The organism is Pseudomonas sp. DW-iso17, assembly GCF_058725345.1.
This window is the reverse complement of the sequence record NZ_JBZXEA010000005.1, coordinates 57,672-112,286: the sequence shown is the minus strand read 5'-3', so window position 1 is coordinate 112,286 and position 54,615 is coordinate 57,672. Positions and strand designations below refer to the sequence as shown.

At 57.4% G+C, this 54,615-nt stretch carries 60 protein-coding genes and 2 pseudogenes (2 of these 62 running past the window's edge); 18 read left to right on the top strand and 44 right to left on the bottom strand.

Features of this window, described 5'->3' with window-relative positions; translation table 11 throughout:
• Positions 1-609, top strand: the end of a protein-coding gene (locus tag AC4PS6_RS04935; protein ID WP_262019986.1) for an anti-phage protein. 681 nt of this gene lie to the left of the window's left edge; the window shows 609 of its 1,290 coding nt (coding positions 682-1,290); the start codon falls outside the window, past its left edge; the stop codon is at positions 607-609.
• A 148-nt stretch (positions 610-757) separates the two neighbouring features.
• Here the strand turns inward: AC4PS6_RS04935 and AC4PS6_RS04930 are convergent, their stop codons facing one another.
• From AC4PS6_RS04930 to AC4PS6_RS04800, 27 genes and pseudogenes are all read right to left on the bottom strand, one after another.
• Positions 758-2,032, bottom strand: a complete 1,275-nt coding sequence (locus AC4PS6_RS04930; RefSeq protein WP_492180738.1) for a phage late control D family protein — start codon at positions 2,030-2,032, stop codon at positions 758-760.
• Positions 2,029-2,469 (bottom strand): phage tail protein, encoded by a 441-nt coding sequence (locus tag AC4PS6_RS04925; RefSeq protein WP_492180737.1) that lies wholly within the window; start codon positions 2,467-2,469, stop codon positions 2,029-2,031. Before AC4PS6_RS04925 ends, AC4PS6_RS04930 begins: the two co-directional genes overlap by 4 nt.
• 5 nt (positions 2,470-2,474) lie before the next feature.
• The gene (locus AC4PS6_RS04920) at positions 2,475-5,906 is read right to left on the bottom strand and encodes a phage tail tape measure protein (protein WP_492180736.1); all 3,432 of its coding nucleotides are present in this window, start codon (positions 5,904-5,906) and stop codon (positions 2,475-2,477) included.
• A complete protein-coding gene (locus tag AC4PS6_RS04915; RefSeq protein WP_082430453.1) occupies positions 5,896-6,015 on the bottom strand; it encodes a GpE family phage tail protein in 120 nt (39 codons plus the stop codon). Before AC4PS6_RS04915 ends, AC4PS6_RS04920 begins: the two co-directional genes overlap by 11 nt.
• 8 nt (positions 6,016-6,023) lie before the next feature.
• Positions 6,024-6,359, bottom strand: a complete 336-nt coding sequence (locus AC4PS6_RS04910; RefSeq protein ID WP_282389598.1) for a phage tail assembly protein — start codon at positions 6,357-6,359, stop codon at positions 6,024-6,026.
• 48 nt (positions 6,360-6,407) lie between these two features.
• Positions 6,408-6,923: a phage major tail tube protein gene (locus AC4PS6_RS04905; protein ID WP_492180735.1), complete on the bottom strand. Its 516-nt coding sequence runs from the start codon at positions 6,921-6,923 to the stop codon at positions 6,408-6,410.
• A 57-nt stretch (positions 6,924-6,980) separates the two neighbouring features.
• Positions 6,981-8,150 (bottom strand): phage tail sheath protein, encoded by a 1,170-nt coding sequence (locus tag AC4PS6_RS04900; protein WP_492180734.1) that lies wholly within the window; start codon positions 8,148-8,150, stop codon positions 6,981-6,983.
• A 130-nt stretch (positions 8,151-8,280) separates the two neighbouring features.
• Complete coding sequence (locus tag AC4PS6_RS04895; RefSeq protein WP_492180733.1) at positions 8,281-8,763, bottom strand: phage tail assembly chaperone; 483 nt, start codon at positions 8,761-8,763, stop codon at positions 8,281-8,283.
• The gene (locus AC4PS6_RS04890; RefSeq protein ID WP_492180732.1) at positions 8,727-10,316 is read right to left on the bottom strand and encodes a phage tail protein; all 1,590 of its coding nucleotides are present in this window, start codon (positions 10,314-10,316) and stop codon (positions 8,727-8,729) included. The genes AC4PS6_RS04895 and AC4PS6_RS04890 overlap by 37 nt, the downstream gene beginning before the upstream one ends.
• Positions 10,313-11,014: a phage tail protein I gene (locus AC4PS6_RS04885; RefSeq protein WP_492180731.1), complete on the bottom strand. Its 702-nt coding sequence runs from the start codon at positions 11,012-11,014 to the stop codon at positions 10,313-10,315. The genes AC4PS6_RS04890 and AC4PS6_RS04885 overlap by 4 nt, the downstream gene beginning before the upstream one ends.
• Positions 11,014-11,925 (bottom strand): baseplate assembly protein, encoded by a 912-nt coding sequence (locus tag AC4PS6_RS04880; RefSeq protein ID WP_492180730.1) that lies wholly within the window; start codon positions 11,923-11,925, stop codon positions 11,014-11,016. The genes AC4PS6_RS04885 and AC4PS6_RS04880 overlap by 1 nt, the downstream gene beginning before the upstream one ends.
• Entirely contained in the window at positions 11,922-12,266 is a 345-nt protein-coding gene (locus AC4PS6_RS04875) for a GPW/gp25 family protein (RefSeq protein WP_014717558.1), read from the bottom strand. Before AC4PS6_RS04875 ends, AC4PS6_RS04880 begins: the two co-directional genes overlap by 4 nt.
• Positions 12,263-12,841 carry a phage baseplate assembly protein V gene (locus tag AC4PS6_RS04870; RefSeq protein WP_492180729.1) on the bottom strand — a complete coding sequence of 193 codons (579 nt, stop codon included), beginning with the start codon at positions 12,839-12,841 and terminating at the stop codon, positions 12,263-12,265. Before AC4PS6_RS04870 ends, AC4PS6_RS04875 begins: the two co-directional genes overlap by 4 nt.
• Before the next feature lie 61 nt (positions 12,842-12,902).
• Positions 12,903-13,361: a phage virion morphogenesis protein gene (locus AC4PS6_RS04865; protein ID WP_198848367.1), complete on the bottom strand. Its 459-nt coding sequence runs from the start codon at positions 13,359-13,361 to the stop codon at positions 12,903-12,905.
• Complete coding sequence (locus tag AC4PS6_RS04860) at positions 13,351-13,833, bottom strand: phage tail protein (protein WP_492180728.1); 483 nt, start codon at positions 13,831-13,833, stop codon at positions 13,351-13,353. Before AC4PS6_RS04860 ends, AC4PS6_RS04865 begins: the two co-directional genes overlap by 11 nt.
• Positions 13,830-14,015: pseudogene (gene lysC / locus AC4PS6_RS04855) on the bottom strand (Rz1-like lysis system protein LysC); the annotation flags it as partial. The pseudogene lysC and the gene AC4PS6_RS04860, both read right to left, overlap by 4 nt.
• Complete coding sequence (lysB, locus tag AC4PS6_RS04850; RefSeq protein WP_492180727.1) at positions 13,930-14,373, bottom strand: Rz-like lysis system protein LysB; 444 nt, start codon at positions 14,371-14,373, stop codon at positions 13,930-13,932. The gene lysB and the pseudogene lysC, both read right to left, overlap by 86 nt.
• Positions 14,370-14,573 (bottom strand): hypothetical protein, encoded by a 204-nt coding sequence (locus AC4PS6_RS04845; protein ID WP_492180726.1) that lies wholly within the window; start codon positions 14,571-14,573, stop codon positions 14,370-14,372. The genes lysB and AC4PS6_RS04845 overlap by 4 nt, the downstream gene beginning before the upstream one ends.
• Positions 14,570-15,415: an N-acetylmuramidase domain-containing protein gene (locus AC4PS6_RS04840; RefSeq protein WP_492180725.1), complete on the bottom strand. Its 846-nt coding sequence runs from the start codon at positions 15,413-15,415 to the stop codon at positions 14,570-14,572. The genes AC4PS6_RS04845 and AC4PS6_RS04840 overlap by 4 nt, the downstream gene beginning before the upstream one ends.
• Positions 15,412-15,690, bottom strand: coding sequence for a phage holin family protein (locus tag AC4PS6_RS04835; RefSeq protein WP_492180724.1), 279 nt, complete (start codon positions 15,688-15,690; stop codon positions 15,412-15,414). Before AC4PS6_RS04835 ends, AC4PS6_RS04840 begins: the two co-directional genes overlap by 4 nt.
• A gap of 1 nt (position 15,691) precedes the next feature.
• Positions 15,692-16,045: a putative holin gene (locus tag AC4PS6_RS04830; RefSeq protein WP_103451533.1), complete on the bottom strand. Its 354-nt coding sequence runs from the start codon at positions 16,043-16,045 to the stop codon at positions 15,692-15,694.
• A 27-nt stretch (positions 16,046-16,072) separates the two neighbouring features.
• On the bottom strand, positions 16,073-16,285 hold the full coding sequence (locus AC4PS6_RS04825; protein ID WP_103451534.1) for a tail protein X: 213 nt from the start codon (positions 16,283-16,285) through the stop codon (positions 16,073-16,075).
• Positions 16,285-16,746, bottom strand: coding sequence for a head completion/stabilization protein (locus AC4PS6_RS04820; RefSeq protein WP_492180723.1), 462 nt, complete (start codon positions 16,744-16,746; stop codon positions 16,285-16,287). The genes AC4PS6_RS04825 and AC4PS6_RS04820 overlap by 1 nt, the downstream gene beginning before the upstream one ends.
• Positions 16,743-17,039, bottom strand: a complete 297-nt coding sequence (locus tag AC4PS6_RS04815) for a hypothetical protein (protein ID WP_492180722.1) — start codon at positions 17,037-17,039, stop codon at positions 16,743-16,745. The genes AC4PS6_RS04820 and AC4PS6_RS04815 overlap by 4 nt, the downstream gene beginning before the upstream one ends.
• 98 nt (positions 17,040-17,137) lie before the next feature.
• A complete protein-coding gene (gpM, locus tag AC4PS6_RS04810; protein ID WP_492180721.1) occupies positions 17,138-17,839 on the bottom strand; it encodes a phage terminase small subunit in 702 nt (233 codons plus the stop codon).
• A 10-nt stretch (positions 17,840-17,849) separates the two neighbouring features.
• Complete coding sequence (locus tag AC4PS6_RS04805) at positions 17,850-18,902, bottom strand: phage major capsid protein, P2 family (protein WP_200599982.1); 1,053 nt, start codon at positions 18,900-18,902, stop codon at positions 17,850-17,852.
• Positions 18,903-18,946: 44 nt separating this feature from the next.
• Complete coding sequence (locus tag AC4PS6_RS04800; RefSeq protein ID WP_492180720.1) at positions 18,947-19,792, bottom strand: GPO family capsid scaffolding protein; 846 nt, start codon at positions 19,790-19,792, stop codon at positions 18,947-18,949.
• A gap of 153 nt (positions 19,793-19,945) precedes the next feature.
• On the opposite strand from AC4PS6_RS04800, the gene AC4PS6_RS04795 reads away from it, so the two are divergent.
• The 3 genes from AC4PS6_RS04795 (at position 19,946) to AC4PS6_RS04785 (ending at position 23,679) form a co-directional block, all read left to right on the top strand.
• The gene (locus AC4PS6_RS04795) at positions 19,946-21,706 is read left to right on the top strand and encodes a terminase ATPase subunit family protein (RefSeq protein ID WP_492180719.1); all 1,761 of its coding nucleotides are present in this window, start codon (positions 19,946-19,948) and stop codon (positions 21,704-21,706) included.
• Positions 21,706-22,728 (top strand): phage portal protein, encoded by a 1,023-nt coding sequence (locus AC4PS6_RS04790; RefSeq protein WP_200599985.1) that lies wholly within the window; start codon positions 21,706-21,708, stop codon positions 22,726-22,728. Before AC4PS6_RS04795 ends, AC4PS6_RS04790 begins: the two co-directional genes overlap by 1 nt.
• Before the next feature lie 156 nt (positions 22,729-22,884).
• Positions 22,885-23,679: a DNA adenine methylase gene (locus tag AC4PS6_RS04785; protein WP_492180718.1), complete on the top strand. Its 795-nt coding sequence runs from the start codon at positions 22,885-22,887 to the stop codon at positions 23,677-23,679.
• On the opposite strand, the gene AC4PS6_RS04780 is transcribed toward AC4PS6_RS04785, so the two are convergent.
• Positions 23,676-24,356, bottom strand: a complete 681-nt coding sequence (locus tag AC4PS6_RS04780) for an SOS response-associated peptidase family protein (RefSeq protein ID WP_492180717.1) — start codon at positions 24,354-24,356, stop codon at positions 23,676-23,678. The two genes, AC4PS6_RS04785 and AC4PS6_RS04780, sit on opposite strands and share 4 nt — an antisense overlap.
• A gap of 83 nt (positions 24,357-24,439) precedes the next feature.
• On the opposite strand from AC4PS6_RS04780, the gene AC4PS6_RS04775 reads away from it, so the two are divergent.
• On the top strand, positions 24,440-24,649 hold the full coding sequence (locus AC4PS6_RS04775) for a hypothetical protein (RefSeq protein ID WP_014717577.1): 210 nt from the start codon (positions 24,440-24,442) through the stop codon (positions 24,647-24,649).
• Here the strand turns inward: AC4PS6_RS04775 and AC4PS6_RS04770 are convergent.
• The 5 genes from AC4PS6_RS04770 to AC4PS6_RS04750 form a co-directional block, all read right to left on the bottom strand.
• Positions 24,641-24,994: a hypothetical protein gene (locus AC4PS6_RS04770; RefSeq protein WP_014717578.1), complete on the bottom strand. Its 354-nt coding sequence runs from the start codon at positions 24,992-24,994 to the stop codon at positions 24,641-24,643. The genes AC4PS6_RS04775 and AC4PS6_RS04770 overlap by 9 nt on opposite strands.
• 1,185 nt (positions 24,995-26,179) lie before the next feature.
• Complete coding sequence (locus tag AC4PS6_RS04765) at positions 26,180-26,674, bottom strand: hypothetical protein (RefSeq protein ID WP_492180716.1); 495 nt, start codon at positions 26,672-26,674, stop codon at positions 26,180-26,182.
• Positions 26,671-27,882, bottom strand: a complete 1,212-nt coding sequence (locus AC4PS6_RS04760; protein ID WP_492180715.1) for an AAA family ATPase — start codon at positions 27,880-27,882, stop codon at positions 26,671-26,673. The genes AC4PS6_RS04765 and AC4PS6_RS04760 overlap by 4 nt, the downstream gene beginning before the upstream one ends.
• A gap of 228 nt (positions 27,883-28,110) precedes the next feature.
• Positions 28,111-28,326: a hypothetical protein gene (locus tag AC4PS6_RS04755; protein ID WP_492180714.1), complete on the bottom strand. Its 216-nt coding sequence runs from the start codon at positions 28,324-28,326 to the stop codon at positions 28,111-28,113.
• A 516-nt stretch (positions 28,327-28,842) separates the two neighbouring features.
• On the bottom strand, positions 28,843-29,085 hold the full coding sequence (locus AC4PS6_RS04750; RefSeq protein WP_336827319.1) for a CopG family ribbon-helix-helix protein: 243 nt from the start codon (positions 29,083-29,085) through the stop codon (positions 28,843-28,845).
• Between the two features lie 226 nt (positions 29,086-29,311).
• Here AC4PS6_RS04750 and AC4PS6_RS04745 point away from each other — a divergent pair, with 226 nt between their 5' ends.
• The 5 genes from AC4PS6_RS04745 (at position 29,312) to AC4PS6_RS04725 (ending at position 34,228) form a co-directional block, all read left to right on the top strand.
• Entirely contained in the window at positions 29,312-30,529 is a 1,218-nt protein-coding gene (locus tag AC4PS6_RS04745) for an HsdM family class I SAM-dependent methyltransferase (protein ID WP_336839357.1), read from the top strand.
• A gap of 11 nt (positions 30,530-30,540) precedes the next feature.
• Positions 30,541-32,223 (top strand): ORC-CDC6 family AAA ATPase, encoded by a 1,683-nt coding sequence (locus tag AC4PS6_RS04740; protein WP_336827321.1) that lies wholly within the window; start codon positions 30,541-30,543, stop codon positions 32,221-32,223.
• Positions 32,220-33,068, top strand: a complete 849-nt coding sequence (locus tag AC4PS6_RS04735) for a hypothetical protein (protein WP_336827322.1) — start codon at positions 32,220-32,222, stop codon at positions 33,066-33,068. The genes AC4PS6_RS04740 and AC4PS6_RS04735 overlap by 4 nt, the downstream gene beginning before the upstream one ends.
• A 428-nt stretch (positions 33,069-33,496) precedes the next feature.
• Positions 33,497-33,862, top strand: a complete 366-nt coding sequence (locus tag AC4PS6_RS04730) for a DUF6124 family protein (protein ID WP_336827323.1) — start codon at positions 33,497-33,499, stop codon at positions 33,860-33,862.
• A 147-nt stretch (positions 33,863-34,009) separates the two neighbouring features.
• Entirely contained in the window at positions 34,010-34,228 is a 219-nt protein-coding gene (locus AC4PS6_RS04725) for a hypothetical protein (protein ID WP_103451547.1), read from the top strand.
• 669 nt (positions 34,229-34,897) lie between these two features.
• Here AC4PS6_RS04725 and AC4PS6_RS04720 read toward each other — a convergent pair.
• Entirely contained in the window at positions 34,898-36,085 is a 1,188-nt protein-coding gene (locus tag AC4PS6_RS04720; RefSeq protein ID WP_014717589.1) for an MFS transporter, read from the bottom strand.
• A 481-nt stretch (positions 36,086-36,566) separates the two neighbouring features.
• Here AC4PS6_RS04720 and mqo point away from each other — a divergent pair, with 481 nt between their 5' ends.
• Positions 36,567-38,213 carry a malate dehydrogenase (quinone) gene (gene mqo, locus AC4PS6_RS04715; protein WP_014717590.1) on the top strand — a complete coding sequence of 549 codons (1,647 nt, stop codon included), beginning with the start codon at positions 36,567-36,569 and terminating at the stop codon, positions 38,211-38,213.
• 64 nt (positions 38,214-38,277) lie between these two features.
• Here mqo and AC4PS6_RS04710 read toward each other — a convergent pair whose 3' ends face one another.
• A complete protein-coding gene (locus tag AC4PS6_RS04710) occupies positions 38,278-38,949 on the bottom strand; it encodes an NADPH-dependent F420 reductase (RefSeq protein ID WP_019820669.1) in 672 nt (223 codons plus the stop codon).
• Between the two features lie 99 nt (positions 38,950-39,048).
• Here AC4PS6_RS04710 and AC4PS6_RS04705 point away from each other — a divergent pair, with 99 nt between their 5' ends.
• Both AC4PS6_RS04705 and AC4PS6_RS04700 read left to right on the top strand, forming a co-directional pair.
• Entirely contained in the window at positions 39,049-39,945 is an 897-nt protein-coding gene (locus AC4PS6_RS04705) for a LysR family transcriptional regulator (protein WP_282398847.1), read from the top strand.
• Between the two features lie 170 nt (positions 39,946-40,115).
• Positions 40,116-40,445, top strand: coding sequence for a YXWGXW repeat-containing protein (locus AC4PS6_RS04700; protein ID WP_014717593.1), 330 nt, complete (start codon positions 40,116-40,118; stop codon positions 40,443-40,445).
• Between the two features lie 57 nt (positions 40,446-40,502).
• Here AC4PS6_RS04700 and AC4PS6_RS04695 read toward each other — a convergent pair whose 3' ends face one another.
• The 4 genes from AC4PS6_RS04695 to AC4PS6_RS04680 all read right to left on the bottom strand — a co-directional run bounded on the left by AC4PS6_RS04695 (position 40,503) and on the right by AC4PS6_RS04680 (position 43,671).
• Complete coding sequence (locus tag AC4PS6_RS04695) at positions 40,503-40,898, bottom strand: type II toxin-antitoxin system VapC family toxin (protein ID WP_014717594.1); 396 nt, start codon at positions 40,896-40,898, stop codon at positions 40,503-40,505.
• The gene (locus tag AC4PS6_RS04690) at positions 40,895-41,152 is read right to left on the bottom strand and encodes an AbrB/MazE/SpoVT family DNA-binding domain-containing protein (protein ID WP_014717595.1); all 258 of its coding nucleotides are present in this window, start codon (positions 41,150-41,152) and stop codon (positions 40,895-40,897) included. The genes AC4PS6_RS04695 and AC4PS6_RS04690 overlap by 4 nt, the downstream gene beginning before the upstream one ends.
• 172 nt (positions 41,153-41,324) lie before the next feature.
• Positions 41,325-42,698, bottom strand: a complete 1,374-nt coding sequence (gene ppnN, locus AC4PS6_RS04685) for a nucleotide 5'-monophosphate nucleosidase PpnN (protein WP_014717596.1) — start codon at positions 42,696-42,698, stop codon at positions 41,325-41,327.
• A 148-nt stretch (positions 42,699-42,846) separates the two neighbouring features.
• Positions 42,847-43,671, bottom strand: coding sequence for an aspartyl/asparaginyl beta-hydroxylase domain-containing protein (locus AC4PS6_RS04680; protein ID WP_019820661.1), 825 nt, complete (start codon positions 43,669-43,671; stop codon positions 42,847-42,849).
• Positions 43,672-43,947: 276 nt separating this feature from the next.
• On the opposite strand from AC4PS6_RS04680, the gene fabV reads away from it, so the two are divergent.
• Positions 43,948-45,141, top strand: coding sequence for an enoyl-ACP reductase FabV (gene fabV / locus AC4PS6_RS04675; protein WP_003189732.1), 1,194 nt, complete (start codon positions 43,948-43,950; stop codon positions 45,139-45,141).
• Between the two features lie 291 nt (positions 45,142-45,432).
• Positions 45,433-46,056 (top strand): annotated as a pseudogene (locus AC4PS6_RS04670) (HAD family hydrolase).
• Here AC4PS6_RS04670 and AC4PS6_RS04665 read toward each other — a convergent pair.
• Complete coding sequence (locus AC4PS6_RS04665) at positions 46,053-46,958, bottom strand: LysR family transcriptional regulator (RefSeq protein WP_137270909.1); 906 nt, start codon at positions 46,956-46,958, stop codon at positions 46,053-46,055. The pseudogene AC4PS6_RS04670 and the gene AC4PS6_RS04665 overlap by 4 nt on opposite strands.
• A gap of 102 nt (positions 46,959-47,060) precedes the next feature.
• Between AC4PS6_RS04665 and AC4PS6_RS04660 the strand changes: the two genes are divergently transcribed.
• Positions 47,061-48,230 (top strand): aspartate aminotransferase family protein, encoded by a 1,170-nt coding sequence (locus tag AC4PS6_RS04660; RefSeq protein WP_103451548.1) that lies wholly within the window; start codon positions 47,061-47,063, stop codon positions 48,228-48,230.
• Positions 48,231-48,361: 131 nt separating this feature from the next.
• Here AC4PS6_RS04660 and punR read toward each other — a convergent pair whose 3' ends face one another.
• Positions 48,362-49,276: a DNA-binding transcriptional activator PunR gene (punR, locus tag AC4PS6_RS04655; RefSeq protein ID WP_014717602.1), complete on the bottom strand. Its 915-nt coding sequence runs from the start codon at positions 49,274-49,276 to the stop codon at positions 48,362-48,364.
• 122 nt (positions 49,277-49,398) lie between these two features.
• Here punR and punC point away from each other — a divergent pair, with 122 nt between their 5' ends.
• On the top strand, positions 49,399-50,583 hold the full coding sequence (punC, locus tag AC4PS6_RS04650; protein ID WP_014717603.1) for a purine nucleoside transporter PunC: 1,185 nt from the start codon (positions 49,399-49,401) through the stop codon (positions 50,581-50,583).
• A 127-nt stretch (positions 50,584-50,710) separates the two neighbouring features.
• On the opposite strand, the gene AC4PS6_RS04645 is transcribed toward punC, so the two are convergent.
• Positions 50,711-51,544 (bottom strand): hypothetical protein, encoded by an 834-nt coding sequence (locus AC4PS6_RS04645; protein WP_019820654.1) that lies wholly within the window; start codon positions 51,542-51,544, stop codon positions 50,711-50,713.
• A 157-nt stretch (positions 51,545-51,701) separates the two neighbouring features.
• On the opposite strand from AC4PS6_RS04645, the gene AC4PS6_RS04640 reads away from it, so the two are divergent.
• Positions 51,702-53,204 carry a nucleobase:cation symporter-2 family protein gene (locus tag AC4PS6_RS04640; RefSeq protein WP_014717605.1) on the top strand — a complete coding sequence of 501 codons (1,503 nt, stop codon included), beginning with the start codon at positions 51,702-51,704 and terminating at the stop codon, positions 53,202-53,204.
• A gap of 95 nt (positions 53,205-53,299) precedes the next feature.
• On the opposite strand, the gene AC4PS6_RS04635 is transcribed toward AC4PS6_RS04640, so the two are convergent.
• On the bottom strand, positions 53,300-54,232 hold the full coding sequence (locus tag AC4PS6_RS04635; RefSeq protein WP_336827324.1) for a proline iminopeptidase-family hydrolase: 933 nt from the start codon (positions 54,230-54,232) through the stop codon (positions 53,300-53,302).
• Between the two features lie 94 nt (positions 54,233-54,326).
• Positions 54,327-54,615: the end of a LuxR family transcriptional regulator gene (locus tag AC4PS6_RS04630; RefSeq protein ID WP_019820650.1), read on the bottom strand. It continues 476 nt past the right edge of the window; only the last 289 of its 765 coding nucleotides appear in the window; its start codon lies off the right edge, out of view; the stop codon is at positions 54,327-54,329.

The following is a 54,615-nucleotide window of genomic DNA, read 5'->3' as shown; positions in this document are numbered from 1 at the left end:
CGGTTTCAGAAAAAATTCAGAGAAAATTATGATGTGTATGTACATCGATTCTCCGTTAATAAGCTCTTAGGGGAAATAGAGGAGAAGGTTTCTGATTATATTTCAAAAATCAATGAGTCTGTGTCTTCTAGTCAGAACAAAGCTTTTGCGATTCCCGGCGCGCTGATTGCTATTGCTGCATTGATTAAGAATCAAGATGTGTCGTCGGTGTTGCTAGTGTGTATAGGTTTGTATTTTGTGATGTTACTAACCCGTACGGCAAATGCGATTTATTTAGAAGCATTTGAAACCCTTGAGGGACAGATAAAGAAGTCGCTTTCTAGATACGAAATAATAAAGGATGAAGATGAGGTAAGGGTTAGTGCAGAGGAAGCCAAAACAAAGTTGATACATTTGTTGGATGCTGCAAAAGGTCGTTTAGGGGTGATAGATGGTTTGGCGATTGCAATGTTTGTTTTTGGGGTTGTGTATGGAATAGTTGTTCTGTTTGGTGAGGACTTGACAAGTATTTCTAAGCAGTATGGAGTTCCACTTATTCAGCGGTTTTTTGATTTTATTTCTGCGCAGCCCAGTTTTGACAGATGGAGTTGGTTGCAGCGCTTATTGTAGTAGGCAATTAACGACAGCGGAAAGATTGCAACAGTTGAACAGAACGGGTTGGCTATTAAGTACCAGGCTTTTGACCGTGATGTGGTAGCACGGCGTCTATTTGTTTGCTGAATAGCCCCCTACAATTTGGCCCTACTATTCGATGGTCTTACATTTCGGCATTGGCCGCCTGCATCCGCTTCCACTCCCGATCCACTGCCCGTTTGGACGTTTGCTGCGAGGCATATAACCACCGTAGCCGTTTTGGCTTACTTTGGCTTCCCGCCGTGACTGTTTTTTCCTTCCCATCTTTCTGATCGCGGTAGTAAGCAACGATCCCGGTGTAATTTCCGTGGTTCTCTTCCGCCAGATCTTCAATATTGTCCTCCGGCAACTTGCTCTCCAGCTCCAGGCTGACGGTGTATCCGCCGTCCGGGCTCAAGCTGTGCTGCACATTGCCGCCGTACCAAATTATCTCGTCGATTTCCGACTTAACGCCCTGGAGCGTGTACGTCAGTTCGGGGATCAGATCCGGCCGGCCCATCGCGAGCGTGTAGCTGAGCGTGGCGCTGCCGCGTTGCAGACGTCGGAACTCGGCCCTTGCAGCCCTCAGCGCTGACTGCTGGTCGCTGTAGGTATGGCGCAGGTCTTTGAGGTTCTCGCCACCGCCGGCAATCGCTTCCTGTTTCTTGGCGCTATGCACATCGTAGAAATAGGCGCGCACCCCGTTGTAGCTGTCGCGATCCGCCTGCAGGTACCGGTGCTGGTCACCGTCAGCGCGAGTCAGCGTAATGTGGGGCAGGGGAAGCCCGCTCGCGGTTTTGCCGCCGCCTGCAGGGATGCACAACAGGCACCCAGCCTTGACGCTGGCCACCGCGTCGAATTCTTCGCCCAGGCGTGTGATCAGGTTGGCGTCCGATTCGTTGGCCTGGTCAAGCTGCAGGATCGGCAACGCACCGAGCGCGCCGGCCACGGTCGAGGTGAGGTTGTTTCCCATGGCGATATCGCCCATGACTTTACCCAGTGTGGTGTTGCTCCAGCTACGCTCGCGCTTGGTCTTGAGTCCCTTGCGTAGATCTGCTGATCGAGCGCGAATGCTGAGCACATCCGGCGCGCCGCTGTGCTCTGTCTCGTCGACGGTGTAGGTGCCCTTGTCCACCAGGCCAGTGTCGCTCCAGCCCAACCACAAGCGAAGTACTGCGCCCTTTGGCGGTATCGACAGCAGGCCGTCATGGTCGCTCAATGTGATCGTGAGCTGGTCGGCCTCAACGCCACGGTTGTCGGTTAGATCCAGGTTCATCAGCCGCGGGCTTACCTTCATGGCGATATCGTTGCCGTCCACCGTGAGACGGAAGGTCGGAACAGGATAGGCGGCATCCCGGACGAAACGTTCCGCCGTATCCACGAGGTAACCGGTGACCTTGGACAGCGCGGCCTCTATCACAGCAGCCCCCGCAGAATGTTGAGCCCGGTGCTGGTAGCTGCGCCGAGCAGGTCGATGCGGTCGTCATCGGTACGCTTGAGCGTAAGGGTGAACTCGATGCGCTGTGGCGTGCCGTCTCTGAAGAACACGGTTTTGGTCTCGCTCAGGCTCTCGATCACCCACAACCCGTAAATCCGGCCGGTGCCCTCGACCATCGGCCAGGCCTTACCGGTGTTCGCCATCAACCGCAAGGCGTCCAGGCTGAGCACGCTGCCGGCCAGCTCCGGGAGGATGATGCCGGGGAGGGTAATGGTGTCTTCTCCACGGCCGACAAATTGCAGCGCGGGTGGTGCACCGACGCGGCTGTTGCTGGCATGGCGCCAATTGGTTTGGCGCCGCAACTCCTGGTAAGCGAGGGTCGATAGGCTGAACACGAACATGCCGAGGCTGAGCATCATGGTGATTAATCCCGGTCCGATAACTTGCTGCGCTGACGGGCGCGTTTCTCGTTTTCAATCTTGTTGAGCATACCGCGCAGGCTTTTCTCCATGGCTTGCATGTCCATACCAGGCGCAGCAGCGATAGTGATTTGGTAGGTGTCGTGACTGTCGTAAACCGTCGATGTGCGGGTGCTGCTTATCGGTGGGCGATCATCGACAGCCAGCGCCGGCATGGCTGTTGCGCTTAGCGCCAGAGTGCCGGCGGCGGTCAGTTGTTTGCTCATGCTCGACAAGGCGTTGAGCGGCCCTTTCTGTCCACCCTCCAGGCCTTTTGTCAGCCCTTCCATGGTGAAGCCGCCCAGTTCCGCGAACACGCGGGACGGGCTGTGGATGCCTAGCTTCTCCTTGAACCAACCGATGCTGGAGTCACCGATTGAGCTGATAGCGCCCTTCACAGCGCCGAGCCCTGCGGTCAGGCCATTGACCAGACCGTTGACGATCATGCTGCCGAACTCGGTGAATTTCCCCGGCAGCTCTACGCCGAAGTAATTCATCACCCCGGCGAACGCCTGGTAGAACAAGCCAAGCGGACTAAAGTTGATGATCAATTGCAGGATGCCGGCGAGGCCCTGGTCAAAGCTGGCTTTGATGGTGGTCCACACTTTGACTGCGCCGGTTGCGATAGAGCCGATGCTCTGCAGCAGGGTCATGAGCATGTTGCCGATGGCCGCGCCAAATCGCTGTCCCATCGACTGTGCTGCACCGCCGACGTCTTCGACCGGTTTCAGCAGGTCGGTGAACCAACCGATCACTCCACTGATGCCGGAGGAGATCATGCTGAACAACGGGCGGACAATGCTGCCAAGCAGGCGCAACGCGAAACCGATAATCGGAATGGAGTAGGCGGCTTTCGCCAGGCTGATCAGCAGCCCGCCGAACTTACCAAACCCGGCAAGGACGGGCTGCAGGGCTTCAGTGAGTCCCTGCCAGAAGCCGAGGAAGAACCCTTTAATCGGCTTCCAGTATTTGTAAATCAGCGCTGCAATGGCGACCAGGCCAGCGACAGCGGCGATCAGCCACCCGACCGGTGTAGTAAGTATGGCCGCACCGACCGCACTGATTGCGCTGCCGAGCATTGGAAACACGCTGACTGCAGCAAGCCGCGCGGAACTGATCAGGGTTGGAATGACAGTTACCATACCGCCAGCGGCGCGACTGGCCGTAACCGTCTTCCAGATCCGCCCCATCCGGCCTACCTCTACCCCAGCGCCTGCCGCCGCAATACGGGTCCCAACCAACTGAGCTTTGATGCCATCGAGCCGAATGCCAAACATTGCCATGCCGTAACGCAGTACCGCGAATGGGCCGAGCATGCTTGCCATCGTCAGGGCCAATGTTCCGAACACCACCGCTGTGGCCGCTACAACTGCGACCACTTTGACCAGGCCCCCAGCCAGCTTCGGGTTTTCCCGTGCCCAGGTACCCACCCCATTGGCAAGTTCACCCAGGGTGTTGATGAGGTTCTTCAGATCGGGAGCGACTGCAGCGCCAAACTCGGCCATGGCGTTGGTGAAGCTACCCTCAGCGGCTTCCATGACGTTGGTGAGGGTTCCGAGCTGTTCGTTGACGCGGGTACGCAGATCGGCTTGGGTTTTTAGCTTCTGCTGCACCTCCCGATACCCAGCCAGCCCCTTGTTCATCATGACGTCCAGCGTGGACATCGTTTCTGCGTCATCCCCGAATAACGTCCTTTTTACTTCCGTACGCTCTATATCGTTCAGCGCTTTTAGCTTCTCAATTTGCGCATACAGATTTTCCAGACCGGAAAAATTGCCGTTCTCATCAGTGAATTTTAGCGACATCCCTTTTTTCGCGAGCACTCCATTCGCTTTGTCGACTTTGTCCTGATTCAACCCCGCCTGGAAAATCTTACGGAAAGCGTTACCTGCTGAACTGCCGTCCATACTGGCCTGGTCCATCATGATCAGCAGCGGGGCGAGTTCCTTGGCCGCGTCGATGCCCGACTTCTTGATGACGTCCATGACAGGTGAAATTTTGCTGAACCCCTGCATCATGTTGCTCGGATCCATACCGGCGTAGAAACCACGCTGGATGGTGTCCATGAGCCCCATCATGTCTTTTTCAGTGGTCCGCGTGGCGTCCTGCATTTTGGCGGCAAACTCAGCCGCCTCAGTGGCTTCCATCTTCATTTGCACACCGAGATATGCTGCTGCCTCCCCGGTGCCGCCAAGGATGCTTTGGGCACTGATGCCCTGCCGTCGAAGCATCGTCATCATGTTCTGGAAGTCGGCCGTCGTACCTGGCAGCCGGTCGCCAAGCTTTGTGGCCAGGTCCGTGATCTTCTGGAAGTCGGCGGAAACCTTGCCGGTGTCGTCCATCATCGACACCTTGAGCTGCGTGGCAGAGTCCTCATTCGGGGCAAAAGCTTTGATTGCCGATACGACGGGGCGGCTGGCGGCGTATCCCATGCCAAGCCCGGCGGCACCAGACACAGCAACACTACCGGCCAAGCTCTGGGTTTTATCGTAGGTGGCGCGCGCTTTTGCCAGGCTGTCCTGCTTGCGCTTCAACGCATCCAGGTGGTCCATCTGCAACTTCATGGCCTGGGTGGCGGTGTCGATATTGCGCTTGAGCTTCAACTCGTGTGCGCCCAGGGCATTGGTGCTGATGCCTGCGTTTTTGAGCTGTACGCCGAGGTTGCCGAGTTTTACTTGCTGCTGGCCGTACTGCTCGCCCAAGCGTTTCGACTCGGCAGTGTGCTGTTTCAGCAGCGCGAGCTGGTCCTTGAACGGGGTTTCCAGGCGGCGGATCTCGTCGCGCAGACTGGCATGGCCCGCACGACTGGTGCGCAACTGCGCGTTGTTCAGGGTAAACCGGTCAGCCAGGGTCTTTTCCTTGGCTGCGAGCTGGTCCAGCTGGGTTTTGCGCTCCCGCTGGGCGGCTGTGAGGCGCGTGTATTCGTCATGCTGCGCTCGGGTAAGGGCATTGCCCTTCTGGATTACAGCGTTGAGCGCGGCGATCTGGCTGGCGGATTGGCGGTGTTCGTCGCTCATCAATCCCAGGGCATTGCGTGTCCCGGTGAGTTCGCGCTTGAGGTCGGTCTGACTGGTTTTGAGCGCGTCAACCTTCTGCCGGGACTTGTCGAACAGCGCCTGGGTCGGCGCGAGCTGCTGCCGGACCTTGGCCGTCTCGCGGGCGAGTTCGCCTACCTTGGCGTTGTTGGCGGCGAGCGCCTCAGATGTCGCGCGGGTTGCGGCCTGCAGTTCACGCCAGGCGCTGACGTCGCGTTGCTGGGTGTTGAGTTCTTTCAGGCGGTCACGGGCGGTTTTGAGGGCGCGGGCTGTTTCCTTGCTGCCGCCCGTGATTTTGTTCAGGGGACCTGTGGCCTTATCAATGGCGCTGAGCAGCACCTGAAGTCTCAGATCATTCCCCATCGTTGGAACTCCGCACCCTGGCGCGCTCGCGCCAGTCCATCAGGTCTTGCAGGCCCAGCTGATCCATATCAGCCGGTGCCCAGTGAAAAACCACGGCCAGATCGGCCATGGCGTCCTCTACGCGACGAGGGATGCATCCGTCATCGCCGACTTCTGCAACAAAAAACCAGAGATCTTGCTGCTCAAGGCCAGCAGGTCGGCCGGGTCCATGCCGGCGACTTCGACGGCAGTGATGCTCGGCGAGCTGATGCGCGGCAGAACCTTGATCAGGCTGCCAACGTCCATCTGCAGCAGCTCCACCAGGCTCACGCCGCGCAACTCGCCGGAGTTGGGCTTGCGCAGGGTGATGCTGTTGATGCTGGTGGTGCCGCGACGGATTGGCGTGTCGAGGGTGACGGTGTTGTTGTCGGCCAGCTGCTGCACGTCGGGCTGTTCGGTGGTTTCGTTCTTCATGGGAGTTGCTCCTGGTGATTAAAGGGTGAGGCTCGATGGAGGGGTGGGTCAGATGCCCATGGCGGTGCGGTGTTTCTCCAGCATGTCCACGCCGTTGACCTTCTCGACGAAGTTGAGCAGGTCGATTTCGATGATTTCTTCGCCGTCCACGGTCAGCTTGTAGTAGCTGCAGGTGGTGGTCATGGAGTGCTCGGTGTCCTCACCGGGCTGGGCGTCACCCATCTCGATTGTTTCGTGGCGTCCACGCACGACCACTTCCACGTTGCTGACTTCGTTGGTGTCGTCTTGCTGGTAAGGGCCAGAGAAGCGCAGGGCTACGCTGTTAGCACTGACGGCACCGAACTGGCGCAGAGAGATCAGATCGAGGCCACCGGTTTTCCATTCGAACTGGATGCCGTCGTCGGACATGCCCAGGTCAGCCTTGACCGGGCCGTTCATGCCGCCGCCGCGATAGGCTTCCATCTTGCGGCCGAGGGCGGGCAGGGTGAGGGACTTCACCAAGCCGAGGTAGCTGTTGCCGTCATTGAACAGGTTGAGGTTTTTGAGCTTGCGAGGCATTGCCATGGCGGTGTTCTCCGGGATACGTGTTCAGGGTGAACTCCCCTTTCGGGGAGGCCCGGTTTAGCTGTTGATGCCCTTGGCGAAGTCGATCAGGTAACGGTCGGTGATTCGCTGGCGGAAGGTGAGGTCTTCAAGGGGCGGCACGGGGGTGTAGTCGTAATCCACCCAGAGCTTGCCGGCCTTGAGGGTGTCTTTGGTGTTGATGTCGTCCGGGTACCAGCAGCTGCCGCCGATCAGGTAGCCCTGGGATTTCATCTCGCGCATTTTGGCGTTCACACCTTCGACCAGGTCGCGTACCAGGGACGCGTGCATGGGCCGGTCAATCGCCCACATGTGCGCCTCGGCCATGGTGTCCGCGAGGATCTGCGCGGTCCGGGTGTAGTTCTCGAAGGCGAACAACGGGTCGTCGCTGCAGGTACGGCTACCCCAGAAGCGGAAGCCATTGGCGTTGATCAGGGTGGTCACTTCGTTGCTGTTGAGGTAGTTGGCGTCGGTAGCCGGGTTTTGCAGGTCCCAGAACACGTCGGCGCTGATACCGGTCACGCCGCTGACGGCGACGTTGGACAAGGTTTTATGCCAGCCCGTCTCCTGATCGATCTTGGCGCGCAGGCCAAGCGCACGGGCCACAGCCGAGGCGGTGGCGGTCTTGTTGGCGACGGTGTCCCAGTTCTGGAAGTCCGGCCAGATCACCATCATTTCGCGGGCGCCGAAGTTCTCGCGGTAAGCGACCACCTCTTCCTTGGTTTTGCAGTCCCAGGCGCTGACGTAAGCAAAGGCCCGAAGGTCTTTTGCAATTGCGCCGAGGGCGGTGGCCACTGGCAAACTATCCAGGCCTGGCACGCCGAGAATGCGTGGCGTCATGCCTACGCGTGACTTTGCCGCGAGCAGGGCTTTCATGCCGGTGTACTGGCCGGTCGGGGTGGTGCCGCCGATCAGGGCGCTGGTGGTAGCCGCTTCGTCGGCGCCTTCCTTGACCCGCACCACGATGACGTAGGGCTTGGTCTGGTCGGCGATGCCTTGCAGGCTCGCGGCCAGGGTGCCTTTGACGCCAGCTTTACCAACGGCGGTCTGCACGTTGGTGAGCAGGACGGGCGTGTCCAGAGGGAAAACCAGTGGGTCCGCATCTTCAGCCGTGCAAACCATGCCGATAACTGCGGTGGGAATAGTGCGAATGGGGCGGGTGCCGTCGTTGAGTTCGATGACCCGCACGCCGTGGAGATAATCGGCCATGGGTTGGTGCCTGCGCTGTGATGGAATGACAGTGCAGAGGTTGCCGCGCGCGCGCCGGCTGGGCGAGCGTGGGGGCTTGTAGGTGGGGAGGATACAGGGCGCTACTGCCGTAGCGCCCGAAGGGTGTTGGTTATTGGACCTGATCAGCAATCCAGGCAGGAGGCACGGGACGGGACGGGACAGCGGGAAAACCGGTGTCCTTGGGCCAGTCGCGCAATGCCTGCACATAATCCAAAAGCTCGCCGGATTGCTTCACGGTTAGCGTGGTGAGCCGTTGCGAGTCGATTTCGTCGCGATGCCGTTCGCGTAACCACTTAACACTTTCAATTTCAGCGTCGCGCCACTGCCTGGCTTGTGCGGCCAGAGCTTCCGACGAGGGTGGCGGTAGGTCTACCAATACGGGGTTGCCCTTCGCGTCCGGAGCGATTCGCCGCCCATTAGTCTCACCGTCAAGTAGCTCTTGATGCTGCCCGTCAGTGATTTCAGCACCACCGTTATCAGTCGACGAAAAGGCAAATCGCCCGTCTCCATCAATCCATTTTGCATAAACCGTTTTTACCAGCTCTTTTTCACTGTTCATTTGTTTACCCAACCCCAGGCGCGCCAGTTGCATTGTGAACTTGTTGGTGTATTGACGGCGGTATTACCGCGTATGAAAGAACACATGTTCTGAGCAATGAAACCGGTCGCTGATACGGCCGTCACCTGCCACATTGTCATCAAGGTCGCGCCCACGTTAGAGCTGTCATAGGGAACAATGAAAGGAGGTTTAGAAAATTGTTCAGCGAATGTGATATTGACCGTGTCAGTGGTCGCACCAGACAGTCCCCAACACTCAAGCATTCCACCGGGTAAGTACCGGTACCCGTTGGTGGCTTTCGACTGTCGAAATTCAGAGGATTGGTCAAGTCTCACGCTCCTATGCGTAGCGCACCAGGTGCCGCTACCAGAGCTAACAAGTGTTAGAAAGTCGCCGTTGTTGAGCGTAAGCGCCGATAAGAACGCACCCAATCCCACGTTGATTACGTCTGTTCCAGCCGCTTTGATTGTATCCGGCGTCAAAAAACCATGGTCAACAAAAAAGCTAATGCTCGCTCCGGCCGGTACCGAGTTGGCAGGCGGCAAAGTCGCGACAATCGAGCCATTACCAGACAAAACCATCAGGTAGCCAATGTGTGCATTAGTCAGAGCTTTCGCAGCTGTGGTTACAACTTCTAGTCCTCTGTATGACCCCTGTGAGTCGCCTACAAACCTCGTAGTAGCAATGGATTCATCTCTATCAAACTGTGCTGGTGTTGGCGCCTTTGGATCTCCCGTGAATGCTGGTGATTCTAATGGCGCGAGACCGTCGATGATGTTACGGAACGTGAGGGCCGTGGTACCCAAAACAATCGGCGCGTCGGTGGTCAGCAGCCACAATGTGTCGGCATTCACTGTGCCGCGCTCGACGGTCACCATCAAACCAGGGGAGACCTCGGCGTTTGCATCGGCATCTGGTGCCCGCGTCCAAAGATCGGCGGCGGTCAGATAGATGCCATTGTCTTTGCCTTGGGCTTGGTTTTTTACCAGCACCCTGGAGCCTGCCGGTATCGCCACACTATCAATGGTCTGCACACCTGCCAGCACAATTGGACCGGTGGTGGCGACCAGTACTGATTGCTTGACGTCTTGTTGGTTAATCGCGTCAGTGATGGAGTCAGTAACAAACTTGCGCGTGGCGAGCACCACCGCCGGGTCGATCATCAGGACCACGTTGGCAGCGCTGGACACGATGAAGTTCATCCGCACCACCTGGGTCCGGCCGGAGCCCTGCGACATCAGCGGTTTGTAGCTGGGCGCGCAGTTCGCCACGGCGACCAGGTCGCCGTCGGCGTCGTACAGTCCGATTTCCCGAATCCACCATCCACCTTCGTCAGCCGGGATGATCTGTTCGGCGATGAGGATATTGGCGTTGGCCGGGTCAATCGACAGCTTGTTCAACTGCCGACGGCGGCGCTCGTTAATCAGCTTCTTCTGGCTCCGGTCGGGAATCGGGTCGGTTCCGTTTGCATCACCCACGCCCATTTCGGTGAGCTTCCAGGGGATGCCCAGGGCGTCCGCGTTCGCCTGTTTGGCTTCACCGACGGCGGTAAGAATCGCAAAGAACTGTGAGTTGGGATCAATCATGGGTAGATGTCCAGTGTGTCGATGGAGTGTTCCCGGCCAGCGGCGCCTATGTAGCACGTGAGGTTGATAACCCCTGGAACTGGCGGATAAATGTCGAGGGTGTCGATGGTGTGTTCTCGCCCAGGTGCGCGGATCACGCCCGTGGTGACGATGTCGCGAAGGACCGGCGGATAGACGTCGATTTCATCGCCGTCGTAAGTGCTGGCGAAAATGTTGATGCCGCCGGTGGTTTCGAGGCTGATGGCCAGGCCGGTCAGATGGCGCGTAACGGGCCTGGCGTCGTCAATGAGCCAGGTCAGCTCCTGATACATTTCCTCGGTAATACCAGTTTCCAGCACTCCGACCTTCAGAGCGAACGTGCCGGGAACGCCTTCGGGGGTTGTCTGCCACCACTCCAGCACCTCGATCAGGTAGCCGAGCGGCTCCACGACGCGGCGCAGTGCGCCAATGGTGCCTTTGCGGGAGTGGATGTAATGGGATGACCGGATAGCGGTGCGTTTCGCCGCTTCGGTCCACTTACTGTCCCAGCGGTCGACCGAAAAAGCCCAGGCCAGGTACGGCAGAAGATCAACAGGGCAGGTGTCCGGGTTACAGAGCTGACGCAGAGGGATCGGTACTCGCTTGATCTGTGCGAGTGCCTGCGCCGCACGTCGCTCTAACGGCGTATCGTTACCCGGTAACAGCTGCTGACGACTCATTACTCAACGCCTCGGCTCAATGTAATGCCGGTGCAATAGGGCGCTTGAGCCTTGGTTGCGACAATGTCTACCCAGCCTTCCAGTTCTACCTTGCGCACGCCTTCGACGTGGAGCGCGGCATGCAGGGCCGATTCCGAGACCTCCATGCCCAAGCGGCGCCGTTGATGAACGTAGGCCAGCAGGCGCTGTTGTGCGGCAGCCAGGATAGGTTCCGACTCCGGGCCGCTCGACAGCAAATAGAGCTTGGCCTTGACCTGGTAATTCAGGATCTGCGCGCCCTGGACGGTGAGACGGTCAGCCACCGGCCGGCGGTCATCGTCGCTCAGGTAAGCGTTGACGACGGCAAGCAACTCGGCGGGCGCCGTGCCATCACCCAGCAATGACTGAACCGTGACCACGGCGACGGCAGGCGAGGGGCTTTCGGCGGTGGCGTCGGCTACGCGACCGTCCGCTGCCCGAGCATGGAAGATGTAGCTGTTGCGTGGGCCGGCGGTGCTCAAGCCTTCCCAGGCCATTTGTGCACGCTCCCGCAGGCTTTCGTCGCTCTCCATGAGCTGTGCCACAGGCGGCACGGCCGATGGATTGCCCTCTTGAATGACCAACTTTTTCACATTGAAGTTACCCGCCAGTTGTTCCAAGTCGGTACCGCGAGCGGTGGCGAGCAGGTTGGCAAGCGAGGCTTCGTTAACCCGTTGACGCCACACGGTTTCGCGGTAGGCGTTTTCCTGTAGCAGCTTGGTCAGTGGCTCCGAATCTTTTGCCAGGCGGGCCGCGATTTGGGCCTGCTCGTCGACCGGCCACAAGCTGATCATGTAGGCCCTTCGTTCAGCCAGGATCAGTTCGAAGTCAATTTGCTCGACGATCTGCGGCGGCGGTAGCTGACTGAGGTCAATGGCGGCGAAACTGTTCATACACTGCCTCCCAGCTGCAGCGGCACGCTGAGGCTCAGCGGCTCATTGGTGTCCACCACAGTGCCCTCCAGATCAATCGAGGCCTGGCCCTGCATGTTCGCTCCCGCGAACTGCACGCGGCTCAAGCTGATGCGGGTTTCCCAGCGCATAAGGGCCATGACCGTGGCTGCGTATACGCGCAGACGGTTGACGTCGTTGAAGGGGTGGTCGACCAGCTCGGGCACCAAGCTGCCGTATTCGCGGCGCATTACACGCGTGCCAATGCGTGTGGTCAGAATGTCTGTGATTGCCTGACTTATGTGCTCGCGCTCGCTGATGGCGCCACCGGTATGTCGGTTCATGATGGGATGGGCACCCCGGATTGGTCGCCACCGGCCTTGACCCCGGTGTGCGGGTGTTTGACCAAGCTGACGCCGGCCGCGATCACATCAATAGAGACCTGGACCTGGCCGGTGACGGTCTGATTCCCGGTTTGGATGTAGTCGCCCTGGTGCGTGATGTCGCCGACCAGGTTGATGCCGCCGGTGCTGATCAGGTTGGTGGTTCCGCCGTCGGCCAACGTGGCGTTGAGGTGGTGGGCCACGCTGTCGTATTCGATCACCGTGCCGTCCGCATAGGTACGACGGTGGAGGCCTGGGCGGTTGCCGTTGGCCGGGACGAGGTCACTAAATACGCCAGTCACGGCGATCCCGTTGGCGAGCTGGCCCGATGGGCTGAGCAGGATCACCTGTTCGCCGAGAGTGGGCGGGTCCCATTCGCGGTCAGCTCCGGCGCGCAATGCGAGCCAGGGAAGCCAGGCGGTGGTCAGCTTTCCGGTTGTTACCTGCACGCGCGGAGGCTCCATCTGCACGGCGGCAATGACGCCGAAGCGGATGAGGTTTTCGAGCAGGCGGGCGAGGGCGGCTAAGTCGTTCATGGCGCCGATGGTGGCGCCACGCGCGTGCGGGCGCAGCTTCGGCGCCTTGTAGGAAGGGGATCTACAGTGTCAGGTGGGCCAACAAGCTGTCGCGGATCAAATCGAGGTCTTCGTCCGTAAAGCCCAGTACTTCACGTTGTTCGTAGCGCACTTCGGGCGCGTCACGCTCCGCACGGTCCTTCAATCCGAATTGGTGAACCCTGGCGATGCGTGAGATCCGCCCGGTGAAACCCACGGTCACGGCGTTGCTGTCGCCTCGGGCTTTCATATAAGTCGCGGTGCGCAGCTTTTTGAACATCTCAACCTTGCGTCGGATGCGGCCTTGCTTGCCGCGCAAGTCCCGCTTTTTCCGTGGCGCGAACTTGCTGCCATCCGGGTTTTGCTGTGTCAGCACTCGCTTTTGCTGGCTGCGCCGCAGTTCCTGGCCGATGGAGCGGGCGAGCTGATTGCGGGCGCCTGGCTGGAGCTGCTCCAACAGGCCGGACGCCCAGGTCTCCAGGGCCTCCAGCTTACTTGTCATCAGGCACTACCCATTCGCTGGCGTTGCCCTGGGAACCTGGCACCCAATTCGGATCGAGGTAACCGGCCACTCGCTGCGGCTCGCCGGCATGCTTCACGGTCGTGTTGCCTTGAGCATCCGTGCCTACTACCACCCGCTCTGTCAGGCGCAATGTAAGGCCGAGATCTACCTTGTCTTTATCGAGAATGTCGGCTTCGAACTGAATACCATTCTGCATTTTGTCGTAGTTTTCGAGCAGCTCCGGTTGGTTGATGCTGATCCACCCCAGCACGGGCAGCATCACGCTGTCAGGGTGCCCCGCGAAGGCGGTCAAGATGATCTGCAGATCGTAGCTGTACTCAAAAGAGAGGGTCGCCGCGGCGGTGCAGCGGACCTTGCCGTTGTCGATGAAGATCAGCAATAGGTCGGGGTTGTGCTGCAGCTCGGCAACGGTGGCCAGCAGGTGAGCGCGCAGGCTCTCGGGCTTGTTCATGGGTGGGCCTGCTGGTGTTTGTAGACCATGTCGACCTGGGCGGCGCAATCGGCCCAGGCGGCTTCGGCGCGGTCTTCGTCGGTGAGTAGATCGCCGTTATTGGCTGGGCTTGTCGCCGGCAACTGGCACGGCACCACGGCCGGACAGCCAGTCACGGTAAGCAGCGGCGCCGGTGAGGGCGGGGCGCTCGCGCAGCCGGCGAGCAGCGTCAGGCAAAGGCTGAGCAGCCCAGTCGCGTAGTTCGTCGTTTTCAAGTTTCAGTTCCTTTATGGTTCGCGCGCGTTTTGCCAGGGCCTGGCGCAGTTGATCCTGCTGGGCGCGCAGAGTTGACTGGTTTTCGCGCTCTTGCTTCAGGGTGGCGGTGAGCGTGGTGGCGGTCGCCAGATTGCGGTCGGCATCTTCGCGGGCCGTCTTGGCCGCACTCTTTGCCAGGTCTGTTTGGCATTCGGCGGTATTGATGCGCTGTTGCTGGCCCCAGATCAGCAGCGCCAGGGCACCGAGCAGGACAATGCCGTACAGGGCCTGGCGCAGCGGGCTCACGCGCGGTACCAGCCGAGTTTGTTCATGGCTGCGGCGTCGAGCTGCTTGATCGGGCCGCGTACGATCACGGCCCTGGCGTTGTTCATCAGCTGGATGCACTCGGCCAGGCGTACCATGTCGTCTTGTTCGGTCGATTCCGGGACCACCAGCAGATCGCCGTCCAGCACGCGGAGTTTCTTCACTGCTTCGAAGTCGATCATGCCGCTACCCCCTGTCCGCACTCACAGCCAGCGTGCCGCTCGTAGGCGCGCTGCAGCTTGGTGTCGTAAAGATTCCGCAGGTAATCCGGCCCGTTGTAGAGCCGGGCAAACTCGGCCCATTTGCGGGCTTTAAGCGCCTTGTGCAGCACCGGGTCGGTTTCAATGAAGCGCGTGAAAGCGTCGAACTGCTGCGATTCGCCGGCACTCATCGCCGCCACGAAGGCCTGCACGCTCGCGTAGCCAAGGCGCTCCCATTGATACCCCATGATCTGGAAAGCGCCCCAGGATGCGGATTCAAGTGCGGCCGTGTCGTCGATCAGGCGGGCCATGGCTAGGCGTTGGTGCTCGGCGGTACCGCCGATATAGCCACCGGCCTTCGGGTTGACCAGGGCGGGGTTGGTCTCGGCGAGTTCGTCGGCATGGCGTTTGATCTCTGCGGGGTCATCACCCGTCTGTCGAACCTTGGCGAGTCGGCGGTACATAACGTGCCGTTCGAACAGGATCACCGGCTTGCCGTTGTCGAGGAATCCTTTGCCCTTTGACTCGACTTCATTGACCGCGTAGATGCTTGCCAGCGGCACGCCCAGGCGTTCGGCAGCGGCTACGAGGTCGCTATTGCGAAGCAACTGAGCGCAGTCGCCACCGGCCAGGCTTGCCTGGGTCTTGGTGCCGGCGACGCCATCGGCGACCAGACCAACTTTCACCTGGTATGCACGGACAGCCGTCTCTGTGGCGTCACCATAGTGACCGTCAGGAACCAGCTTGGCGCCGTGCCTGTTGAGGTTCTTTTGCAGGATAAGCACCGCCTGCGAGCGGGCGCCGTGGCGAAGGGTGGTGGTCATGCGCTGGGCCTCAGCAGGGCGGCGACGTTGCCGCGTGAACGGAAAATCAGGATGCAGAGCAGCACCATGGACGCGGCCTGGCCGAGACTTGCTGGCTGGCGGTCCAGCAGGATCTCCAGACCGCAGATGCACAGCACGGCGCCAAACAGGCTTGCAAGAAGAGAGATGCTGCGCCGGTACCGCGCATCGCCTCGGGTATAGCAGGCCAGGCGCAGCGCGCTCAGCAGGTAGGCGATTGCCGTGATCAACTGCACGGCCAGTTCGATGTTCGGCATATCAGGCACCCCCTCGGATTCGACGCCAGATGTCCCAGATATCCGCCTTTTCCACCCACACCATCAGTTTGATGCTGATCGGGATGACCACCAGGGCACAGATAAAAGCGCTACCGCCGCTGGTGATGAACGGGATTGCTTGCAAGGCCATCGGCGCGAACAGATAGCCCACCCCGGCCGATAGGAACAGAGAGCCCAGGCGCTGCCAGACCTTGAGATCACGCTTGGTACTTGTGACCAGCCAAGCGCCGAGGATGGCGCCGAATAGCGCCCCGTCATCGATGACTGGCGTGACGCTCGCCAGGCCCAAGCCAATGAGCAGGCCAGACACAACGCTGGAAGTTGGATCAGCCATGGTGTGGGTTTCCTTGGTAGCAGTGGGTCAGTCCCATAGGTTCACCATCTGCCGTTGGGGCGCGCTGGTTTGGGCTTCGGGCATGTTGACGGGGAGGCCGTGCGGCAAGACGGGGCCGTGATCAGCCAATCCGGGGTTGGCCTGTAGCACCGCTTCGGTGACGCCTGCGGTTCGGCCGTAATACCGCCAACACAGCGCGTCGACAGTTTCGTTTTGATTGGCGCGGATGGTGACGGGCATCAGATCAGCTCCACGGTGGTACGGTTTTTTCCGAGAAAATCACGGACTGCCCAGCGCAGGTCGCGGCGGTAGTCGTCGATTGTGGGTGCAGTTTCTTCGGCCTTGGCATTGCCGGAGTTGGTGGCGCTGTAGTCGCGGTAACGCTCGCACACCTCGGCACCGGTACCGGCTTCGATGGCACGACGGTAGAGGTGGGCATTTACCGATACGTCCTTGATCCGATCACCTGGGACGTCTGCCAGCGTGGCGTAGCCAGCCGCCTGTTGAGCATTGCGCCAGTCACTCAGTTCGCGGTTGAGGTTTATGGCAGCGGCAATCACGGCTGTTTCCAGGCGGGGCGGGGTGACACTGGAGTCGATGCGCAGGGTGGCCCGCAGGTTGTCCAAATCAATCGACGGCCAGAACGGGTCGGTGTTGATGTGACCGCTTGCGACGGCGCCGCTGGCTACAAATGCGCTCATAGGGAAAGGCCCCGGCTGTCCGTGCGGGAAATCTCACGCCGGATCTGCTGCCTGGTGAATTCGGGGTGCTGGGTGCTGAGGTAGTCAAACGCCCGTACCGCATTGCGATTCGCAAGGCCCCGTTCGTGCGAGTTGGCCGGCATGATGGCGCCGCGTATGACAGGGCCAGTGCAAACGGTGCGGTCGTATTCTTCTGTTTCGGCGACGTACTGTTCAGCTGCTGCAGACATGCGCCGTTCGGATTCCGTAGGAGTGAAAACACTCTGGTAGAGGTTGGCAAAGGCGTTGTTCATGACTGCTCCGATAGATCGCCGGTGGTCGGGGCTTCACGTTCAGGAGGAGCGGCCTGGCCGATCCGCCCCGAGCCGGCGGGGTGCGTGGGGACGCTCGGTTAACTGCCTGGGGCAGCGTATTTTTTGAGGAGACGCTCTACGCGCTCCAGATCTTTTTTACCGCCGCAGTTACTGTGCAGGTCGATGGCTTTGGCCAGGTGCTTCTTGGCCTCTGTCAGGGCTCCCAGGTTTTCGGCAACTGCATCATCAGGAATGGCTGCGAAGGCCTTGCCAAGCGCCAGGTGTAGTTTGGCGCGAGCTTGGTCGGGCATGTCCTGTTCGGCGGTGATGCGCTGGGCTTGCTCAAGAATCCACAGCGGGAAACTGTCGCCAGCCTTTTGTGCTTTAAGGGCCGCTTCGGCGATTTCCTCGGCGATCAAGGTGCCGGTGGTGCGTTCGAAGCGGTCCGGCATTTTCAGACCGTGCTTGATGACGTATTCGGCGATTTGCAGCGCACCGGGATAGCCGCCTGCATCAATGCACCAGAGCATGATGGTAGTGAGCACTTCGTCTTGGGCACCGTTGCCGGCGTCCAGCACGCCTTGTACATAGGGCTCGTACTCGGGAATCAGCAGCGCCTTGAGTTCGGCTTTGCCCTGGTTGGACTGCACCTGCTTCAGACGCGCGCGGTGCTGGGCCAGTTGGGCAAGTTGATGCTCGTACGCAGTGGCGCCTTCCATTGAAGTGGCCGGCGCAGTTGCAGCGGCCTCAATGGCTGCGCGTTTGCGCAGCTGGTTGCGTTGGGCTGGTGTCTGGTGCATAGCGCGCCTCTTAGGCCTCAGTCGGTGCTGGGTAGTTGACGGCTGTGATGCCCTCCACAAGGGCGACCAGGCCGAAGTCTTCGATGACGTAGGCTTCGTTCGACGACTGGTAGTCGGCGATGCGATCCAGCTCGGGTTCGTCTTTCAGGTGACGGCGACGGGCGCCGTTTTGGTAGTAGATCGACAGGTTGCTGAGGGTGGTAATCAGCACGGTGTTATCCGGGAAGAACGGAGCGTCGACCACTGGCAGGCCACCCAGGCGGGCGCGGCTGACAATCTCTTGAGCGGCGTTCTCTTCCTGGTTGGAGTCCGCGCCCTTTTCCACGGCGGCGAGCAGTTTGCTGTGCATCAGGTTGCGGGAAACCATAACGCGTAGGTCCGGGCGGTTGCGGTGCCATGGGTCGAGCATCTGGATGGCGTCGAACACCAGACCATCGAGGTTGGCGTAATCACCCTCGAAGACAGTGTCGACGCCCGCAACCTTGATGACTTTGCGTGGGCCGATGGTGGCAGCGTCAAGCACGCGGTCATCTGCGCTCACGCGGATCTTTTCCAGCCAACCGATGTTGACGTCTTGCAACAGAGGGTTGGCCGCACGATTGGTGGTCGCAGCGGCGCTGGTGCCGTTGAAACCGATCATGATGCGGTCCAGGGCCTGGCGCAGGATGATCGCGTTGCTCAGCTTGACTTGGAAGTCAGGGAACTTAGCCCAGGCATCCAGCAGGGCATAGGGAAACGCGCTGTCGAAGTTCGTCTGCTTGCAGACGTAGCTGTCTTTGCTCAGCGTGCTACGGCTCAGCGGGCTGCGGCGGGTGCCACCGGAAGTATCAGTGCGGCTTGCAACCGGACCATTGACCCCCAGCAGCAGGGCCTCGCCTGACTGCTCGTCGACGCCAATGATGTTGATCTGTTTCAGGAAACCATCAGACTCCTGCACCGCAACTTCCAGTTTTTGCTGGATGCTCGGGTCAACGCTGAATTTTTCGTGGGCACTGGCTACGCCATTGAGCAGGGCGATCTGCACGGCCAGGGCGGCGAAGGCGAAGCGTGTTTCTTTACGCATGGGGGTGTTCTCCGGTGAATAGGCTTGTCGGTGTTGGCCGTGGATCAGTAAGCAGTCAGTACGGTGCCGTCGCCGCCAGTGCTGAGTGGGCGCTGTTGCTGGCTGAGATCAGCGGTTTGGCCCAGCTTGGTTTTGAGCGTTTTCAGCTCGGTTTCCAGGCCGGTGAACTGCTTTTTAAGGTCTGCCAGCGCTTTGCTTGAGGCTTCTGCTTGTTCAGCCTGCTGGGTGGCGAGGGTTACCAGGCTTTCCAACGCTTCACCGATATCGGAGAAAGTGTTGGCGTCCTTGCCTTCCTTGTCCTTGCTCAGTTTGATGAACTCACCGAGCTTGGCCTTGATCGCTGCAAAAGCGCTGGGCTGGTCGGTGACTTCTTCGAATTCGAGTTGGGCTTCTTCTGCGGCGCTGAACAGGTTGTCTTTGTCCTGTTTGCGGCCGGCCAAGGTGCCGTGTATGGCGCTGAAGCTCAGAGCTTCCGTGCCCAGGCTGGCAGGGGTGTCGGTGATAGCGAGGCCGACCAGGTAGGCCTTGCCGCTGTCGGCAAACTTCGGCTGGATCTCGACCGAGGTGTAAACCTTCTGGCCTTTCTTGTTCAGGGCCAGCAATGCGTCGTTGGGTTCAAGTTGGGCGAATAGAGCCAGTTTCTTGATGCCGGCGATTTCGACCTCTTCCGCCTTGAGCGCCACGACGTCGCCATACGCGCCGAACTCGCCGCCGGGCCAGTAGCCCTTGATGTGCTCGCAGTTGATGCGAGCGCCATAGGTATTGGTGCTGTACTGGGAGGCCATATCGGCAATCCAGCTCTTTTCGATAATGCGGCCATCGGTGGTCGCGCCTTCAACGGCAATGCGAGTCCACTTGGAGCGGAATTTCTGTTTGGTGCTGCTAGCCATGGGGAGTCCTCAATGCGATGGCGGCGAACTGCCGTTGCGATGTGGGTATGGTCGGTAGCTGCGGCCTCGCGGGCAACGAGCCGCACTTGTAGAGCGAGCCCCTACAGGGAGCGGAGCGGGTGTACCACGCGCGCGGGAGGCAGCATCTGCGCCATGAATGCTCTCGCTGAAATTCCCATCCGTGATAACCGTCGCCAGGCAAAGTTTTTGTACTGGACGGGTTGGCGCATCACTGAAATTGCCGACTACCTGGACGAAAAAGAGAAGACCGTCCACAGCTGGAAGGCCCGTGACGATTGGGATAGGGCGGATAACGTCGAGCGTATCGGCGGAGCGTTGGAAGCGCGGTTGGTGCAGTTGATCCTGAAGGACAGCAAGACCAGCGGCGACTTCAAGGAAATAGACTTGCTGCACCGGCAACTTGAGCGCCAGGCGCGTATTGAGAGGTTCAAGGGTGGCGGTACCGAGTCTGAGCTAAACCCCAAACTGAATGACCGCAACAGCGGACCGAAGAAAAAACCAAGCCGTAACGAGTTCAGTGAAGAGCATATCGAGCTGCTCACTCAGGCGTTTATCGACGGGTGCTTTGGCTATCAGCTGGATTGGTACAAGGCTGGCAATCAGCGCACCAGGGCCATCCTTAAAAGCCGGCAGATCGGGGCGACTTGGTACTTTGCCCGTGAGGCGTTGATTGATGCCATCACGACTGGCCGCAACCAGATTTTCCTGTCAGCGTCGAAGAATCAGGCCCACATTTTCAAGTCGTATATTCAGTCCTTTTCCAGGGAAGTTGTCGGCGTTGAGCTGACCGGTGACCCAATCACACTGGCGAACGGCGCCGAGCTGCACTTCCTGGGTACCAACGCCCGAACCGCACAGGGCTACCACGGCAATTTCTATTTCGACGAATTCTTCTGGACGTTCAAGTTTAAGGAGCTGAACAAAGTCGCCTCGGGTATGGCGATGCAGAAACAGTACCGCCGCACCTATTTCAGCACCCCGTCGAGCATGGCCCATGAGGCCTACACGTTCTGGACGGGGGAGCGTTTCAACAAGGGCAAACCCGCCGCTAACCGTATCTCTGTCGATGTTTCCCACGATGCCTTGCAACAGGGGAGACTGTGCGAAGACAAGGTGTGGCGGCAGATCGTCACGATTTTGGACGCGGAGCAGCGCGGCTGTGACCGGTTTGACCTTGAAGAGCTGCGCATGGAGTACGACGCCGCGGCCTTCCAAAATCTGCTGATGTGCCAGTTTGTGGACGACGGGGCGAGCATTTTCCCTCTGTCGATGTTGCAGTCTTGCATGGTCGACAGCTGGGTTGAGTGGGCTGAGGACTACAAGCCATTGGCGCCGCGCCCTCTGGCCGACCGCCAGGTTTGGTTGGGCTATGACCCGGCCGAGACGGGCGATAGCTCCGGCCTGGTGGTCGTGGCACCGCCGATGGTGCCGGGCGGTAAGTTCCGGGTGATTGAGCGGCACCAGTTCCGTGGCATGGATTTCGCGGCGCAAGCCGAGTCCATCCGCATGGTGACCCAGCGCTATTGGGTGACCTATATCGGGATCGACGTAACTGGCATGGGCTCTGGCGTGGCGCAGCTGGTGCGGCAGTTCTTCCCCGGACTGACAACGTTCAGCTATTCGCCAGAGGTGAAGTCGCGCCTGGTGATGAAGGCCTATGACGTGATCAATAAGGGTCGATTGGAGTTCGATGCTGGCTGGACGGACTTCGCGCAGTCATTGATGGCAATCCGCAAAACCATCACCGCCAGCGGCCGGCAGTTCACCTATACCGCTGGACGTAGCGAATCAACCGGCCACGCCGACCTGGCCTGGGCACTTTTCCATGCACTACACCACGAACCGCTCGAAGGGCAGACCGCTGCCAATACCGGGCGGATGGAGCTTTTTTGATGAGTACAAACAATGAGGTGGCGGTTGCCACGGAACAGGCTGTGAGTGAACACAAGTCGGTGGCGTTCACGTTCGGCGAGCCAGAGTCGGTGTTGTCGGCCAGGGAGATATTCGACTCGTTGGAGTGTTGGTTTAACGGGCGCTGGTATGAGCCCCCATTGTCGCTGGATGGACTTGCCCGGTCGGTTAAGGCCAGCGTTCACCTCGACTCGGGGTTGCGGTTCAAGCGTAACCAACTGACCCGCACGTTCATACCGCACAAGCTGCTGAGCCGACAGGCGTTTGACCAATACGCTCAGGACTATTTGGCGCTCGGCAACGGTTATATAGAGGCGCGGCGATCATTGCTGGGCACGCCTGTGGCTCTCAAGCCCTCGCTGGCGAAGTACATGCGGGTAGGCAAGGACGAGCGATTTTTCCAAGTGCATGGCTGGAAGCATGAACACGAATTTGACCAGGGCAGCATTTTCCATTTGCGTGAGCTGGATCTACACCAAGAAATTTACGGGCTGCCGGAATGGCTCTGTGCGCTGCAGTCGGCACTGTTGAATCAGTCGGCGACGCTATTTCGCCGCAAGTATTACGAGAACGGTAGTCACGCTGGTTTCATCCTGTACATGACGGACGCGGCGCAAAACGAGTCCGACATCGAAGACCTACGCGTCGCGCTGAAAAACTCCAAAGGCCCCGGCAATTTTCGCAACTTGTTTGTGTACGCGCCGAACGGGAAGAAGGAAGGCATCCAGCTGATCCCGGTCAGCGAGGTGTCGGCCAAAGACGAATTCAACTCGATCAAGGATCAGACCCAGGGCGATGTACTGGCCGCATTGCGGGTTTATCCCCAACTGATGGGCATCGTGCCGAAAAATGCGGGGGGCTTCGGCTCGCCGAAAGAAGCGGGGGAGGTCTGGGCCACCCTGGAACTTGAGCCGATTCAGACACGCCTGGCCCTTCTTAATGATTGGGTCGGCGAAGAAGTCGTGCGCTTCAAGCCCTTTGAACTTGGAGCGGGGGAGGATTAGTACCCCCGCGCAGTAAACGAGGCGACGAGCTGGTGCGCTAACACCCGCTCGACGCTGAATCACTCGAACGTGCCGAGTGCTCCAACCAAGGCCTCGCCCCACTGCGCAGGGGGTGCGAAGCCTAAGCGAATCCAATTTTCAAAACAAGGATCACTTATGAGCACACCAATTATCCCGTGGATGGGCGGCAAGCGCCGCCTGGCAGATCGTCTAATTCCACTGTTTCCACCCCATGAATGCTACGTCGAGGTTTTTGCTGGCGGCGCCGCGCTTTACTTCATGCGTCCCCAGGCTGCGCCGGTTGAAGTTCTCAACGATATCAACGGCGACTTGGTGACTCTGTACCGCGTCGTGCAGAACCACCTGGAAGAGTTCGTGCGCCAGTTCAAGTGGGCGCTCAGCTCCAGGCAGGTGTTTGAGTGGCAGAAGATGACCCGGCCGGAAACCCTTACCGATATCCAGCGCGCTGCTCGGTTTTTTTACCTGCAGCACCATGCTTTCGCCGGCAAGGTCAGTGGACAAACCTTCGGCACCGCCACCACGGGGCCGGCCATTAACTTGCTGAGGATCGAGGAGAACCTGTCTGCAGCTTGGCAGCGATTGTCCGGCACCTACGTCGAGAATCTCGGGTGGCTTGAGTGCGCCGAGCGCTACGACCGGCCACATACCTTCCATTACATGGACCCACCGTATTGGCAGACCGCCGGCTATGGCGTGGACTTCGCCTTCGAAAACTACGAGCGGATGGCCGAGTTCATGCGGCGTTGCAAGGGCAAGGTGATGGTGAGCATCAACGATCACCCCGATATCAGGCGGGTGTTTGAGGGGTTCCACTTCGAAACGGTGGATATTCGATACAGCACGGCCAATCAACGCCAGGCGAAGGCCGAAGTTACCGGCGAGCTGGTGATCATGAACTGGGAGCCGAACGCCTTCGGCGGACTTTTCTAAATCAAGGGCCGGATCAAACCGGCCTGTTTGTTCTTCATGTTGCCCACCGCGACGTCAACCTTGAACCACTCAAAGGCCTCGGCGGGTTCGCCCTGGTGCAACACCATCTGCTCGGCGCGTTCCTTGGGCGTTGCCGGGTCGAGCCATTCGCGGGCCAGGTCCGGGGTTAACACCACGGGCCTTCGGTCGTGAATATCCACCATGCCGCCGGCACTATCGGCGGTGATAATCACGAAGCCGTCATGCTCGCCTGGTCCTTCATCGGGGTCAGGCATCTGGCCGATGGACGCACAGAATATCGGCGCACCATCCCGCCGGCGGATCAGGTAGGGCTGCTTTTTGGGTCCACCTTCATCTACCCACTCAAACCAGTTGTCGATAGGCGTGATTGCACGATGTGGCCAGATCTCCCGGAAGAACGGGCCGTGGGCTACCTTCTCCACGCGGGCATTGATCGGCGCGGTGCGATCTTTCGCCCAATGCGGCCTCCACCCCCAGCGCACCGGATCAGCGTGTAGCAGGTCGCCCTGCAGGTGCAGCAGCGCAACCGTAGTTGTCGGCGCGACGTTGTAGCGCTCTATCGGCTGATCACCCACGGAGTTCGCCAGAGCATTGGGCATACTCAGCGCTGCAACGAAGTCGTGGATTCCCCGGTACTGCGAAAGTCTCCCGCACATAAGCATCTCCGCTCGTCGGCGCCGATGAACAGCCGGTGCCCGGCCAATCTCTACACTGTAGACACTGGCTCGAGGTATTCGTCGTGGCGATCAACATTGATCAGGTGAACGCAATGGAGGCGTGGTTTGCGCTGCGTAACGATCCCGCATTTATATCGGCCACTCCCGAGGAGCGATACGAAACGCGGCTCGCCCTGGCTGACGACCTCAAGCACAAGGGACTGATCAACGAAGGTGAGTGGCGGGAGCTGACTGAGGAAGCAGTAGCGGCCTATGCCGACGAGTTAGGCTAATGGCTGCTTGTAAACGCTAAGCTCGACCAGCAGTCGCTGATTCTCCCTGAGCAAATGGTCTCGTTGCCCGGTAATAATCTTCACGCTTTGCACTGAGGCAAACGAGTACTGCTGTTCCAGCATGCTGATCTTTTCTTCAGCCGCTGCCAACCTTTCTTCCGCATCCGCCTTGCCTGCCATCAGCAGGTCATTCATCTGCACCAAGCCAGCGATATTCTCCCGCGCTCGACGCAGCATGCGCTCTGTCTCCACCAGCTCATCTACGAGGATTGAGCATTGGTGCTGGTACATCTCAAGTGGAGTGGGGCAACCGAGCCAATCATCGGTGTCCATGTCAACGTTCATAGCGGGAATCTCAATAGCTGTATGTGCGTACAGTAATCGAGGTTTAAATGCGCCGCGATTTGAGCCGACGAGCTGTAGGCGAAAGTGGGGTCGGAGAGCTGAAAAGTGAGCAGGGGAAGGATGAAAGTTTGGGCTTCTACGACATGAAAAAGCCCATCTCAACATAGCATTTTCGTGGTGTCACAACAACCGGAAGCGACGTTTCAGTCAATAAATACGGGGGCGTGACCGTATCCCGATGTATTGACTGGCGTGTCGTAGCTCGGCGGCATCAGGACATGTCGCCGGCCCTACTGGCACGGCTACCGCTCGGGGAACTGGCGTGCCACATCAGGCTGGGGGAGTGACGTGCTACAGGCGGTCTGTAGGATGGTCTGCACCTGGCGCGCGCCGTCGTCCCCCCACCTCGCCTGCGGGCTAAATGGGTCGTTTTTTCTGCACACCTGCAGACCACTCTCGGCGGCTCAGGCTGGGCGCTTGCTTGGCGTTTTGGAGGTGCCAGAAACCTGCGTAACCCTGCAAAGGTGGATGTTTTGCGCATCGCTTATTAAGCACGGACGGACGGCTGAATTCTGTAGGTGTCTCGGGAAAAAGGTTAGTTTTTTTTTGAGGGGGATGTCGTGACTTGGAAGGCCTGTGTTTGTTGGGCTTGAGACCTAACTTTGATAGGTTAGGTTGGGTTAGGTTGAAGGTTATTAATTCATAAGTGATTGTTTTTAAAGGAATTAATGTTTTGAATATTTAACACTAATAAAGGTTAGGAATTAACCAGACCTAACCAAAAAGCTAACCTTGCCAACCCTTCGAAAAGCCGCAACAAACAAGGCTTTCAGGGCTCCCGGAAAAAAACTAACCCTCCTAACCCGATCCCCAGGGGTCAACATAAAAAGTTGAACCACCCACAAGACGTGACACTTTATATGATCGCTCAGTGATTTTACGTATTCGAATGTAGTGGCACCGACACGCTAGTTAACGTCCTCTAGCTGGAAGCGATATCACAGAATGGAAATTGGCTGAGGTGCTCAAATTCTTTGCCCCCTTCTGTCGTCATAGGGAACGCTCAGGATAAGGGATAGCAACAGTTGATACGACCGAAATGGGCACTTTGCATTTTGAACTAGTGTTGTGAAGGGCTATATAGAAAGTTCTTTTTATGGAGCTTTCTATATAGCGTGGGCAATTTTACTTGGTGATATAAAAACGGTGGTGTAAATCCACGTAGACCACATAGAAGGTATTGGTACAAAATCGGAATTTTTCCCGCGCGCAGAGTTTATGATTTAATTCGTTTGGAACAAAAAAACCTGCGAGTCGAACAGTTCTGTCCATTCTGAACCTGCCCCAGATAGCGTCGTGAGGTACGCTGGTAGGGTGCACAAAATCAGATTTCTTTGGGAAAGAACCGTAAATTTCCAACATTGTGCCGTTCCCTCGACCGGCAGCTTCTGTAGTCCAATGTGCAATCGGGTACATGGAGTAATGCTTTAATTTTTCAAACATCTCATTGAAAAAAACCAATGATAGTTCATCCTGCAATGCTTCAGGTTTGCTCAAGTCAAGGTAAGAGAAATTAAATTTGCAACGCTCAATTATCCCTGAGCTCTCCATACTGATGGCTGGAATTCTAGCAATAAATCCAGTTGTTCTACTATTCCCGAACTTCCTTGATTTACTCATATACGGGGAATTCCACCAATTTTACCCTCTCGGTATAGAGCAGCAATAGATCGATCGTTTCGAATCAAGTCGCCTGGAATTTGATCCAGTCGGTATGAGAAACTTTCACCGGACTCTTTCCCTACAAGAATAGTCCTATACTTACCGAGGTAATCAATAATGTCGGAGTTATGTGCCGTAAACAAAAACTGAGCATTTTTAGTGTTGATGCTAGGGTCTTGGAAAAGGTCTATAAGCTGTGGTAGCAGCATGGGATGGCAGTTTTGATCAAATTCATCCATCATGAGTACGCCTCCCGTGACTAACATGCACCAGTAAATGCCCAGTCTTCTATAAAGCGCCATTGTTCCGCTAGATTGATCATAAGAGGTCAAATGTCTCGTAGATCCATCACTTAATTTGTGGCGGAAGATTGGGAGATGTTCCGTTTTTCCAGCAGGATTTTCAAACTTATGCAGAACAATATCGTCAATCCCTAGATCGCTATTTCGCAGAATTTTTTTGGTGAATTCAAATGCTTCGTCGTTAGTAGCGTAAAACTCAGATGCGGAGCCCTGATCGAATACATATTCATCGGGAACGACACCTAAGGCAGTCATGTTTCCAGAAAAACTTGAAAAATATTCAGATATTTTTTTTATGTCTGAATTCGTGCTTTTTAGCTTGTACTGAAGGACTGTAGATATTAGAGATGCATTGGACTTCAGCTCTACCAGATCTATAGCCGAAAGATCTTCAATTCGTTTGGCTATTTTGTTGTTTCTACGCTCAACTAGAAGTGTTTTTCTCTGTAATTTTTTATATATGGCTTCACGAATCACTTTTTTTGAAGTGGCGGTTAGCTCATAAGAGTATCTGACTGAGTCTAACTCGAAGTCAACATAGAATTCACTGGGGTTTTCGTTTGTAAAATAACTCTTAAACCCAAGCTCTTCATTTTCTTTAAGAAAAAAAGACTTCGTTATAAAGCGCGAAATGAACGATAGAGCTTTTAGTACGTTGGTTTTTCCAGACGCGTTAGCGCCTTTTACTCCAAGCACTGTCGACGCTTTGAGACCGTTAGAAATAGATTTAGGAGTCTTCGCAGAGAGCTCAAAAGATATCTCCATACCTTCCTTGAAAGAGAAATAGTTTGTCGCCCCGAAGGAGTAAATCATTAACACCTCTAGCTTAGGATCGAAACGCGCCAAATTTTGACGTGTTTGCATCATAAGGCACCCTTGAAGAATTTGATAGCGTGCGTCGACGAATCAGTGGCGTGTTTTACGTGTCAGCTAAGCCTGGCCGTCAAGGCTGGCCGGCCCCTGCTCCTGAATCGGGGTTTTGGACGTTTCATGTACGCTGATGGGCTGTGTGAACCTACGACGAGGGTGAGGAGAAAGCCTTGGGGTTGATTTTGGGCCTCCATCCAGAGGCGCCTGAGTGGATATTGCCATTTACGTTTGATCCGCACCTCTCAAACGAGCTAGACCTTGTTTGATATGCCCAGCGTTTTCACCAATGGTGTCAAGAGCTCCTCGTACGTTCCCAGCCAGATCTGAAGCGTTTTGCTGCTCGGCCCAAAGAGTCAGCTCCATAACTGCCGCTTCCAGTGCCAGTTGATTTTCATAGACTCTTTCCAGCGTGTTCGCCAATGAGTACTCGCTCGCCATAGTGACCTGCTCCTTTAGAAACTATTAATCATAGCAGTGGATGCACATGATCGCGGCGGACAGCGAGCTAAGTGTCGTCACACTATCGCATTGGCATTGGTACGAAAGTGGTACGTGGTTTCCTATGATGTGCTGCGAGGCTCGTATTACAAGGTCTGCGGAATTAGTGGTTCCAATCCATCATGGGGGCGACGGAGAAGCGGCGGGAGAGTGGGGCGGTTTGTAGGGGCATGGGGATCTGAGTTAGCGAGGCGAATGGAGCGTAGTTTATCAGGGATGGATCTTGGGTGTAGGGGAGGCTTATTCCCAATTCTTTAATCACGTCGAGCGGGGACGTTGTTGTGTTTGGAACATGCCGAGCATTTTCAGGTGCTCCCGCGAATCGACAAGGGGTCACATAAAGCGAGTTGGGAACTGCCCACCCGCGTATTTGTTTGAGCCATTTTATCGACGCTGGTGAAATGGTCTCCGGCAAGTCATCCGCGGCTTTTGGATTTCCGAGCTTTTTCAAGCTACTCAACCCGCAGTCCGGCTCCAATGCTTGGCGCGTATGGCCGCCACTTGCTCATCTGTAGCGAATTTGCATTCGTCGGCCTCCTTTACTGCCAGCTCGATTTGAGCCGTCAGTGCTTTTTCCTGCTGGATGTAGTCCCCAACAGCGTCCATCGCCAGGTAGCTCGCTGTCCGGCCGTTGGTTTTGGCCAGGTCGGCGAGAGAGTCGGAAATGTCTTCCGATAGGTTCAGGCTGATTTTAGTCATGAAGCCTCAATAATGGACGGTTGTGGGGTATCTTGCCTCCCAATGAAATGTCATTCAGCTAGCCTAGGGATTTTTAGGGTGGAATGACCAATAAAATCGCAATCTGAAATCATCTTGAGGGCTTTAAGCCTTTTGCTACCAAGCCACTCAAGGTAGCATAGCGATTTGATCAGTCGAACAAGCACCTATGCCATCGTCCTCGCCCATCCGTTCCACAAACTCAGACGTGTTGGGCCGTTACTACACTAGGGCAGATATTAGTTCATTCTTGGTCGAGCAAATCGATGACCACAATCCTCGTCGTTTATTAGATTTAGGTGCGGGAGCAGGATCGCTGTCAATTGCAGCGGCTTGTCGTTGGTCGGATTTGGAAATTTTAACAGTCGATATTGATTCAGGTATAGCTAGTAGTTATCAGGAAAAATTAGGGAGGATTAATTTTCAAGACTCTAGGCATTTGCATATACATGCAGATGCCTTATCTTGTGAGCTTCCTGATTTGTTAGATACGATACGAAATCCTATCGATACCGCCGTATGCAATCCTCCGTTCCTAATACCTAAATGGAGTAAAGGGTTTTCCGAAATATTGGAAGACACAGGGTTTTCACATTGCCTCCCGTTGCCATCTAGTACTGATGCAGCGGCGTTGTTCTTGGCTCAAAATCTACGTCTGCTGGGCGATAATTCAAAATTAGCAATCATTTTGCCTGATAGTTTGGTTTCGTCATTTAAATATTCAAAATTTAGGCAGCATCTTTTAACCAATTACGAAGTTGAAAGAGTTGTACAGCTGCCGCGCGGAGCATTTTATGGCACTGATGCTCTCGCTAGCATATTTGTTATAAAGAAAACGAAAGTAGTGTCCGAGTTTTTGTCTATATTTAAGCTTGGGGGTGATAGATCTCTTAGCAATAGGTTAGTCATCTCCAAAGAGCACGGCTTTGAACGCTTGGACTATAACTTTCATTATCAGCGGATGCGCAGTAGGTCTAGCAAGTTGTCTATAACTCTTTCGGATGCGAATGTGTTGGTCAGCAGGGGGAGTCTTTCTACATCGCAGTCAAAAAAGATTGAGTGTCCCGTTTTTCATACCTCTGATATAGGTTCTGAATGTTATGGCCAATGGGTAGACTTATCACACTTTGAGTGCCCGTCTGATTTTCCCGCTTCGAGTAAATTGATAATGGGGGCCGCAGGCGATATTTTGATTGCCAGGGTGGGACGAAACCTAGAAGCTAAAGTGCTGGGAGTGTCTGCTGGAAATGTTGTTTTAACTGATTGCATCTATCGTATTCGCGCGCCTGAAGCTATGCGCAATGAGCTATTGAGTGCTTTATCTAGTGCTGATGGGCGCCAATGGCTCTCGTCCCACGCTTATGGCGTTGCAGCGAAACATCTAACTAAGTTTGATTTGCTGTCTTTTCCCCTGTCGTTCGATTAATAAGGAAGTTTATGGAATTCGAAGAACGTGCTGATCAGCTTTCCAATGAGGAAATCAATAGGCGATTGGCTGATGGTGAGCACCTGACGGTAGCTCGCCAAAAGCTATTGGCTTCCGGTGCTAAATTTCTCATCGGTCCTCGTGGGACGGGAAAGACGCATTTAATGAGATATACGTACACCCAAGCATTGCTAGATAAATCGGCGCCATTGGTGTTGTATGCGAGTTTTAACAAGTATTTGCATCTAGAGCCGTTATTAAAAAAGACTCCTGACGCTCTTAAACGGTTTCATTCGTGGGTCTTAGCTAAGTTGTTGTTGAGTGTATTTGATTTTTTAAATGATTTAAGCTCAGATACCCATTTTTTGTCAGAAGTTAGTGATCTCTATGATGAGGACAAACTTCGCCAATTGGTCTCTCTCCTGGAGCGTGGTAGTGGTGATGAGCTTTATGAGGAGTTTGGTCAGAGTATCACTGTTGATGCGGTGATACGCGCTGTCAAAATCATAGGGGTTAAATTTGGTCGAAGTAGGGCTGTTTTACTTTTAGATGACGCTGCTCTCAGTCTTTCCGATCAATACCTTATAGCTTTTTTTGAAATTTTCCGAGTTCTTAAAGTTGAGGGTATTGCTCCTAAAGCGTCCGTGTATCCCGGGACTACTCAGTATGGCCCTACTTTTCATGCGTCGCATGAAGTGGAAGAAGTCCCGTTATGGCTATCAGTTGAAGATAGTGATTACTCGCAGATCATGGGAGATATCGCCGGAAGGCACCTTACACCGGATCAGGCGAAAAATATTTCGCCTGATGTCTTGGAATTGCTCAAGTATAGTGCTTTTGGAATTCCGCGTGTTTTTCTTCGTCTTCTCCGAGAATTTCTTGCTGAAACGTCAAGTAATTCTCAGTCTAAGGTTAATAAGATTATTGAGCGTCAAGTTGAATTGATTGGTGCAGAATATGACTCCTTAGGAATAAAGCTTAAGCAATTCGCTTCCGTTGTTAAAACGGGGAAGCGCTTTTTGATTAATTCGGTTAGTGCAGTTGCAGCAGCGCAAGCAGCTGACCTTACTAAGAAAAATATCACCCTTGGGCTTCAGCAGACCTCTGATCGGGACCCGCTTGCTGAGCGTATGCTTAAATTTCTTATAGAGATTGGCTTGCTGTTTCCTCTGCATGCGGTCTCGCATGGTGCGAATCGAAAGTATGATCGTTATATACCCCATCTAGCCTTCCTTTACCAGGAAGGTGCTTTTCGAGAGGGTAGACGAAGTACTTTTAAAAGTGTGTCAAATGTAATGCAGTCTATTCCTTCGAAACATCCTCTCCGAAGAGATTTTAAGTCATTACTTTCTGAACATGAAATAGCCAATTTAAAATTGGATTTACCTCCGTGTCAAGTTTGTGAGACTGCTCGCCTAAATGACTCTCAACAGTTTTGTCATAACTGCGGGGAAAAATTAGTTGTGGCTTCATTGTTTGAAGAGTGCATGAAGCTTCCGCTTAATGAGGTTCCAGATATTAGTCAGGCATTAATACGCAGGGTCAATAAAGATACTAAGCTTCGTTCTGTGGGAGACGTTATTGCTTCACAAAATGCGTCAATGGAGTTGCAAAAGGCAAAATACATTGGCCCTGTTAGAGCTACAGAGCTTATTTCCAAAGTCACGTTGGTTGTAGAGGAGTTTCTATCGTGAGTACTCCATTCAAGTCAAGGTTGGAGATAACACCGTCATCCTCGAATCCAAAGCTGAGTACGCACCTTTTATTTGATTTAGCTCATATGGAGTCTGCTCAATCTCCTATTGATCAGTTTTTAGAGCGTTTGCACTCAATAAACAAACTCTCGCCTCACCCGGTACAGTTTGATGCTCTTCAGGGGCAACTGGTTCTTTTGGGGGTTATCGCAGCAGTAGAGAGTTTTCTAAGGACTTTATTTAGGAAAATCCTTTCTGTAGATGCGCAGTCGATGGAGTGTGCATACAAGAAAGATATATCCTACGCCGCAGCTGTCCACCTGAATAAAGATATGCTTCCAGAGGCGATTCTGGAGCGCATTTCTTTTATCAGTCAGCACAGCATTGTCGAGTCGATTAGGGATATTTTAGGGATAAAAGGCCCGGTGCCAGCTTCGGTTGAGACTGCTATAAAAGATTATGTACGTGTATGCCACTTGCGACATTGTACTGTACACCGATTTGGGCGACTGGGTGCGTCAAATGCGATGGCTTTGGGCATTAATGAGCATAAAGAACTTCTAGAGAAGCCTCTCGTTCTCGATTATGCTGCTCTGCAAACAGCGATATTGATCTGCACAACCTTGGTTAAGAGCATTAATAATCACCTTTTTAATGAGCTGATTTCAAGGATCCCACAAGCTGAATGGATTGAAAACTACCCTCTGGATAAAAAGAAATTTGGGGTTTATTATAATCTTTTTGCAGATAATGTAAGTTCACGAGGCTCTTCTCCTCGCCAAAAATTTGTGTATGATCTTTTTTTGAATCAACGAAATACATATTTTGGGGCTGGGGAGGCTTAGGAAAGAGCTTTGCTGAGGTGGTATCTTCACTATTTAGGAGAGGCAACTGCTCAAGCAGTTGCCTGCTTAAAAAGGGGCTTTAATATTGTTGTGACCCTATGGATTGTATATTAGATCTGACTCGGGCGTCCTTTTGCAGAGTTTTTTCCTACGTTCTTTTCGGCTTGCCTGTCAGAACTCGCATCTTTAATCTCTTTAAACCGCTGCCAATCCAGCGGCCGGATGTGGAAGTCCGTACCAAGCTAAGACGCAATCGCCACAAACCTCTACCGGCGTTTTTTTACGCCTGTATCATGTGTTTCGGCGGCTGTGCGCGGGGCACTTCGGTGCGCCGGGTCCTTAGCCCTGGTCTTCCACACCTGCGTACAGCTGCCACCTCTCATGTGGAAGTGAGACTGGTAGTTCCTGAATAGTTAAGGAGCTTCGCCATGTACAAGACCACACCTAATCCGCCTTATGCTTCAAACGCTGCATCCTCTGATCCCAAGCTTCAAGCCGCAGCCCAGCGAGCAATCCATCATCACTTGCCCCCATCCGACGACGCTGCACCCGCCGAACACCCAAGCGACAACCTATTCCTCGTAAACCCAACCATCGACCCCGAAACCCTCTTGGCCAACGCCGCCGAAAACCTAGCCTCCGCCAACGAAATGGCCGCCACCTTGGCGTTCGACCTCAACGATTCCCAGCGCGCCATCACCCTGGGCATTCAGCAGTTAATCGAGCTGAGCTCGCTGCTGGTTGACCGAGCCCAGGAGCAGGTTGCGCCTGTAACCGCCTCAGTCAAAGCCTGACAACCAACCCTGCCGCCTTGCCCTAAGGCGGCAACCTGAACTCATGCTGTCACCCAGCAAAGTTTCATAATTCTCTGCGCCGTTGAGGTCTACGATCCCCTACTGAGAGAGGACCCCAGCGCCTCCAGCCCATAGGGAACTGAAACCATGATCTCGAACCTCGTCAAACTTGTGATGATCACCGGCACGTTGTTGTTGAGCGCTTGTTCATCTTCACCAGCCGTGAGCAGTGACCCGTGCTTTTCAGGTGGATGCCGGGCGTTTGGTGACCATAGCCCCAACAAGGCCGCGAAGATGAATTTCGGTGGCAGTGGGCTGGGGAGTAGTTATGGGGAGTATGGTTCGGGGTTGTTGCATGATGATTGATGGGGTGGTGGGGCGAGAGTGTTTCGCTTGCTTTGCTGCTTTGCAAAGTGAGCAGCCGTTGGGGGAGAACGCTAAGTAGCCGTTGCCTGAGTAACGGATAGGTGCGCGGTCTGATCCCGCATTTTCGTCGGCTGTCGGGCTGTCTTCGCGAGCAAGCCCGCTCCCACAGTTGGAGTGTGGGAGTCAGGGAGATAAGCGTCGGCTGTCAGGTCTTCACAGGAGCAAGCTCCCTCGCCACAGTTGCAGCGTCGTGCCGAAGTTGTGTAGATATTGACGCTGCGATGGCGGTGGGTCAGTTAACTCACCTGTTACTGATATACCGCTATCGCAGGCAAGCCAGCTCCCACATTGGCCATGTATCGCTCGCAGAATCAGCGCCCGGCTCGGATCCCTGTGGGAGAGGGCTTGCTCGCGATGGCGGTGGGTCAGTTAATTCATCTGTCACTGATATACCGCTATCGCAGGCAAGCCAGCTCCCACATTGGCCATGTATTGCCCACAAAATCGGCGCCCGGCCCAGATCCCTGTGGGAGCAGGCTTGCTCGCGAAGGCGGCGTGTCAGTCACTGGATCTATAACTGAACCAATGCTTTCGTAGGCAAGCTCCACACATTGGATCTTCGTTGTGTGGAAATTGTGTTCGCGTAGCTGATCGGTATTAGGCGCGCCGTTAATGGCCGCCTTTCATACGCCGGGCGATCAGGTAGAGGCCCAGGCCCACCAGCGCTGTCGCTGCGCCGATGTAGCCGGTGCTGGTCCAGCCGAGGCCAGCTGTAATCGCCATCCCCCCAAACCACGGCCCCAGCGCATTCGCCAGGTTGAACGCCGCATGGTTCGATGCTGCCGCCAGGCTCGGCGCTTCATGCGCGATGTCCATCAAGCGAATCTGCAACGGTGCCGCCAACGCGACCATGGTGCCCACCAACCCCATGCTCAGCAGCACGCCCCACAGCGAAGACGCGGCGAAGGGGAAGAACAGCAGCACGGCCATCGACCATACCAATATCAAACCCACCGCCCGAAACTGCATGCGATCAAACAGCTTGCCACCGGCAATGTTGCCGATGATGCCGCCCACGCCAAAGGCGGCGAGGCCGAAGGGGATCCATTGCGGCGAGACCTTGGTCACTTCCAGCATGGTCGGCGCCAGGTAGCTGAATACGCAGAACATCCCGGCAAAGCCAATCGCGCCGATGGACAGGGCCATCCATACCTGGGGTTTGGTGAAGGCGCGCAGTTCTTTGCGTGGGTCGCTGCGTTGTTCGTCGTGGCGGTGGGGCACGAATTGCCAGACCAGGGCGATGGTGAGCAGGGCGATCACGCTGACCAGGGCGAACGCCGAGCGCCAGCCCAGGTGTTGGCCGAGGAAGGTGGCGATGGGGTTGCCCAGCAGCATGGCCAGGGTGAGGCCCATCATCACGCGGGCTACGGCGCCGGCGCGTTTGTCGGTGGGTACCATGCTGGAGGCGACCACGGCGGCGATGCCGAAGTAGGCGCCGTGGGGCAGGCCGCTGATAAAGCGGAAGGCCACCAGCGAGCCGAAGGTGGGGGTGAAGGCGGTGGCGAAGTTGCCCAGGGCGTACAGGCCCATCAGCAACAGCAGCATGTGTTTGCGCAGCAGCTTGGCGCCGAGGATGGCCAGCAGCGGGGCGCCGACCATGACGCCCAGGGCGTAGGCGCTGATGGCGTGGCCCACCTGGGGTTCGCTCAGGCCCAGGTTCTGGGCGATGTCGGGCATCAGGCCCATGATGGCGAATTCGCCGGTGCCGATCGCGAAGGCGCCCACGGCCATGGCCGCTTCCATTTTGGCGGCGCTGCGCGCGGGCAGTACGTGCCCGGGTGTTTGCTGGATTGTCATGGGTAACTCTGTGTGGAGGGTGTGCACGAAGGACGTCGCCGATGCTACGCAAGCCGCGACGAAGGTGTCTAGAACCGCCATTTTCGGCAGAGTTCCACGCCTGTGACCGCAGGTCGCGGCTGCCAGTCTTGACAGGGGCGCATTAAAACCCGCGATTTAGGCCTGTCAATTGGCCAAACGGCGCATAAACGCTGTTTAGCGTGATATTCTGCGCGCCGTCTTGGGCTAGTCTTTCCCTGGTGCGTACACCCGTATACGTCCCAGCGGTTGGCTGTCGCCCAGGTAGCTGAAGCCAATAATGATAAGAAGTCAGCGCAGAAGGGACATAACAGTGAGGTCGATCCATCGGCCTTGTGTGCCCACCCTGCAGCCTTTATGTGACTGTGCAGACCCCGCGGTACGTTGCCTGACGTAGCGTGAACGAGGGTTACTCATGATCGGGGGCGGTAGGGCGGATGGCGTTTTATCATAGGTGCTACTGATGTTTAAAAAAGTAAACACTGCCCTGCTGGGGCTGGCTTTGTCGATGGGGATCACGTCCGTTCACGCGGAAGAGGCAAAGAAAGTCGATGTGCTGCTGATCGGCGGCGGCATCATGAGTGCAACCCTGGGTGTCTGGCTCAATGAGCTGGAACCGGATTGGTCGATGGAGATGGTCGAGCGCCTCGATGGCGTGGCCGAAGAAAGCTCCAACGGCTGGAACAACGCCGGTACCGGTCACTCGGCCCTGGCTGAGCTGAACTACACCCCGGAAGACAAGAACGGCAACGTTGAGATCCCGAAAGCGGTCGAGATCAACGAAGCGTTCCAGATCTCCCGTCAGTTCTGGTCCTGGCAGGTTCAGCAGGGCGTGTTGAAGAACCCGCGTTCGTTCATCAACTCCACTCCGCACATGAGTTTTGTGTGGGGCGATGACAACATCAAGTTCCTGAAAAAGCGCTACGAAGCCCTGAAGGCCAGCCCGCTGTTCGCTGGCATGCAGTACTCCGAAGACCCGGCGCAAATCGCCAAGTGGGTTCCGTTGATGATGGAAGGGCGTGATCCCAACCAGAAAATCGCGGCCACCTGGAGCCCGATCGGTACCGACGTAAACTTCGGCGAGATCACCCGCCAGTTCGTCGCTCACCTGCAAACCACGCCGAAGTTTGACTTGAAGCTGTCGAGCGAAGTGCAGGACATCACCCGCAACGACGACGGTTCGTGGCGTGTGAGCTACAAAAACCTCAAAGACGGCACCAAGACTGAAACCGACGCCAAGTTCGTGTTCATCGGCGCCGGCGGCGGTGCCCTGCACTTGCTGCAGAAGTCGGGCATTCCTGAAGCCAAGGAATACGCAGGCTTCCCGGTGGGTGGTTCGTTCCTGGTGACCGAGAACCCGACCATCGCCGAGCAGCACCTGGCCAAGGCCTACGGCAAGGCTTCGGTAGGTTCGCCACCGATGTCGGTTCCGCACCTGGACACCCGTGTGCTGGATGGCAAGCGCGTGATTCTGTTTGGCCCATTCGCGACCTTCTCGACCAAGTTCCTGAAGGAAGGCTCGTACCTGGACCTGCTGACCAGCACCACCACCCACAACATCTGGCCGATGACCAAAGTCGGTATTCGTGAATACCCACTGGTCGAGTACCTCGCCGGCCAACTGATGCTGTCTGATGATGACCGCTTCAAGGCGCTGCAAGAGTACTTCCCGAACGCCAAGCAGTCCGACTGGCGCCTGTGGCAAGCCGGCCAGCGCGTGCAGATCATCAAGCGTGATGAAGAGCAAGGCGGCGTGCTGAAGCTGGGTACCGAAGTGGTCAGCTCTGCCGACAACACCATCGCAGGCCTGCTGGGTGCATCGCCAGGCGCGTCCACCGCGGCTCCGATCATGCTGACCGTGCTGCAAAAGGTGTTCAAGGACAAAGTAGCCAGCCCGGCCTGGCAGGAAAAACTGCACCAGATCGTGCCAAGCTACGGCACCAAGCTGAACGACAGCCCTGAAGCTGTTGCCAAGGAATGGGCCTACACTGCCGGTGTGCTGCAACTGACACCACCGCCAGCGATCCCGCAACTGGCTGCTCCACAGGCTACCGAGGCTGCCAAGCCTGCGGCTGAGCCAAGCAAGCCGGCGTCTGATCTGGCGCTGTAAGCAACACCCACGAAAAAGCCCGCTGAACCGGTGACGGTCAGCGGGCTTTTTTGTGCGCTAACGATCAGGCGCGCGGCGGGTGTCGCTCCACCGGAGGCAGCTCAACCGTACGCTCGGCCGCTGCCAGCGCCGCCTTCAAGCCCGCTTGGTTAAGGGGTACGCAATACGCCGGTTTAGCCCGCTCGAATCGCCAGCTTTCATCCAGCCCTCCAGCATCCACGGCATCGAAACCCATTTGGTCGAGTAACGTCATCACTTGCGCCTTTGCCGTCGCGTCATCTGCTGCCACTGGCAATGCGCGGCGTTCAGGCGCGCCGTGCGGGCGGGCATCCTGCGTCAGGTCTGGGGCGAAGATCGCATTAAATACTTTTACCACATGTGATTGCGGCAAATGGTCAGCCAGCAATCGGCTGGTGGTGGTTTCAAAACGGTCCAGTGTCGGGATATGCCCATCACGATCGGGGTAGTAATTGTTGGCGTCCATCACTGTCTTGCCCTCCAGCCATTGGGCGGGGACGCTGCGGTAGTGCTCCAGGGGGATCGCCACCAGTACCAGGTCACCAAACCTGGCGGCGTCATCTGCGCTGCCCACTTGCACACCGAGTATGCCGCTCACCACGCTGCTCATGGTGTGTGGGCCGCGGGAATTGCTCAGCATCACGTTATGTCCGGCGGCAAGCGCCAGTTGCGCCACGGCACGCCCGATAAAACCTGCTCCAATCACGCCAATCTTCATGTGCTTGCTCCAGTGGAAGTAGGAAGTGGCTATGATGATTAGCAACCATAACGTGATAAATCGTCATTTTGATGTGGGTGTTATTACTGGGAGTGGGGAATGATGGATCGCCTGTCAAGCATGAACGCCTTCGTGATAGCCGCTGAATTAGGCTCCTATGCGAGGGCCGCCGAACGCTTGGGCATGTCGCCGCAGATGGTGGCCAAGCATGTCACCGCGTTGGAACAACGCCTGGGCGCGCGATTGCTCAACCGCACAACCCGTCGACAAAGCCTGACTGAACTGGGAGGGGAGTATTACGAACGCTGCAAACATATCCTGACGGAGGCCGAGGCCGCCGACGCCCTGGCACAGGTCATGAACGACACGCCGCGTGGCAAGCTGAAAGTCACCGCCCCGGTGACCTTTGGCTCCTACAGCCTGATGCCGTTGATCACCGGGTTTTTACGTGAAAACCCACAGGTAGAAGTCGATTTGCACCTGACGGATCGTTTCGTCGACTTGGTGGAGGAGGGCTACGACGCCGCGTTTCGCATTGGTCCGTTGGGCACGAGCGGCCTCACTGCGAGACCTTTGGCACCGTATCGGTTGGTGGCCTGCGCTGCACCGGGTTACCTGATGGCGCGAGGCACACCGCAGAAGCCGGCAGATCTTGAGCGTCATGAGTGCCTGGGGTACGCCTTTTCATCGCGTCCGGCGGATCGAGAGTGGGTGTTTTTTCAGGGCACGGTTTCCTACAAGGTACGAGTGGCCAGCCGTTTGCTCATCAATGAAAGCCGGGCATTGATGTCGGCGGCATTGGATGGTTTTGGCATAGTGCTCGGCCCGCAAGACTTTCTGCGAACGGCGTTGGCGAGTGGCGAGTTGGTGCGGGTGTTGCCGGAGTTTGAGGCTCCGAGTCGGTCGATGCATTTGGTCTACACCGCAAACCGCCAGCGTACCGCCAAGTTGCGCTGCTTTGTCGAGACTGTGCTGGGACGTTTTGGTCCGGTATGAAGGAGCACCACCGTGGCGGTCGCCGGGAGGCACGCTAAAGATCTACAGGTTCAGCCATCTGACAGACATCTCCTGTTAAAAATAACCCAGGCCCAAGCAGGGCCCGGCTGCAACAAAGGAAGGACTTCTTTCTGATGCAGGTGTTGGGCGTGCGCGCCCGAGGGTTTTGTATGTGGCTACGTTATGCAGCATTGGCCGCCATGGTGGTCGCGGCTTCCGGGTGTGTGCAAGAGCGTGTTGTGCATGAGCGCAGGCCGGTGCAACACGAGTACGTGGATGTGGTGGCGCCGCAACCGCCGCCGGTGCAGGTGATTGAAGTCGAGCCGGCGGTGCGCGAAGGTTATATCTGGTCACGCGGTTACTGGCGCTGGGAAGGCGGGCGTTATGTGGCAGTGCACGGCCATTGGGAACCGGTGCGCCAGGGGTATCGTTATGTACACCCGCATTGGGTGCAGCGTAATGATGGCTACCACTGGCAGATCGGCGGTTGGGTTCGCTAGCCCAACTTCCTCTCCCTCTGTAGGCGCGAGCTTGCTCGCTCCTACAAAAAAGCCGCTCTAACCGAGCCGTTTCATCCCTGCTGCCTTGGCTGCGTGCAGATCAAACGTGGCGGTGTACTCGCAACCGGCCGCATGGCCACAGCGTTCGATCAGGCAGTCGGCAAAGTCCGCTTTGCTTGCGGTGAACTTGCGCAGGGCCTGCCAGATGATATCGGCGTGCTCGACGGTCAGTTCCCGTGTGTGCAGCAAGGTCTCCAGTACCGTTACCACATCGCTTTTGGCCGACTGGTAGCAGGACTGCAACACCCACACCAGTTCCGTAAGCGTCACCAGGCTGACAAAACCGGGTGAGGCGGCGGTGAGCGATTCGATCAGTTGAGACGCCTTGGCGGATTGAACCGGGTCATCCTGGGTCACATAACGCACCAGTACATTGGTATCCAGGCCGATCATCCAGCGCTTGCTCCCTGGGCCGCGATGGCGCGGTTCATGTCTTCGATAGACACGGCATGGGCGGGCTTGCGGATCAAACCCTTGAGGTCCTTGACGGTTTTGCTGGCGGCAATCATGGAAAACTTGCCGTCTTCCATTTCGACGAATTCCACCCGGTCGCCTGTTTCCAGGCCCAGGGCTGTCCTGACCTGAACAGGGATGGTGATTTGCCCTTTTGAAGTGAGTGTGGCGGTGGCCATAGTGAAGATCTCCATCGTGATATTCCTTACCTTAGGGTAAGGAATGACGGAGGACAATATCCGTTGGTCCATAGGTCGCTCGCTGAGGTGAATGAGTTGGAATAGTAAAACCCTAGTCCGAACTCTTGTTCCTCACACGCGTTGCTATGTCCCAAACGAATACAAACTATGACCGACCGCCGCTGGCTTACTGCACCACGCGATAGCACGGCACATACGCCGCGCCGCCCGGCAGTTTCATGCGGTGCTGGGCCACGAACGCCTTCAATAATTCATCCAACGGTTTCATGATCGCCGGGTCGCCGTGGATCTCATACGGGCCGTTCTCCTCGATCAGGCGAATACCCTTGTCCTTGACGTTACCCGCCACGATCCCCGAGAACGCCCGGCGCAGGTTGGCCGCCAATTCATGGGGCGGCAGTGCGTGGCTCAGTTGCAGGCTGGCCATGTTTTCGTGGGTGGGGTCGAACGGGCGCTGGAAGCCTTCGTCGATCTTCAGCAGCCAGTTGAAATGGAACGCGTCGTTACGCTCGCGGCGGAATTGCTTCACCGCCTTGAGGCCGGTGGTCATCTGGCGGGCCACTTCGGCCGGGTCGTCGATGATGATCTGGTAATGCTTCTGCGCCGCTTCGCCCAGGGTGGCACCGACGAACGCGTGCAATTGTTCCAGGTAAGGCGCGGCATGTTTGGGCCCGGTAAGCACCACCGGGAACGGCAGGTCGCGGTTGTCCGGGTGCATGAGGATGCCCAGCAGGTACAGGAACTCCTCGGCCGTACCGGCGCCGCCGGGGAAGATGATGATGCCGTGGCCGACACGCACGAAGGCTTCCAGGCGTTTTTCGATGTCCGGCAAAATCACCAGCTCGTTGACGATGGGGTTCGGCGCTTCGGCGGCGATGATGCCTGGCTCGGTCAAGCCCAGGTAACGGCCATTGGTGATGCGTTGCTTGGCGTGGGAAATGGTCGCGCCCTTCATTGGGCCTTTCATCACGCCTGGGCCGCAACCGGTGCACACGTCGAGGCTGCGCAGGCCCAGTTCGTGCCCGACTTTTTTGGTGTATTTGTATTCTTCGGTGTTGATCGAATGACCGCCCCAGCACACCACGATCTTGGGCTCCACACCCGGTCGCAGCGTACGGGCGTTGCGCAGCAGGTGGAACACGTAGTCGGTGATGCCTTGGGAGTTGCTCAGGTCGATACGCTGGCTGTCCAGCTCGTTCTCGGTGTAGACGATGTCACGCAGGGCGCTGAACAGCATCTCGCGGGTGCTGGCGATCATCTCGCCATCGACAAAGGCATCGGCCGGGGCATTGAGCAGTTCCAGGCGTACGCCGCGGTCTTGCTGGTGAATACGCACTTCAAAGTCTTTGTAGGCGTCGAGGATGGTCTTGGCGTTGTCGATGTGCGCGCCGGTGTTGAGAATCGCGAGGGCGCATTGGCGGAACAGAGTGTAGATGCTGCCGGTACCGGCTTCGCTCAGTTGCTGCACTTCACGTTGGGACAGGGTTTCGAGGCTGCCCTTGGGGCTGACGGAGGCGTTGATGACTTGACGTTGGGGCATTCTGATTCCTTGAAAGCACAGCCACCGCGCCCGTTTGGGGGCGATGGCTTGAGAAGGGTGAGCGCCAATTAAGGTCGCACGAGACGGTTATTTACCTCAGGCGCAAGGCCTAGCGCAAATGCCGTCCAACACCATCATGCCGCAGAACTTACTGAATCAGCTTCCAGTTTTTGTAGAAAACCCGACGCAGGGTAAAGACCAGGCCGGCAAACCCTGCGATCACGGCGTTGAGCACCGAGGGCAGCAGGGTCGGGCGCACAATATCAATAAACAGGCAGTAGCGTTTGGCGTCGTTTTTGTTGAAGGAGGCGTGCATCAGCGTGTCATCGAAGATAAACAGCGGGTCGTCGTGCCAGTAGTGCTTGTGCTTACCCACCTGGATATACACGCCCTCATGGTGCGGTGCCGGCGCCATGTTGTAGAGCACACGGAACATCATGCGCAGAGGGCCGAAGTGGAAAGACGTCGAGCGGTTCTCGTTGAACACCGAGACGCCGATGGTTTTCACGAACGGCAGTTTTTTGCGCAGCTGCGGGATATCCAGGGTGGTTTCGATCGGGCGGCCGTACCACTGGAAGAACAACATGCCGCGTTTCTTCTCGGCCATGCGTTCGTCCAGGTAGCTGATGATTTCATCCTTGCGGGCCATGGCGTCGTCGATCACCTGTTGCAGGTCTTCGCGCCAGGCCGGCGGCAGGTCTTGCAGGGTATAGACATGCCGGTTGCGGCTGCTCAGCAGGTCGAGCAGGGTGTTGAACGGTGCCAGCACCCAGGTATTACGACCGTTGCCGATAAAATACTTCTTGATGGTGTCGCGGTCGTACAGGCCGTTACGCAGGAAGTCATAAACGCCGCAGCACACCACCAACAGCAGAAACACCAGGCAACTGCGCGGGAAACAATAGATCAACAGCAGAACGCCGAGCGCCCACGCCAGGGACACCAGCTTTTTGCCGACAGCATTTTTGCTCATGAAACGAGGCTCCAAAGCCGAAATATATTGAAACAATATCGTCATCATAGGGCTTTCTGACACCGGCAGGCGTTTTTAAATAGGGCGAAATTGTGAAGCCACTGCACAATTTGTAACCGTTACCGTGCAGGCTCCGACGTTTTGTGGATTGAATTTTGAGAACAGAAGATTTGCGACTATCGTGACGCTTCGGTTTTTCAGGCGTCATAGACCGGTACGATTGAAGTTGAATGGCCACTATTGGCCTTCGGCACCTTGGAAGAGGCAGAAATTTTTATGATCATCAAACCGCGGGTTCGTGGCTTTATCTGTGTGACCGCTCACCCTGTTGGCTGTGAAGCGAACGTCAAAGAGCAGATCGACTACGTAACCAAAAACGGCGTCATCGAGGGCGGCCCTAAAAAGGTACTGGTCCTCGGTGCCTCCACCGGCTACGGCCTGGCCGCGCGCATCAGTGCTGCGTTTGGCTGCGGCGCCGACACCCTGGGCGTGTTTTTTGAGAAAGAAGGCGAAGAAGGCAAGCTGAGCTCCGCCGGCTGGTACAACAGCGCGGCGTTCGAGAAGTTTGCTGTGGAAAAAGGCCTGTACGCCAAGAGCATCAACGGCGACGCGTTCTCCGACGAAATCAAGCGCCTGACCATCGAAACCATCAAGAAAGACCTGGGCAAGATCGACCTGGTGGTCTACAGCCTGGCCGCCCCACGCCGTACCGACCCGCAAGGCGTGGTGCACAACTCCACCCTCAAGCCAATCGGCAAGGCCGTGACCCTGCGCGGTATCAACACCGACAAGGGCGTGGTGGTCGACACCACGCTTGAGCCTGCGACCCAGGAAGAAATCGACGGTACCGTGAAGGTCATGGGCGGCGAAGACTGGCAGCTGTGGATCGACGCGCTGCGTGACGCCGATGTATTGGCCGAAGGCGCCAAGACCACCGCGTTCACCTACCTGGGTGAGAAGCTGACCCAGGACATCTACTGGAACGGCTCCATCGGCGAAGCCAAGAAAGACCTGGACAAGAAAGTTTTGACCCTGCGCGAAAACCTCGCTGCGCTCAAGGGCGACGCCCGTGTGTCGGTGCTCAAGGCCGTGGTTACCCAGGCCAGCTCGGCAATCCCGATCATGCCGCTGTACCTGTCGCTGCTGTTCAAGGTGATGAAAGAGCAGGGCACCCACGAAGGCTGCATCGAGCAGGTCTACGGCCTGTTCAAGGACAGCCTGTACGGCAGCCAGCCGAAACTCGACGCCGATGGCCGCCTGCGTGCCGACCTGGCCGAGCTGGAACCGAAGGTCCAGGACGCCGTGGCCGCGCTGTGGAACCAGGTGACCGACGACAACGTCAACGAGATCAGCGATTTTGCCGGTTACAAGGCCGAGTTCCTGCGCTTGTTTGGCTTTGAGGTCGACGGCGTGGATTACGACGCGGATGTGAACCCGACCGTCAAAATCAACGGGCTGATTCAAGCTTAAAATCCGGTCAATAAGGTGGGAGCTGGCTTGCTCTGATGTCAGTCAGTTAACGCAAATCCCCTGTGGGAGCGGGCTTGCCCGCGAAGGCGGTGCGTCAGTCGCGGCATCTGTGACTGCACGACCGCTTTCGCAGGCAAGCCAGCTCCCACATGTGATCTTCGTTGCTTTGAGCATTGCGTTCGCTCAATTTGGCTGGCCTACTCCCTCTTTCTTTTCAGCCCCTTCTTACGCCTCCCTCTTTTAGATCTGTCAGACTCCAGCAGCTATCAAGCCACGCTAACGGAGGATCTGATGACGATTCGTGCAGTAGTTTTTGATTTCGGCGGTGTCCTGTTCGACTGGAGCCCGCAGCATCTGTACCGCAAGCTGATTGCCGACGATGCAGAACGGCAGTGGTTCCTCGACACCATCTGCACCCAGGCCTGGAACACCGAGCAAGATGCCGGTCGCTCCCTGGCTGAAGCCACCCGCACCCTGGTTGCCCAATACCCCGAACACAAGACCCTGATCCAGGCTTATTACGAGCGCTGGCCCGAAATGCTGCGTGCTGAATTACCCGAGGGCGTGGCGATTCTCGAAGCGTTGCACTAGGTTGAGATGCCGCTGTTCGGGCTTACCAACTGGTCGGCTGAAACCTTCCCTTACGCCCGGGCCAACTACCCGTTCCTGAAGCGTTTTCGCGACATCTTGGTGTCTGGCGAGGTGAAGCTGATCAAGCCTGACCCGGCGATCTACCACGCCAGCCTCAGTCAGGTGCGTGAACACCTGCCAGACATCCAAGCCAGTGAAGTGGTGTTCATCGACGACGTCGCCGGCAATATCGAGGCCGCCATCGCATTGGGCTGGCAGGGCATTCACCATGTATCGGCCGAGCGCACCGCCGCGCGTTTGCGCGAGTTGGGCGTGGCGTTCTAGCGCGCCCATTTCTCCATCACAAAGTCGACGAACGCCCGCAGCTTGGGCAGGCGATAGCGGTCTTGGCGATACATCAGGTGCATGGGGCGGCTGGGCAGTTTATAGGTGGTCAGCAAGGCCACCAGCTTGCCGCTCTCCAGGTCCGGTTGCACCAGGGCATCGGCCAGCATAATGATGCCCATGCCGTTGATGGCGGCCTGGCGCAAGCCTTGGGAGCTGTTGATGGTCAATGAGCCAGACACCGGCACCTCCACCCCACCTTCATCGCCGGTCATGCGCCAAAGTTTATCGGTGTCGCGCCAGTTGTCGTTCGCGGGGTAGGCGAATGCCAGGCAGTCATGCTGCTGCAGGTCATCCGGGGTTTGCGGTGTGCCGCGTCGCGCCAGGTAGGCAGGGGAGGCGCAAAGGGTGAGGGTATAGGCCTGCAGAGGCCGGGCGATCAGGCTGGAGCTTTCCAGTTCGCCGAGACGAATCGCCACGTCAAAACCGCTGTCGACGAGATCCATGCGCTCATTGCTCAGCACCACGTACAGGTCGATAAGGGGGTAGCGCTGGGAAAACTCACTCAAGGCCGGCACCAGGCGTTCGGTGCCGAACACCGGGGGGGCGGTGATGCGCAGGCTGCCTTTGGGGGCTTCGCTGTGGACCTGCTCGGCCAGTAGCTCCGAGTCGGCCACCAGCCCCAGCACTTCCAGGCAGCGCTGATAATACTGCCCGCCAAATTCGGTGAGGTTCTGTTTGCGCGTGGTGCGTTTGAGCAAGCTGACGCCAAGCCGTTGTTCCAGCGCTCGCAGATGGTTGCCCACCATGGTGGTCGAAATCCCGCATTCCTGCGCGGCGGCGGTCATGCTGCCGGTCTCGACGACTTTCACGTACACCGACATTGCCTGGAACAGATCCATTATCAAGCCCTGGTTTAAAGTTATTGCAGTAATTCTGCGTTTATCCAGCGAGGGTGGTTAACCATACTTGATCCACCCCAACGATGCACTGGAGCCGCCACCATGACCGCCGCCTGCCTGATGAGCACTTATCAACCCCTGGCCCTGAGCTTCACCCGCGGCCTTGGCACGCGCCTGTGGGACCAACAGGGCCGCGAATACCTGGACGCCGTGGCCGGCGTGGCGGTGACCAATGTTGGTCATTCCCACCCCAGGTTAGTGGCGGCCATCAGCGAACAGGCCGGCTTGCTGCTGCACACCTCCAACCTCTACAGCATCGACTGGCAACAACAATTGGCCCGGCGCCTGGCCCAACTGTCCGGGCTGGACCGCGCGTTCTTCAACAATTCCGGCGCCGAGGCCAACGAGACGGCGCTGAAGCTGGCGCGTTTGCATGGCTGGAAAAAAGGCATTGAACAGCCGCTGGTGGTGGTGATGGAGAACGCCTTCCACGGCCGCACGCTAGGCACCATGGCCGCCAGCGACGGGCCGTCGGTGCGCCTGGGGTTCCAGCGTCTGCCCGGCGATTTCATCAAGGTTGGCTTTGGCGACATGGCGGCCCTGGAGGCGGTCACCGAACAGTTCGGCACGCGCATCGCGGCGGTGCTGCTTGAACCGATCCAGGGTGAAAGTGGTGTGTTGGTGGCGCCGTCGGGCTACCTCAAAGCCCTGCGCGAGCACTGTACGCGCCACGGCTGGCTGATGATGCTCGACGAAATCCAGACCGGCATCGGGCGCACCGGCACCTGGTTTGCCTTCCAGCACGAAGGCATCGTGCCGGACGTGATGACCCTGGCCAAAGGCCTCGGTAATGGCGTGCCCATCGGCGCTTGTCTTGCCCGCGCCGCTGTCGCTGAACTGTTCACCCCAGGCAGCCATGGCAGTACCTTTGGCGGTAACCCGCTGGCGTGCCGTGTAGGGTGTACGGTACTGGAGATTATCCAGGAGCAAGGCTTGCTGGAAAACGCCGCACGCCAGGGCGAACACTTGCTGGCGCGTTTACGCATTGAGTTGGAGGACCATCCGCAGGTGCGGGCGATTCGTGGCAAGGGCTTGATGATCGGCATTGAACTGGCAAGCCCTTACCGTGACCTGGCCCAACGGGCGGCGCAGGAGCATGGGCTGTTGATCAACGTCACGCGGGGCAAGATCATTCGGCTGTTGCCGCCGCTGACGTTGCAAGGCAAGGAAGTAGAAATGATCGTGCGAGCCATCACCCGCCTACTGGACTGAAAAAGTGCGGAAGGGGGCGATGCTCGTTCCCACGCTCTGCGTGGTAACGCCTCCTGTGACGCTCTGCGTCACGCCTTAAGAGCGGACGCGGAGCGTCCAGGGCAGCGTTACCACGCGGAGCGTGGGAACGATCAGAGGGAGGGGCCATTCAGCCATTCCTGGTTCATGGTCTCCGTATCGCCCAAGTATTCCAGCAACCACGCCATGGCTGGCGACAGCTTGTTCTGCGCCCACGCCACACACGACGGGCTGGCCGGAAATGGCCGGCTCAACTGCAGCGCGACCAAGTCCCCGCGCTCGATCCATGGCAATACCTGATGGGCCGGTGCCATCCCTACACACAGGCCATCGCGCAGGCAATCCAGAGCCGACGCCCAGTTGGGCACCACCAGGCGGCGCTGGTTATCCAGGGTCCAGGTGTCGCGCTTGGGCAGGTTGCGTGAGGTGTCGGTCATGCACAGCGAGGCAAAGGGGCGCAGTTGGTCATCACTGAGTAAACCTTCCGCCGCAGCTAAGGGGTGCCGGGCGCTGACCACGCACAGCCAGTTCAACAGGCCCATGTCGCGGAAGCTGAAGTGGCTGGCCACCGGCACCGCGCTGGTGGCGCCGATCACGATGTCGGTGCGTTCATCCGCCAGCGCATCCCACACGCCGTTGTACACCTCGTATTCGAGCAGCAATTCCACTTCGGGAAACTGCCGATAGAAGTCGAGCACCAACTGCCGGCAGCGCTGGGGTTTGACGATGGAGTCCACGGCCACCTTCAACTGGCCGCTCCAACCATTGGCCACCTGTTGGCACAGGCGCCGGGTGCCGAGCATTTTTTTCATCACGCCGCGGGCTTCGTCGATAAACAAACGGCCGGCGGGGGTCAGTTCTACGTCGCGATGCCGCCGCACAAACAGCGGCACGGCCAGCCATTCTTCAAGCTGGCGCACGGTGTAGCTGATGGCCGACGGTACGCGGTGCAGTTCCTGGGCGGCGGCGCTGAAGCTGCCGTGACGGGCAACGGCGTCGACCACATCCAGGGAATATTCCGACCACATGAGCGCTGCCTTCAAAATTATTGATGAGAGTGTCCAATTATTATCGCTTCACACAGATATTGTCAGCTTCATAATGGGCGCCAGTCAGCAAATAGTTTGATGGCAGTATCTACAAGGCTTCGATGAAAAATTCTTTTGGTTTTACCTGGTATCTGGCGGGGCTGAGCATGCTCGGTTATCTGGCCATGGACATGTACTTGCCGGCGTTTGGCGCCATGGGCGAGCAGTTGAACATTGGTGCTGGCGCGGTGGGCGCCAGCTTGAGTATTTTCCTTGCCGGCTTTGCGCTGGGGCAGTTGCTGTGGGGGCCGCTCTCGGACCGCCTGGGGCGCAAGCCGATTCTGATCGCGGGCCTGAGCCTGTTTGTGCTCGGTTGCCTGGGCATGTTCTGGGTTCAGAGCGCGCCGCAACTGCTGGCCCTGCGCTTTATGCAGGCGATTGGCGTGTGTGCCGCCGCCGTCAGTTGGCAGGCCTTGGTGATTGATCGCTACCCGGCCGACAAGGCTCACCGCGTCTTCGCCAGCATCATGCCGTTGATGTCGCTGTCTCCGGCCCTGGCTCCGCTGCTGGGCGCCATGGTGCTGAATCACTTTGGCTGGCAGGCGATCTTCGGCGTGTTGCTGGTGGTGTCGTTGTTGCTGTTGTTGCCGACCTTGTTCCTGCGCAATGTGCCCAAGCGTTCGGAGCACAAGGGCAGCCCGGTGCGCCTGGGCTATGGGCAATTGCTCACCTCGCGGGTGTTTACCGGCAATGTAATGATCTTCGCCGCCTGTTCGGCCAGCTTCTTCGCTTGGCTGACCGCCTCGCCGTTCATCCTCGGTGGCATGGGCTACAGCCCGAATGACATCGGCCTCAGCTACGTACTGCCGACCCTGGCGTTTCTCGTTGGCGGCTACAGTTGCCGCAGCGCCTTGCAGCGCCTGCCGGGTAAAACCCTGCTGCCGTGGTTGCTGGTCGCCTATTGCTTGAGCATGGTGGCGTTGTACCTGGTGGCCACCTTGAGTGTGCCGACCCTGACTACCTTATTGATCCCGTTCTGCCTGATGGCGCTGTGCAACGGCGCCAGCTACCCGATTGTGGTGGCGAATGCGCTGATGCCCTTTGCGGAAAATTCCGGCAAGGCGGCGGCCCTGCAAAACACCCTGCAGTTGGGCCTGTGCTTCCTGGCCAGCCTGTTGGTGTCGTCGATGATCGAGCAACCACTGTTGATCACGGTGATTGTGATGCTGGCGACCGCGCCGCTGGCGGTGTTGGGGTATTGGCTGGCACGGCCGAAGGGCAATTCTTCCGAACTGGCCAACGCCTGAGCTGACAATACGATCAAAGTGTGGGAGCTGGCTTGCCTGCGATAGCGGTGTATCAGTGCCAGATGGGCTAACTGACAGACCGCTATCGCAGGCAAGCCAGGTCCCACATTGTTTTGCGTTTCTTCAGTTAGAACGTCACTTCCATGTTCAGCGTCGGCGTTGAGGTGCGGCTGCCACGCCCACCGTCCACGCCGAATTTGTTATGCCAGTACTCATACCCCACCCCCAGGTACAAGTTCGGCTTGACGCTTTTACCCGGTCGCACCGCCACCATCAGCGCCGTACGCATCAGCGCTTCCGGTGCGGTATCGCGGCCATGGTAGTCCTCGCCTTTTTCCCCGACGTAGTTAATGAACCCCTGGAATTTCGCCGCATGGTTGCCCACCTCGAACGGTCGCATCCAGGCCAGGTTGAGCATGTAGGTAGCGTCGAAGGTGTGGTTCGACTCTTGCGCGCCGGGAATGCCGGTGTGGTTCTTTTCCTTGTAGTACATCAGGCTCAGGTCCAGCACGCCGACAGTGTTGAACTTCAACGTGGGGCCAATCACCAGAGCGCGCTTCTTGGCGGAGGCGAAGTTGTTGTTGCGGTTGGCGTCGAAGCCCAGGGTCAACGCGTAATCCTTGATCAGCCCCGTGCCCGGCGGCAAGTCGAACACGCGTGAGGCATACAACTGATGCCGGTACACGGCGTACACCTCGCTGCCCCCGTGGTCGGTGCCTTTGCGCGGGTCGCTGCTGTCGGACAGGAATACGTCGAGGTTGAGGAAGTTGCTGCCGTAACGGTAGCCGCTGGCGTGGGTAAAACTGTAGATGCGCTTGCTGAAGTCGTCGGGGTTGTTCGGGTTGGTGAAGTGCTGCCCGTAGCGAAACCCGACGCTGTTGTTCATCCATTCCACCGCAACGGCCTCCCCGCCGCCGAGAAGGGTCAATGCGACGGTGGCGCCCTGTAGTGCCTTTTTCATTCTTTTTGTCCTTTAGCGTTCTGGCTCGTGACGGCCGGATTGTTTTTGTAACGCCGTTGGAGGGTATCTTGTTCGATTGATTGTATACAACTCTATGGACATACAGTCTTAACATTGCATACAGTGAGCGCACAACAAAAACAGAGAACCCCTCACCATGACTATCCCGAAGGCGTCACCGCAGCGGCCCGAAGATGAAAATCTGGGCGTCGCCGCCAACATGGCTTACGGCCTGCAGCATGTGCTCACCATGTATGGCGGTATCGTCGCCGTGCCGTTGATCGTCGGCCAGGCAGCCGGGTTGTCGCCGGCGGATATCGGCTTGCTGATCGCTGCATCGCTGTTTGCCGGTGGCCTGGCCACGCTGCTGCAAACCCTGGGCCTGCCGTTTTTCGGCTGTCAGTTGCCGCTGGTGCAGGGCGTGTCGTTCGCGGGTGTGGCGACCATGGTGGCGATTGTCGGCAGCGACGGTGCCGGTGGTGTGCCAGCGATACTCGGGGCGGTGATGGCCGCATCCTTTATCGGTTTGTTGATCACCCCGGTGTTCTCAAGGATCACCAAGTTTTTTCCGCCGCTGGTGACGGGCATTGTGATTACCACCATCGGCCTGACCCTGATGCCCGTAGCGGCGCGCTGGGCCATGGGTGGCAACAGCCGGGCGGCGGATTTTGGCAGCATGTCTAACATCGGCCTGGCCGCGCTGACTCTGGTGCTGGTGCTGCTACTGAGCAAGATCGGCAGCGCAACCATCTCGCGCCTGTCGATCCTGCTGGCCATGGTGATCGGCACGGTGATCGCGGTGCTGCTTGGCATGGCGGACTTCTCTGGTGTCATGCAGGGGCCGATGTTCGGTTTCCCCACGCCATTTCACTTCGGCATGCCCACCTTCCATGTGGCGGCGATTATTTCCATGTGCATCGTGGTGATGGTGACGCTGGTGGAAACGTCAGCGGATATCCTGGCGGTGGGCGAGATCATCGACACCAAAGTGGACTCCAAGCGTCTGGGCAACGGCCTGCGCGCCGACATGCTGTCGAGCATGTTCGCGCCGATCTTCGGTTCGTTTACCCAGAGCGCGTTCGCCCAGAACGTCGGCCTGGTGGCGGTGACCGGGGTCAAGAGTCGGTTTGTGGTGGCCACTGGCGGGGTATTCCTAGTGGTGCTCGGCCTGCTGCCATTCATGGGCCGGGTGATCGCGGCCGTGCCCACCTCCGTGTTGGGCGGCGCCGGGATTGTATTGTTCGGCACAGTGGCGGCCAGCGGGATTCGCACGCTGTCCAAGGTGGATTACCGCAACAACATGAACCTGATCATCGTCGCCACGTCCATCGGCTTCGGCATGATCCCCATCGCCGCGCCCAGCTTCTACGATCAGTTTCCAAGCTGGTTCGCGACCATCTTCCACTCGGGCATCAGCTCGTCGGCAATCATGGCGATATTGCTGAACCTGGCATTCAACCACTTCACCGCCGGCAACTCGGACCAGCAGTCAGTGTTTGTGGCGGGGACTGAGCGCAGCTTGTGCTTTCGCGACGTGGCCGCGTTGCGCGATGGCGATTACTACCGGGGTGGGAAGTTGTTTGATGCCGAGGGCAAGGAAATTCCCCTGGTAGCGGATACCTTGAGGAAAGCATCCAAGGCTGAGACCAGCGAGGTTTAACGAGCGACCCGTGTACCCTGTGGGAGCTGGCTTGCCTGCGATAGCGATGGTGAATTCACCGGTGCTATCGCAGGCAAGCCAGCTCCCACAGGGATTCAGCCGGCCTTGAGGGCTTTGTGCGGCAACGAACACGCCTCATCCAGAAACTTCACCACCGTCCCCATGCATGCCTGGCGTTCTTCCACATGGGGCATGTGGCTGGAGTCTTCAAACAGTGCCCAGCGCACGTCCGCTATCTCATCCAGGAACGGCTTGACCACCAACGGTGTGGCTTCGTCATGTCGACCGGAAATCACCAGGGTTGGCACCTTGATGGCTGACAGGCGGCCGATCACATTCCAGTCCTTCAAGCTGCCGATCACGTGGAATTCGGTCGGGCCGCTCATGGCGTGGTACACCGTCGGGTCGGCATCCACCTGGGCGAAGGTGCGTGCCACTTCTTCGGGCCACGGGTTGACCCGGCACACATGCTGGTCATAGAAAATCCGAGAGGCCGCGAGGTATTGCGGGTCTTGGTAGGTGCCGGCCTGCTCGTGCTTGAGCAGGGTTTCGTGCACGCCTTCAGGCAACAGCTTACGCAGGCGATTGGCTTCGCTGACCCAGGTGCGCATGCCGGTGGGCGAGTTGGCAGGGATAAACGCGCGCAGGCCTTTGGGTTGCAAGATCGCGTGTTCGCTGCCGAGCATGCCGCCCCAGGATTGCCCGAGGATCGCGTAGTTTTCACTGATTTGCAGGTGGTCCAGCAGGTTGTTCAACTCGTCGAGGAACAGGCCGATGGTCCAGAACGACGGATCTTTTTCCGGCAAATGCGTGGAGCGGCCGTTGCCCAACTGGTCGTAATGGATGACTGCGTGGCCGCTGGCGGCGACGTCCTTGAAGGCGTCGACGTAATCGTGGGTGCAGCCCGGGCCGCCATGGATGATCACCAAGGGCGTGCGGCCTGTGCTCAGGTCGCCCGTGACGCGATACCAGGTCTGATAGGCGCCAAAGGGCGCGTAGCCTTCGCGAACTTTTTCGATGAATTCCATTTCGTACCCTGCTCTGAAAAAAAGGATCAGGGTTACGATAGTCTGAACAAAAAGTTTAGGTAACTAGCAAAACAGATAGGTTTTTGCCGAAAGCTCAATCTTCCAGCAAGCGGTAATGGGTGGCTCGAACCACCGCTTGAACACGGTTTTTGGCCCCCAGTTTGTGCATGGCCGAGGCCAGGTGCAGGGTGACCACTGCCAGGGAGCGGCTCAATTGCGTGGCGATTTCAGCGGCGGTCAGGCCTTCTGCCGCCCATTTCAGGCATTCGCGCTCGCGCTTGGTCAGGCGGATGTGCGGATAAGCCCGCACCTCCTTGCTGAACAGCGGGTACGCCGCTTCCTGGAGGGCATGGGTAATCAGACTGAAATCGGCCAGCGTATGT

Coding starts and splice junctions, on each gene's coding strand:
- AC4PS6_RS04890 (WP_492180732.1), bottom strand. CDS start 10,316: ATGATTGATCCCAACTCACAGTTCTTTGCGATTCTTACCGCCGTCGGT.
- AC4PS6_RS04895 (WP_492180733.1), bottom strand. CDS start 8,763: ATGCAACTGGCGCGCCTGGGGTTGGGTAAACAAATGAACAGTGAAAAA.
- AC4PS6_RS04710 (WP_019820669.1), bottom strand. CDS start 38,949: ATGAAGATTGGCGTGATTGGAGCAGGTTTTATCGGGCGTGCCGTGGCG.
- AC4PS6_RS04845 (WP_492180726.1), bottom strand. CDS start 14,573: ATGATCGACTTCGAAGCAGTGAAGAAACTCCGCGTGCTGGACGGCGAT.
- AC4PS6_RS04640 (WP_014717605.1), top strand. CDS start 51,702: ATGACTATCCCGAAGGCGTCACCGCAGCGGCCCGAAGATGAAAATCTG.
- AC4PS6_RS04925 (WP_492180737.1), bottom strand. CDS start 2,469: ATGATGCTCAGCCTCGGCATGTTCGTGTTCAGCCTATCGACCCTCGCT.
- AC4PS6_RS04645 (WP_019820654.1), bottom strand. CDS start 51,544: ATGAAAAAGGCACTACAGGGCGCCACCGTCGCATTGACCCTTCTCGGC.
- fabV (WP_003189732.1), top strand. CDS start 43,948: ATGATCATCAAACCGCGGGTTCGTGGCTTTATCTGTGTGACCGCTCAC.
- AC4PS6_RS04785 (WP_492180718.1), top strand. CDS start 22,885: ATGAGCACACCAATTATCCCGTGGATGGGCGGCAAGCGCCGCCTGGCA.
- AC4PS6_RS04825 (WP_103451534.1), bottom strand. CDS start 16,285: ATGCCCGTCACCATCCGCGCCAATCAAAACGAAACTGTCGACGCGCTG.
- AC4PS6_RS04805 (WP_200599982.1), bottom strand. CDS start 18,902: ATGCGTAAAGAAACACGCTTCGCCTTCGCCGCCCTGGCCGTGCAGATC.
- AC4PS6_RS04920 (WP_492180736.1), bottom strand. CDS start 5,906: ATGGGGAATGATCTGAGACTTCAGGTGCTGCTCAGCGCCATTGATAAG.
- AC4PS6_RS04795 (WP_492180719.1), top strand. CDS start 19,946: ATGAATGCTCTCGCTGAAATTCCCATCCGTGATAACCGTCGCCAGGCA.
- AC4PS6_RS04665 (WP_137270909.1), bottom strand. CDS start 46,958: ATGGATCTGTTCCAGGCAATGTCGGTGTACGTGAAAGTCGTCGAGACC.
- AC4PS6_RS04870 (WP_492180729.1), bottom strand. CDS start 12,841: ATGAACGACTTAGCCGCCCTCGCCCGCCTGCTCGAAAACCTCATCCGC.
- AC4PS6_RS04830 (WP_103451533.1), bottom strand. CDS start 16,045: ATGGCTGATCCAACTTCCAGCGTTGTGTCTGGCCTGCTCATTGGCTTG.
- AC4PS6_RS04820 (WP_492180723.1), bottom strand. CDS start 16,746: ATGAGCGCATTTGTAGCCAGCGGCGCCGTCGCAAGCGGTCACATCAAC.
- AC4PS6_RS04690 (WP_014717595.1), bottom strand. CDS start 41,152: ATGGAGATCTTCACTATGGCCACCGCCACACTCACTTCAAAAGGGCAA.
- AC4PS6_RS04700 (WP_014717593.1), top strand. CDS start 40,116: ATGTGGCTACGTTATGCAGCATTGGCCGCCATGGTGGTCGCGGCTTCC.
- AC4PS6_RS04865 (WP_198848367.1), bottom strand. CDS start 13,361: ATGACAAGTAAGCTGGAGGCCCTGGAGACCTGGGCGTCCGGCCTGTTG.
- AC4PS6_RS04905 (WP_492180735.1), bottom strand. CDS start 6,923: ATGGCAATGCCTCGCAAGCTCAAAAACCTCAACCTGTTCAATGACGGC.
- AC4PS6_RS04840 (WP_492180725.1), bottom strand. CDS start 15,415: ATGACCACCACCCTTCGCCACGGCGCCCGCTCGCAGGCGGTGCTTATC.
- AC4PS6_RS04730 (WP_336827323.1), top strand. CDS start 33,497: ATGTACAAGACCACACCTAATCCGCCTTATGCTTCAAACGCTGCATCC.
- AC4PS6_RS04635 (WP_336827324.1), bottom strand. CDS start 54,232: ATGGAATTCATCGAAAAAGTTCGCGAAGGCTACGCGCCCTTTGGCGCC.
- punR (WP_014717602.1), bottom strand. CDS start 49,276: ATGTGGTCGGAATATTCCCTGGATGTGGTCGACGCCGTTGCCCGTCAC.
- ppnN (WP_014717596.1), bottom strand. CDS start 42,698: ATGCCCCAACGTCAAGTCATCAACGCCTCCGTCAGCCCCAAGGGCAGC.
- AC4PS6_RS04910 (WP_282389598.1), bottom strand. CDS start 6,359: ATGAAGAACGAAACCACCGAACAGCCCGACGTGCAGCAGCTGGCCGAC.
- AC4PS6_RS04900 (WP_492180734.1), bottom strand. CDS start 8,150: ATGGCCGATTATCTCCACGGCGTGCGGGTCATCGAACTCAACGACGGC.
- AC4PS6_RS04885 (WP_492180731.1), bottom strand. CDS start 11,014: ATGAGTCGTCAGCAGCTGTTACCGGGTAACGATACGCCGTTAGAGCGA.
- punC (WP_014717603.1), top strand. CDS start 49,399: ATGAAAAATTCTTTTGGTTTTACCTGGTATCTGGCGGGGCTGAGCATG.
- AC4PS6_RS04725 (WP_103451547.1), top strand. CDS start 34,010: ATGATCTCGAACCTCGTCAAACTTGTGATGATCACCGGCACGTTGTTG.
- AC4PS6_RS04770 (WP_014717578.1), bottom strand. CDS start 24,994: ATGAACGTTGACATGGACACCGATGATTGGCTCGGTTGCCCCACTCCA.
- AC4PS6_RS04815 (WP_492180722.1), bottom strand. CDS start 17,039: ATGAACAACGCCTTTGCCAACCTCTACCAGAGTGTTTTCACTCCTACG.
- AC4PS6_RS04695 (WP_014717594.1), bottom strand. CDS start 40,898: ATGATCGGCCTGGATACCAATGTACTGGTGCGTTATGTGACCCAGGAT.
- AC4PS6_RS04880 (WP_492180730.1), bottom strand. CDS start 11,925: ATGAACAGTTTCGCCGCCATTGACCTCAGTCAGCTACCGCCGCCGCAG.
- AC4PS6_RS04765 (WP_492180716.1), bottom strand. CDS start 26,674: ATGAGTAAATCAAGGAAGTTCGGGAATAGTAGAACAACTGGATTTATT.
- AC4PS6_RS04760 (WP_492180715.1), bottom strand. CDS start 27,882: ATGCAAACACGTCAAAATTTGGCGCGTTTCGATCCTAAGCTAGAGGTG.
- mqo (WP_014717590.1), top strand. CDS start 36,567: ATGTTTAAAAAAGTAAACACTGCCCTGCTGGGGCTGGCTTTGTCGATG.
- AC4PS6_RS04755 (WP_492180714.1), bottom strand. CDS start 28,326: ATGGCGAGCGAGTACTCATTGGCGAACACGCTGGAAAGAGTCTATGAA.
- AC4PS6_RS04720 (WP_014717589.1), bottom strand. CDS start 36,085: ATGACAATCCAGCAAACACCCGGGCACGTACTGCCCGCGCGCAGCGCC.
- AC4PS6_RS04860 (WP_492180728.1), bottom strand. CDS start 13,833: ATGAACAAGCCCGAGAGCCTGCGCGCTCACCTGCTGGCCACCGTTGCC.
- gpM (WP_492180721.1), bottom strand. CDS start 17,839: ATGCACCAGACACCAGCCCAACGCAACCAGCTGCGCAAACGCGCAGCC.
- AC4PS6_RS04680 (WP_019820661.1), bottom strand. CDS start 43,671: ATGAGCAAAAATGCTGTCGGCAAAAAGCTGGTGTCCCTGGCGTGGGCG.
- AC4PS6_RS04705 (WP_282398847.1), top strand. CDS start 39,049: ATGATGGATCGCCTGTCAAGCATGAACGCCTTCGTGATAGCCGCTGAA.
- AC4PS6_RS04740 (WP_336827321.1), top strand. CDS start 30,541: ATGGAATTCGAAGAACGTGCTGATCAGCTTTCCAATGAGGAAATCAAT.
- AC4PS6_RS04660 (WP_103451548.1), top strand. CDS start 47,061: ATGACCGCCGCCTGCCTGATGAGCACTTATCAACCCCTGGCCCTGAGC.
- AC4PS6_RS04790 (WP_200599985.1), top strand. CDS start 21,706: ATGAGTACAAACAATGAGGTGGCGGTTGCCACGGAACAGGCTGTGAGT.
- AC4PS6_RS04835 (WP_492180724.1), bottom strand. CDS start 15,690: ATGCCGAACATCGAACTGGCCGTGCAGTTGATCACGGCAATCGCCTAC.
- AC4PS6_RS04915 (WP_082430453.1), bottom strand. CDS start 6,015: ATGGCCGATCTGGCCGTGGTTTTTCACTGGGCACCGGCTGATATGGAT.
- AC4PS6_RS04875 (WP_014717558.1), bottom strand. CDS start 12,266: ATGAACCGACATACCGGTGGCGCCATCAGCGAGCGCGAGCACATAAGT.
- AC4PS6_RS04800 (WP_492180720.1), bottom strand. CDS start 19,792: ATGGCTAGCAGCACCAAACAGAAATTCCGCTCCAAGTGGACTCGCATT.
- AC4PS6_RS04750 (WP_336827319.1), bottom strand. CDS start 29,085: ATGACTAAAATCAGCCTGAACCTATCGGAAGACATTTCCGACTCTCTC.
- AC4PS6_RS04780 (WP_492180717.1), bottom strand. CDS start 24,356: ATGTGCGGGAGACTTTCGCAGTACCGGGGAATCCACGACTTCGTTGCA.